Source organism: Streptomyces sp. NPDC007896, assembly GCF_042959425.1.
GTDB lineage: Bacteria > Actinomycetota > Actinomycetes > Streptomycetales > Streptomycetaceae > Streptomyces.
The window spans coordinates 1-55,530 of the sequence record NZ_JBIBKX010000022.1; the positions used below are offsets into that span (position 1 = coordinate 1).

Consider the following 55,530-nt stretch of genomic DNA (forward strand, 5'->3'; position numbering starts at 1 on the left):
CCACCCCGCCGCGGTGGGGGCGCTGGCGCCGCCGGCGCCGCCCCCCAGCCCCCCCCACACCGCCATCCCCCCCGTGACCCCGCCCTTGGGGCCGGGGGGGGGGGGGGGGGGGCCCCGGGCCCCCCCCCACCACCCCCTCCTTCGTGTGGTCGGCTCAGAACGCCGTGCAGCGGCCCTTCTCACCGGGCCAGAAGCAGACCTGGCCGATGACGTCGAAGCCCGCGACGCCGTCCGGGGTGATCTTGTCGAACCGGGGTGTGGGGATCTGCAGCCCGTTGATCCCGTCGCCGGCGAGCGGGCCGCTCGTCACGGTGCGCTCGGGCACGGGGCTGCCCTGCTTGAGATCACCCTTGAAGTAGAGGCTGCCGACCTCACCCGTGTTCCAGGTGCCCACGCCGTTGCCCTCCACGGAGAAGGTCGGCGGGAACACACCGAATCTTCCGGTGCCGTTGACGCCGAAGACGATGTCGGTCAGTTGTGGTGCCGCCCCGCTGGGCGAGCGGCAGTCCAGGTACCCGATGTGCCCGGTCACCTCGGCCTCCTTGACCCGCGCACTGAGCGGCGGACTGAAGTTCACCTCGGCGTCGAGGCGGCACACGAGGTCGGGGACCGGTGCGGCCCGTACCGCGGCCGGTTCGGCCTGGGCCACGGGGGCGGCCAGGGCGGTGCCCGCGAGGAGGGCGGCCGCCAGCACCGGCCTCCTGCCGAGGCGGGACAGCGGGGACATCTTCGCTTTCGCCTTGACTGAGAACGTCATTGCGTCCGGTTTCCTTTCCTTCAGGCCGTGGCCGTGGTGCCACGGAGAACTTCGCTCGCGGAGCCGAGGTGCTCGGCGAGGTCGCGGTACGACTCCAGGACGCCCGTCTCGACGTACGGGATCTCCCTCTCGACGCAGAACTGCTTGACGAGCGGATAGGCGCGGCGCAGCGCCGCCCTGGGCATGCCGGGGAAGAGGTGGTGCTCGATCTGGTAGTTGAGACCGCCGTAGAAGAAGTCGCCGATGTAGCCGGTGGGCAGGGTGCGCGAGGTGAGGACCTGGCGCTCCAGCCAGCTCCACTCCTTGCCCACGCGGGTCGGCAGGCCCTTGTGGTTGACGGCGAAGGCGAGGCCGAGCAGATAGCCGAGGAGGACCTGGTGGACGGCGAGGAAGAGCAGGACGGACGGCCAGGGCAGGAGCACGAAGAGCGCGCCGAAGAACAGCACCGCGTGCAGCACCATCAGGCCGCCCTCCAGGAGGGGCTTGCGCAGCGCCCGGCGGCGCAGGGCGATGACGCCGGCGATACGCAGCACCAGGGCTTCGAGGCCCAGCAGCGGGAAGAACAGATAGCGCTGGTTGGCGGCGAGGAAGCGGGCGAATCCCTTGCGGTCCTGGGCCTGTTCGGGCGCGAAGACGGCCACGCGGCGCAGGATGTCGGGGTCGAGCTCCAGGTGGTTGGGGTGGTTGTGGTGCCGGTTGTGGTGCTGCACCCACCAGCCGAAGCAGACCCCGAGCATCAGGTTGCCGTGGACCAGGCCGAGGGCCTGGATGAACCTGCGGGACCGGGTGATCTGACGGTGTCCCGCGTCGTGCACGAGGAAGGCGAGCTGCTCGTGCCAGACGGCGAGCCAGACCGCGGCCAGGACCACCTTCCACCAGGTGCCTCCGGAGAAGACCAGCGCGGCCCAGCCGAGGGCGTTCATCAACCAGACCACCGCGATCCCGGTCACGTACTGGCCCGTGCGGGGCCGCATGAGCCCGGCGGCCTGGACGCGCCGGGTCAGCTCGCGGAAGTCCTCGTCCTGCGCGGCCGGTTCATACGGTGAGGAGTTGACTGCCGGGCTGTCGGTCATCGGTGTGCCACCGACCCTTTCGTTGTTGGACGCCCGCGATGCGGGCGGGTGTGCGCGGACTGTTCACGAGGTCAGACCCATGTCGGTGAGGCGCGCTTCCTGGGTGACGCGCGACCATTCCGCGGCGGCGAGCATCCGTTCCTCGGCGGTGGTGTCGACCAGGCGGCGGCCCGGCCACAGCTCGTAGTCGCCCGCGAGGTCGCGGTGCTGGTCCAGCCCCTGCTGGTAGAGCTGTTCGCGGCGGAACGTCATCTGCTGCACGGGGAGTTCGGACCACAACCGCATACCGCGCGCGACGAGTTCGCCGATCCGCTCCAGCTCCTCGGGGTGTTGCCGGACATGGCGGCGCACGATCGTGGTGCCCACGGACAGATGCCGGATCTCGTCGATGCCCGCGGCGCGTTCGATCTCGGCGGCGGGCGCGTCGAAGGGCCGCCATTTGCGCTCGCTCAGCTCGGCGGTGGGCGCGAGGACCCCCTCCACCAGGACGGTGAGGGTGATCACGCCGCCGATGTAGTCGCGTTCCTTCTCCATGACGGCGAGCCCGAAATCCTCCAGGGGACTCAGGACGGCGTCCCGGTCGACCCCGGCGAGCGACTCCATGGTGGCTTCCAACTCGTTCCGCGGCACGCCCAGTTCGAGCAGGTGACCGCGGAAGGCGTAGGCGTGCCGGGCCTCGTCCATCAGCTGGGAGGTGTAGAAGTCCATCCCGGCGAGGTCGGGGGCGTACGCGACGAGGTAGGAGATGGCGCGGGCCGCCTTCTCCTCCGCCATCGAGCGGAAGGCGAGCTCCTGCATGACGGCCTGGCGCAGCGGGCCGTCCACCATCATGTGGTCCGGCACCGGCACGTCCGGGGAGCGGCCCAGGGGATCGCCGCCGAGGGTGCCTTCCGGTACGGCCCGGAACCAGTAGCCGAGGTCGCAGCCCTCCGGTGTCAGCTCGGTGCGCAGCGCGCCTTCCAGGAGACCCGGGGCGCGGTGCCGGTCGGCCTCCGCCGGGAACTTCTCGGTGGATGTGGTCATTTCAGCCTTTCTGAGTCATGGGGACGGCCGGGGCCCTGGAGCGGGTCAGACCGACTTGGTGAGGCGCATCAGCTGCCAGACGGCGCCGGGGCTCACCCGGCCCTGGAAGGCCAGGTACTCCGGTTCGATGAGCTGTGGGCGCCATTTGAGCTTGAAGGACTCCTGGGCGGCCGCCGGATAGATGGCGCGCCCCTTGGCCGCCAGCACCTCCACGCAGCGGTGCAGGAAGGCGCTGGTGGGGCCGGGTGCGGCCGTGTCCGGGCCGAGCTGGACGAACGGGGTGAAGCCGAGGTGCAGCCAGCCGCAGCCCTCGTCCTGGAACCGGCGCAGGGCGGTGGCGAACAGCAGCTCCACCGTGCCGGGCGGTGCGTCCGGGAGCCGCCGGGTGAGGTCGTACAGCCAGCCGGCGTGTTCGCCGAAGACCGGTGAGTACGACACGTAACCGACCGTCCGTCCCTCGTGGACGGCGGTGAACAGGCGCCGGTGCGGTGCGCCGGGGCCGCCGCGCTCGCCGATCAGGAACTCGAGTTCCTTGACGTGCCGGCCCTTGGCGCGCAGCCAGGCGGCGTCCACCGCGTCGAGGGCCGCGGTGACGTCCTCGCCGTCCCGCTCCCCGGCGGGCACCTCGACGGCCGAAACCCCTTCTCTGCGAGCCCGGTTGACCATGTTGCGCACCTTGACCATGCGCTGTCCGCCGAGGCTGTACCCGTCGAGCGCGATGCTGAAGGAAGCGCCGAACTGGTTGACGACGAAGCCGTGTCCGGCGTGCAGTTCGGCCTGGGGGCGGGAGAGCTGGACGGCGGCGACCCGGCGTCGCTCACTGCCGGCCCGTGCGAGCAGCGCGGTCAGCAGGCTCGGCTGGTCCTCCACCGCACATACGGGTCCGCCCAGTTGGAACAGGTGTCGTCGGCCGGCCTCCCGGTACGGGACGAAGCCGTCGACACCGTCCGTGCGGAAGCGGCGGTTCCCGCTGTTCATCGCGAGGAAGGCGCTGCTGTGGCTGCCGTACCTGCGCAGCATCTCGTACGCCTCCGTGTCGGCCGGCGCCTGTGCGGCGCTCACCGCACCGCCGCCTTGTGCCAGGGGACGGTGGCGAAGTCCCGCAGGGGGCCCTGGACGGCGGGGTGCGGAACCGGCTCGAAGGACACGGTGAACGACTTGGCGAAGTTGCCGAACAGGGCCCGGTCCCCGAAGAGATGGATGGGCAGCACCAGCAGCGCCCACTCCCAGCCGTATGCCAGGACCCAGGCGCCGAGGACCGCGCCCTGCACGCTCAGGCTGTGCATGGTGTTGTAGAGCACGTAGTAGACGCGGGAGACCTGCTGGTCGGGGCTGCGGTGGTAGGCGAGTGCGCCCGGCAGATAGCCGATGACGTCGACGTAGGCGAACAGGACGACGGCGACCCACCAGCGCACCTCGGCCAGGTGCGCGAGGAAGAATCCCGCGGCCACCAGGAGCCCGAGCAGGTATTCGAGGCGCAATAGCCGGTAGGTGGTGGGGGTCTGGCAGAGATTGTGGCCGTCCACGGTCACCGCCCGCCGACCGGGCTCGTCCCGTCGTCCGAGGTCGCGCCGCCGTCCGGAATCGTCGCGGTGACCAGGATCATGCTGTCCGTCTCGACCCCCGAGAACGCGGCCAGATGCGGGGCGAACCGCTCGACGGCGTACGGCAGTGCCAGCAGGTCCGCGACGCGCGCCTGCCAGCCGTGGCCGCCCCACCAGCGCTCCGCGTCCGCGAGGTGCCACACCCACGGTGTCCCCGTGCCGGACAGGGCCTCCAGCCAGGGCTTCACGAAGGGCGAGTCGGCGGTGTCCGCGTTGAGGCACTCGGCGCCGAGGCTGCTGCCCGGTGCGGAGAGCGCGCTCACCGTGCCGATCAGCCGCTCCACCGCCTCCGGGGCCAGGTAGAAGAGCAGCCCCTCGCACAGCCAGGCGGTGGGCCGGCCGGGGTCGAACCCGGCGGCGAGCAGCGCGCCGCGCCAGTCGCCCAGCAGGTCCGCGGCCACCGTGGTACGCCGGGCGGTGTCCGGCGTACGTCCCTCGACGACCCGTTCCTTGAAGGTCTGTACGGCCGGCAGGTCGACCTCGAAGACATGGGTTCCGGCGGGCCAGTCGAGCCGGAAGGCACGGGTGTCGAGCCCCGCTCCCAGCAGGACGACCTGCGCGCGTCCCTCCCGGGTCGTGACGAGCAGGTGGTCGTCGAAGAAGCGGGTGCGGACGGCCAGCCAGTCGGGCAGCACCTTCTGCAGGACGCCGGCTCCCGGCGGGGCGCCGGCCGCTCCGGCGGCGTCCAGGAACTCGCCCGCGAGCCGGTCGTCGAAGAGGGCGTCCGCCCGCCTGGACTCCTGGGCCCGCATGCGGACGGTCCACAGGGCCGTCTCCGAGACCCCGTCCAGGGCGCCGGGAGCCGCTTCGCGCTGAGCGTCGTGTTGCTGCATGGGCATGGGTGATTCCTTTGTGCGTGCGGTTGACATGGGCTGTGGATGGGGGTGCTGACGGTGGATCGGATGGTGGGGTGGGTCAGCGGGGCGTGCGGCGGCGGTCGAGGAACAGGGCCGCCGCGCCCAGTGCCATCAGCCCGCGCGAGGGTGACCAGGGCCGCTGTCCACCCATGGAGGAGGGCGTGTGCGGCTCGTGGAGCTGGAGCGCGAACTGGCGGTTGGCCGCGTCGGAGAGCAGCCCGCGCCACTGTTCGGGGGCGGACGCGGCGGCCGAGAGCAGGTCCATCGTGTTGCGGGCGACCTGGTCCACGGAGAAGTACTCGCGGATCAGGGCCAGGATGATCCCGCGCGCCTCCGCCTTGAAGACCTCCGCGAGGGCGATGTCCGGCGCGAGACAGCGCACCGAACCCTCCAGGTTCGCGAAGGACTTGCCGAGCAGGGAGATGGCGGGCGCCGAGCCGATGCCCCGCCGGGTCGCCTTCTCCAGGACGGTGGTCAGGGACACCCCGAAGTTGATGTCCTCCAGGGAGGCGGTGGCGACCTTGGGGACCAGCGCGGCCATGTCGGCGGCGAACGCGGGCAGGTTCGACCAGGCGGTGACCCGGCCCATGTCGGCCCACGCGTGGGCGAGACCGTGGCCGTCGTTCTGCGCGATGGCCATGAGCAGGGGCAGCAGCTGGAGGCTGGTGCGCCGGTCGAGGCGGCCGACCATGCCCCAGTCGATGAGGGTGGCCGGACCGCCGGGCAGCGCGAAGACGTTGCCCGCGTGCGGGTCGGCGTGGAACATCCGGTCGACGAAGTACCCGCGGTACATGAAGCGCAGCAGGTCCTTGCCGATGTCCGTGCGCTCCCGGTCGCTGAACGAGCGGCGGTCGAGATGGCGCACGGAGGCGCCGGGTGCGAGCGACTGGATCAGCACCTTGGGGGTGGCGTGGACGACCCGGGGCACGGACAGCGACGGATAGCGGCGGATGTTCTCGCGGGCCTCGTCCATGTTGCGGGCCTCGCCGGTGAAGTCCAGCTCGGGTTCCATCGCGTCGAAGATGGAGCCGAGCATCGCCTCGACGTCGATGACCTCGTTGAATCGGGGTGCGGTACGGGCGACGATCCGGGACGCCTTGCGCATCAGTGCCATGTCCGCGCGGACGGTGTCCCGGATCCCGGGCCGCTGGATCTTCACCACGGCGGGCCGGCCGCCGGGCAGGGTCACCCGGTAGACCTGGGCCAGCGAGGCCGCCCCGAGCGGGCGGACCGTCTCGATGTCGTCGAAGCGGCGCTTCCAGTCCATTCCCAGCTCCTCCTGGAGCACGGGCTCGAAGAGGGCGAAGGGCTGGACATCGACCTGGTCGTGGAGGTTCTGCAGTTCGCCGATCATGGAGGCGGGCACCATGTCGGGCCGGGTGGAGAGGATCTGGCCGAGCTTCACGTAGAACGGGCCGAGGCTCTCCAGGGCGTGCCGCACCGCCTTCGCACGGCGTGCCCCGTCCACGGAGGTGGTCCCGTCCCCGGCGGAGGCCTCGCCTTCCGCCGGGGAGTTCGGGTCCTGCCGGGACCGCCGGCGCTCCCGCGTCACCTGGCCGACCTCGTCGGCGACGAGGCTTCCCAGCACCTTCACAACCAGCCGGAGCCGACTGCCGAGCATGGCACCCATGTGTCACAACCTCCTGTGCCTGACGAGTTCCGTCGGTCATCCGTGCGATCGCCCACGCACGTGGGTCATGCGGCGCGATCACTCACCCGAGGTGAGGCGGTACGCGCCCGGTGAGCCCCGGTTCAGCGGCGGCTCAGCCGCTCTTCCTCGCCGCCGGTGCCCGCCCGGCGCCCGCCATGGCGCCGGCCACCCCCTGGACGCCCTCCAGCACGTTCACCAGGGAGGCGACGAGCTCGGAGAGCTGGGCGATCTGCCGGGGCAGCGCGGCCAGGCCCTCCGCCATGTCGGCCGCGCCCGAGACGGCCGAGGCCGCCCCGCCGGCGACCTGTCCGAGCGCGCCCAGCGGATTGGCACCGCCGAGGGCGCCGAGCGGGTTCGCGCCGCCGCCCGCGAGGGCCGCGAGCGGATTGGGTGCCCCACCGCCCAGTGCGGCCAGCGGGTTGGGCGCCGCGCCGGCCAGAGCGGCCAGCGGGTTGGCGGCGCCGAGGCCGGCCGCGGCGTTGGCCGCGTTGGCGAGTGCGGCCACGGGGTTGGCCACGCCGCCGAGGGCGGACAGCGCGCTGACCGTCCGCAGCACATCGCCGGGAAGCCCGTTCAGCGCCTGATACGGATTTCCCGGGGTGAGCCAATCCGCGGAATGCGAATCGTCGCCTTTCCGGTCGAGAATTTCATCGAATGCCTTCTTGGTGCTGTCGGCGATATCGCCGATGAAATCCTTGATGGTGTCCTGGGTGTTATTCTTGCTCACGGTCACTACCCTTTCCATCTCATCCGCACTCCCGGAATTCGGGAGCCGTTTTCGTCCCCACTCCCGGCCTGCGCCGGACGCGGGAGGAATGCGGAAATCCGTTATGCCGCGGCGCCGTCGAGGGCCCTGGCGCAGAGCAGCCGCAGCCGAGCCCGCCCCCGGGTGAACGCGCCTTCGGCCGCCTTGACCGAGATCTGGTGCATGCGGGCGAATTCCAGCGTGGAGATCCCATGGGCGCGGGCGAGGACCACCTGTCGCTCCCGGCCCCGCAGCAGGTGCACCTGGCCGAGCAGCCAGCGTCCGAAGTCCTGGTCGCACACGCCTTCGTCCGGCAGCTCGGGTCCGCCCACGTCCGCCGCGCGGCGCAACAGTCGCCGCCTCCGCTCCAGTTCGCGGTAGTGGTCCACACAAAGACGCAGGGCGACCGAGGTCAGAAAGGAACCGATCCGGTCCTGGTCGAGATTGCCGTGGGCGGCCGCTCTGAGCATCGCTTCCTGAACGCAGTCCTCCGCGTCCTGAGCATTCGGCAGCCGGCGGCGGACCAGCCTCATCAGTCGCTCCCGGTGACTGGCGATCACATCCCAGGAGAACTCCCGCCGCACCTCTTCCTGGGATTCGTGGCTTGTTCGATCAATCGCTCGATCGATGATTTCGTACTCGTCTAAGTGGTCTAACAATTCCCTGTGATCCATGGCCCCGAGCTTGATTCCCTGGTGCGAATCGGAATATTCGCACGGCCTATCCCCACCCGTCGCGAAGGTTCTTTTCCGAGTCAACACATCAACAAACCAGAGGGAATACGGACCACTCATCCGCATGGAAAACGGAGGACTTCGTTCCGGCGCACCCCATACCGTGCTACACATTTCACGCATGCATCTGCGGCACCTCACGTCTGCGGAAACGTCACGCCATGAGCGGGGCCGCACCAAAAGGGAGCCGAAATCACATCCGCCTCAGCGGCGCGGGGGCCGATCGCGCCAAAATCCTCGACCGCGGGCGGGCACCCGGGGGCCGACCCCGGACCACGGCGAGGGCCTGGTAACGGACCGGGCCGCCCAGAGGGGCCACCGCCACCCCGAAAGTCGTCGCGGCCGTCTGGCTCGTTCTCGCCGCCGGGCACGGCGCTCTCTCCCCCTCATCGGCCTCCCCCAAGGGTCGCCCGGGCGAACCGGCCGGTTGACGATCCCGCGATAAAGAAGGTCATCGGACCGGGCGGGCCGACTGGTGGCCTCCCGGACGGCCGCCCCCGTTGATACCCCAGGGGGTAAACTCAACGGCACCACCCCGAGGAGGACCCATCCCATGGCCATGTCCGTCGACGAGGAAGCCAGTACCGCGATCCTCAATCGCCTGCGCCGCGCTCAGGGGCAGCTCGCCGGCGTCATCGCCATGATCGAGGCCGGCCGCGACTGCAAGGACGTGGTCACCCAACTCGCCGCCGTCTCGCGCGCGCTCGACCGCGCCGGATTCAAGATCGTCGCCAGCGGGATGCGCCAGTGCATGACCGCGGCCGACGACGAGACGCCCCCGATGTCCGAGGCCGAACTCGAGAAGCTCTTCCTCGCCCTCGCCTGAGCCGGCCCGGGGACGACGACATCACGGAAACGACGACATCACGAGGACGACGACACACCGACGCGACGTGGGCCACCCTGGCGGGTGACCCACGTCGCGGCTGTTGCCGGGGAGGCGTCAGACGGTGCCGATCGGGTCGATCAGCTGGTCGTGACGGCGGTGTCGTCGACGACGAAGCTGGTCTGGAGCGAGGAGTCCTCGACCCCGCTGAACTTCAGGGCGACGGTGGTACCGGCGAACGAGGACAGGTCGAAGGTCTTCTGCGTGTACCCCGTGGCCTTGTTCAGGTTGGAGTACGTCGCCAGCGTCGTGGTGCCGGCGGTGACCGTCAGCTTGTCGTACGCGGTGCTGGTGGTCGTCTCCGCACTGTCGATGTGCAGGTAGAACGTGAAGCTGGCCTTGCAGCCGGACGGGATCGTCACCGACTGGGAGAGCGTGTCCGTGTGCGTCGAGCCGTAGCCGTCCAGCCACGCCTTGTACGAACCGGCGTGCGCCGCCTGGCTGCTGGAGTTGGTGATGACGCCGCTGGTCGCGGTCCAGGTGGTGTTGCCCGACTCGAAGCCGGGGTTGCCGAGCAGCTGCGTCGAGGTGCAGGTGCCGCCGCCTCCGGAGGAGCTGACGGTCCAGGTGAAGGACGCCGTTCCGGTGGCTCCGGTGCTGTCGGTGACGGTGACCGTGGTGCTGTACGTCCCGGCGGTGGTCGGCGTCCCGGTGATCGCTCCGGTGGAGCTGTTGATCGACAGGCCGGTGGGCAGCCCGGTCGCGGCGTAGCTCAGCGAGCCGGTGTTGGTGCTGCTGGCCGAGATCTGCAGGCTCACCGCGGTGCCGACGGTGGAGGACTGACTGCCCGGGTTGGTGACGGTCACCCCGCTCGACGGCGGCGTGACATGGCTGCCGACGTTGATGCCCGCGAAGGCGTTCGCCACCCCCGCGTACTGGGTGGAGCTGGCGCCGTACAGGGCGGTGGCCGCGTTCAGAGCGGCGGTGCGCGCGCCCGCGTAGTTGGTGCTGGACGTCATGTACGAGGTCAGCGCCTTGTACCAGATCTGCAGGGCCGCGGCCCGGCCGATGCCCGCGACGGCGACTCCGTCGGAGGTCGTGCTGTTGTACGTGACACCGTTGATGACCTTGGTGCCGCTGCCCTCGGAGAGCAGGTAGAACATGTGGTTCGCCGGGCCCGAGGAGTAGTGGACGTCCAGGTTGCCGACGCCTGAGTACCAACTGTCCGCGGAGCCGCCGTCCTTGCTCGGCTTGTCCATGTAACGCAGCGGCGTGCCGTCGCCGTTGATGTCGATCTTCTCGCCGATGAGGTAGTCGCCGACGTCGCTGGAGTTGTTGGCGTAGAACTCGACGCCGGTGCCGAAGATGTCGGACGTGGCCTCGTTGAGGCCGCCGGACTCACCGCTGTAGTCCAGGCCCGCCGTGTTGGAGGTGACGCCGTGGCTCATCTCGTGCCCGGCCACGTCGAGCGAGGTGAGCGCGTGGGTGCCGCCCGAGCCGTCGCCGTACGTCATGCAGAAGCAGCTGTCGTCCCAGAAGGCGTTGACGTACGCCGAGCTGTAGTGGACGCGCGAGTAGGCGGCGACTCCGTCGTTCTTGATGCCGCTGCGGCCGAACGTGTTCTTGTAGAAGTCCCAGGTCTCCTGGGCGCCGTAGGCCGCGTCCGCGCCGGCTGTCTGGGTGTTCGAGCCGGCTCCGGTGCCCCACGTGTCGTCGGAGTCGGTCATCAACGTGCCCGTGCCCGACGTGCCGTTGTTGAGGCTGTACGTCTTGTGGCCACCGCGCGTGGTGTCGTACAGCTGGTACGTCGAACCGGACAGCGTGGTGTTCAGCGTGACCGTGCCGCTGTACTGGGTGTTGCCCGTACCGGTCTTGATGCCCTGGTAGCGGTAGAGCTCCTGGCCGGTGGTGGCGTCGGTGATGACGTGCAGCTGGCTCGGGGTGCCGTCGTCCTGGAGGCCGCCGATCACGGTCTCCCAGGCAAGCTTCGGGGTGCCGCTGCCGGCCCAGATCACCTTGCGGGCGCTGTCGGTGGTGGGCTTCTCGGCGGCCAGGGACTTGGCGGCCTTCAGCGCCTTGCTCGCGGCGGCGGACTTGGTGAAGGTCGCGGTGGTGGAGGCGACCTTGATGGTCCGCTTGTTGTTGAAGGTGCTGCTCACCGTGCCGGCGGCGAGGGAGGCCGGCGGGGTGTGCACGATCACGTCGCCGCCCAGCACCGGCAGGCCGGCGTAGGTGCGCTCGTAGCGGGTGTGGAGCGTGCCGTCCTGGTCCTTGACGACGTCCTTGACGACCAGCTTCTCCTTGGCCCCGAGGCCCAGGGTGCCGGCGGTCGCCGTGGTCTTCTGTGCCGCGCTCTTCAGCAGTGCCGAGTGCTGGGCGGGGGTGAGCTTGGCCTCCAGGCCTCCGGTGCGCAGCGGACTGGGGTGGGGGGCGGCAGGCTTGGCGGCCGCGGGGACCGTCTGTATGCCGACGGCCAGGAACGCGGCGGTGGCCGCCAGCGCTCCGGCTGCGGCCGCCTGACGGGGGATTCGTCTCACTCGTACTCCTACTGCTGCGGCCGCGCGTCGACGGCCGGTGACAGACCCGGGCAGACGGGATGTGCTGGCCGGGACGAGCTGAGCAGTGCGGGGCCCCTGCGCAGACCGTGTGAGGCCTGTCCGGCAGGTGAGGAAGAAGAGTGACAGCTTGACCTAGACATGTCATGCAGGTCGGAGGCAATCGAGGGTTAACCCTCGACGACGTTCACGTGGGGCGCACGCACGAGGTTCACCCGGGGCGCACAGGAGGCCGCCTTCACCCGGATGGCGGCGCCCGGCTGACCTCGCGGCCACCTCCAGGTCGCCCACCACCCCGGCCGCGACTTCGCCGGTGGCACGGCGACGGAGTACGCGCAGGCGGAATGGGGATAAGCCCGGAGAGCACGGCATCGCGCCGGACCGTGCCCCAGGGTCGGCATCCCTCCTTGGTAGTACGACCGGGTCGCGCATCTGCTCCTCAGGGAGAGGTGCGGGTGACCCGTGAGCACGACGCGCGTGAGCGCGGCGGCGTGGAAGCTGGTTGTACGAGTCCGAGGAGGCCGCCATGAACCGCCAGATCCGCATTCGCCCCAGCCGTCGCCCCGCCACCGAGCGCGAGGTGACGATCGACCGCAGGACACCGTCGGGCCGCCTGCTGCCCTACTGACGCGACGGCTGCCCTGCCGCTCCGACGCCCGCCCTCCCCATCCGACGACTTTCCTCACCGATCCGGCCAGTCGGCGTATCCGTTCCGCCGCGCGCACGTTGTGGGTGATGACAATGGCCACCAGACACCACGGCGAGCACTGCGCGCGGATCCGGAAGGGTTGAAAGTATGATCACCCAATGTCTGACATGACCGAGACCACGCCGGGCTGGCTGACGCCCGACGAACTCGAAAGCGCGCGCGCACGCATGCCGATCCTGTACGTCGAGGCCGTACCGGTCCGCGTCGACGACAACGGCGAAGTCACCAGCATCGGACTGCTGCTGCGCATAGGGCCGGACGGGACGGTCAGCCGCACCGTCGTCTCGGGCCGGGTGCTGCACCACGAGCGGGTCAGGGACGCCCTCCTGCGCCACCTGGAGAAGGACCTCGGCCCGGTGGCACTCCCCCGCATCCCGACCTCGCTCCAGCCCTTCACCGTCGCCGAGTACTTCCCCACGGTGGGCGTCACGCAGTTCCACGACCCCCGCCAGCATGCGGTCTCCCTCGCCTACATCGTCCCGGTGACCGGCGACTGCCGCCCCCGCCAGGACGCCCTCGACCTGGTCTGGTTCAGCCCCGAGGAGGCCTCGTCACCCGCGGTTCTGGGCGAGATGCCTGGCGGTCACGGAGCCCTCCTCAAGCAGGCCCTGGCCCATGTGGGCCGGCTGTCCTGACTTCGGGCCTCCGCTAGAGTCGGCGCGGTCCCCGGTCAGGCATTCTGCCGCGGGGGTGGTCCTGCGCTGGGGGATGACGGGCACGATGCGGTTCGAACGAATGCAACTGGCCGGGTACGAGATCCAGGAGGTCCTGGGCCAGGGCGGGTTCGCCACGGTGTACCGGGCGCGGCAGCTGGCCGTGGGCCGCGAGGTGGCGCTCAAGGTGGACAGCAGGGTGCTCGACTCGCCCCGCGACCGGCAGCGGTTCATGCGGGAGGTCACCGCCGCCGGGCAGCTGTCCGGGCATCCGCACGTGGTCCCGGTGTACGACGCGGGGGTATTCGGCGACAACCGCCCGTACATGGTGCTCGAACTGTGCCCCGGCGGCTCCCTGGGTGATCGTCTGCACCTCCAGGGCCCCCTGTCCGTGAAGGAGGCCCGCGACATCGGCGTGGGCATAGCCGACGCGGTGGCCGCGGCGCACACCGCCGGGGTACTGCACCGGGACATCAAACCCGGCAACATCCTGATCAACCGGTACGGCGGTGTCGCGCTCGCCGACTTCGGCCTCGCGGCCATGCCCCGGCCGGACCGGGAACTGTCGGTCACCCGGGAGGCGTTGACCCCCGCGTACGCTCCGCCCGAGGCCTTCCACCTGGCCGAACCGACCCCGGCCGGCGATGTGTACTCGCTCGCCGCCACGCTCTACGCCCTGCTGCGCGGCCGCCCGCCGCACTTCCCCGAGGACGGCACCCAGCTCAGTCTCGCGGAGCTCATCGTGCGGCACACCTGGCCCTACCCCGATCTGCCGGGAGTGCCGACGGCCCTCAACGAGGTGCTCGGGCAGGCCCTGGTGGCGGACCCGGCGCGCCGGCTGTCCGACGCCGGGGCACTGCGTGACGCGCTCGCCGCCGTCGACGTGGACAGCGCCGACCGGATCGGCTCCGGTCCCGTACCCGGCGGCCGGACAGCCACCGCCCCCGCTCGGCGGGACACCGCACCGCCGCCCGAGCCCGGTCCGCCGGGCACGACCACCGTCCCGGCGCCGCGGGACCGGGAGAAGAAGAGGCGGCGCCCGCAGCTGATCGCCGCGGTGGCGGCGGTGGCGGTCGCGGTGAGCGTGTCGGTCACCGTGATCACCTACCGGGGCGGGGGGTCCGACACCCCCAAGTCCCCCTCGACCGCGTCCCGGCCGTCCGTCACCGCGTCCGCCGTGAACGCGGGGTTCGGTGGGGTGTCGACCACCGCCCGAAACTGCCCCGCCGCCGCGGTCGACGGCGCGGGCGGCCGGTGTGTCACGACCCCCGAGTGCTGGAGCGGCATCACCGACATCTCGGGGACGATCACCGTCAGCCTCGCGGACTGCCGGGTGAAGCACGTGTGGGAGACCTTCGCCATCGCCCCGCTGCCCAAGGACGGGATGACGAACAACGCCCGGGACCTGATCAAGCACCCCACCGTTCAGGCGCTGTGCTCGCACGAGGTCATGCTGAAGTCCAGGACGGCCACCGGACGGGCCGTCACCGGTCAGTGGAGCACCGACATCCTGCCGCCGACCGCCCAGCAGTGGGCCGACGGACTCCGCGTCTTCCGCTGCGTCGCCCACGCGGCCACGGAGGACGGGCAGATCACCGACAGCCACTTCGGGTAGGAGCGGCCGAGCGCCGACGAGCCGGTGCCCGGTCACGTCGTGTACGACGTGGCCGGGCACCGGCCTCAGGACGGTGTCGCCCCGCCCGCTAGGCGGTCACCGGCTGGAGCTTGGCGCGGAAGTGCCGCAGGATCGGGGACTGTTCCACGATCCGGTAGCCGTGCACGGAGTCCGCGTTCTTGGCGATGCTCTCCAGGGTTCTGCCGACGTGGTCGTAGTGACTGCGCGTGTAGACGCGCCGCGGCAGCGCCAGCCTCACCAGCTCGTACGGCGGGCTCTTCACCGGGTTCCCGTCCTCGTCCTCCTCGCCGAGGTACAGCGAACCCAGTTCGGCCGACCGGATGCCGCCCTCCAGGTAGAGCCGGCAGGCGAGCGCGTGCCCGGGGTACTGGTGGGGCGGTATATGGGGCAGCAACCGGCCCGCGTTGAGGTAGATGGCGTGCAGACCGGGCGGCTCCAGGATGTCCACGCCGGCGGCACGGACCCGCTGGGCCAGGTGGTCGGCGCTCTCCGCCCGCTCAGCGAGGTAGGAGGGTTCGGTCACCTCCTGGAGGCCCTGGGCGATCATGTCGAGGTCGCGTCCGGCCAGCCCCCCGTAGGTGGGGAACCCCTCGGTGGCGATGAGGAGGAGTTCGCACTTCTGGGCGAGTTCCGGATCGTTCAGTCCGATGAAGCCGCCGATGTGGACGATGCCGTCCTTCTTGGCGCTCATCACACAGCCGTCGGCCAGACGGAACGCTTCTTCGGCGACCTGGCGCGGGGTGCGGTCCTTGTAGGCCGCCTCGTGCCGGGTGACCAGCCAGGCGTTCTCGGCGAACCGGGCGGCGTCCAGGATCAGGGGGACACCGTGCCGGCGGCAGAGTTCGGAGGTCCGCTTCAGGTTCTCCATGGAGACGGGCTGACCGCCACCGCCGTTGTTGGTGATGGTCATGACCACCGCGGCGACACGCGAGCCGGTCGTCTCGGTCAGCCCCCGCTCCAGGGCCTCGAGGTCGATGTTCCCCTTGAAGGGCTCCGCGCTGTCCAGGTTCCGCGCCTCGGCGCAGGGCAGGTCGCGGGCCACACAGCCCGCCAGCTCCACATTGGCGCGGGTGGTGTCGAAGTGCGTGTTGGACAGGACGGTGTCGCCGGGCTTGAGGAGGTTGGAGAACAGGAGTCGTTCCGCCGCACGCCCCTGGTGGGCCGGCAGGATGTGGCTGAAGCCGGTCAGTTCCGCCACCGTGTCCCGGAAGCGGTAGAAGGATCGCGAGCCCGCGTAGGACTCGTCACCCGCCATGCCCACGGCGAGCTGCGCCGAGGACAGCGCACCGGTCCCCGAATCGCTCAGCAGATCGATGGTCACCTCCTCCGCGCGCAGATCGAACAGGTTGTAGTGCACTCGTTCGAGTGCCGCCTTGCGCTGCTGGGGGGTCGTGAGCGGGATAGGTTCGACGACCTTGATCCGGTACGGCTCCATCCTGATTTCTGCTCCTGCCTTTCCGTTTCCTACTGAGTGGAGGGTCTCGCGCGGCTCGGTGTCCGCCGTGCGATGGGGGGAGAACGTCTGATGGGGCGGCTGGGCCGGCAACGGCGGCCGTACCGCGTACGCCTCCGAGGAGATGTACGCGGTCACCCGGGGCGGTCGGCCACGCTCGTACACCAGCGCCAGATAGGCGATGAGCCCCACGCCGTCGTGCAGCAGCCGCGAGGTGACGGTGGCCAGCGACCGGTCGAGCGCCGCGGTGTCCATGCCGTGTCGGCGCAGCACGGCCACCGCTCGCGCATAGGCCTCCCCGTCGTGCCGGACGTAGTCCCTGACCGGCACGTGGAGGGTGAAGCCGCTGGGCAGGCCGGTCCCGGACTCCGTGAAGGAGTGGCAGGAGAGCACGGGGCGCCTCTCCAGCCGTACGCCTTTCCCGGCGCCGGAGTGCTCCGGCGAGCTGTCGAGACCCGCCGCGACCCGCAAGAACTCCCGTACGGTCTCGGGCCGTGGGCCGGGGTCCGTGCGGGGCAGCTCACCCGCGTCGGCGGCGGCCAGGTTCCGATGGGTGACGTAGACCTTCACCCGGGGTGTCTCCCAGTCCCCGAGGTCGAGGGCGAGGAACGGATAGCCGTCGGCCTGGGGCAGCGCGTCGAACGCCTGCCGGTGGCCGAGCCTGTCCAGTGCCTCACGCACCGTCTCGGCGGCCCGATCCGCCCCGGACGCCGCCGGGTTCAGATAGACCTTGACCTTGGGGACTCCGCCGGGCCGCAACTCCAGGGCCAGCCACAGCGCCAGCGGGCCCTCGGGGACCGGCGGGAAGAACAGGTCCTCCAGCCGGTCGAGTTGGTCGGTGGCGAAGCCCCAGCGCTCCGCCATGGCCCGGACCACACGCAGTCCGACGCGCCCGTTCTCCGCCAGGCCTGCGGCGCCGTACCCCGGTTCCAGCAGCACACGCAGGGTCGGGGGCGCGTCCGGCACGAAGGCGAGGGAGTACTCCACCGGCGTGTGGTCGTCGGACAGAAAACTCGGGTAGGACGGCGGTTCGTCCAACGGACGTTCCGCGACGGGACCGAGACACTCGGTCAGGACACGCGCGTAGACCTCGCCGTCGGACGGTTCGAGACCCACGGCTTGGCACAGTCGGAGTAACTGGTCGGCCACGTAACCGCCGAGCGGTTGGGTTTCCGTGACCGGTCCACCCCCTGTACGGGAGGTGATCATCGGCCCTCCCGGCGGGTGGGCCCGGGAAGGAGGGCAAAAAGATACCCGCCTGTGCGGGCGGGTATCTCGCCATCCGGCGTGTGTGGTGCGACGGGTATGGCGCGGGGGTCGGAGCTCCCTTGGGAGGTCTGCCGTCGGGGGCGGAGCGGGGCTGCGCAGTGCTGTGCTGAAGTGGCGTCGGTGGCCGAGGGCTCCACGACACCTCCTTAACTTGTGATCAACACGATTGCCGCGCTCTTCCCTACCCCTCCGGTTGAATGTTGATGCAGTGCGAGGATGTTGGCAGCTGTTGCGTATCTCACGCCTTCCACCAGGACAGGAACGAACTCCACAGCCCGCCACGCTCCTGCCGGCCCTGCGCACCTCCTTGGTCGCTGTGCGCCGTGGTCTCCGGACGGTGCTGAGGGTCGGGCTGCCGGGTGGCCCGTACGGGGGTGAAACGGGCCGGAAGCGCGGCCAGCGCCCGGTTGAAGGGACCCGGACGCCAGGTCAGACTGTCCTCGGGCACGGCCAGTTCGACGTCTGGCAGCCGGTTGAAGAGGTTCTCGATGGCCGTCACGGTGATGAGCCGGGCGGGGTCCTTGGCCGGGCAGGCGTGCGGTCCCGCGCTCCACGCCAGGTGGGAGCGGTTGCTGGAGGCGTGACGGGACGCGGCGAGCGCCGGGTCGGTGTTGGCGGCCGCGAAGCTGACCAGCACGAGGTCGCCCGCCGCCAGCTTCTGTCCCCCGAACTCCATGTCGGCCGCCGGGTAGTGCGGCGCGTAGTTCGCCATGGGCGGGTTCTTCCACAGCGTGGTGTCGATGGCTTCCTCGATCAACCCGCCTGCCGCGTAACGGTCGTTGGTCAGCAGCAGGTGCAGGGTGTTGGAGATGAGGTTGCGCAGCGGCTCCGCGCCGGCGCCCAGGAGCAGGACGAGCTGGTGGGCCATCTCCTCGTTGGTCAGGCGTGCCTCATGCTGCATCAGCCAGGAGGTGACGTCGTCGCCGGGCCGGGACCGCTTGAGGGCCACCAGCTCGCCCACGGCCTGGCCCAGTACCTCGTTCGCCTTCTCGGCATTCACACCGTCGAAAATGCCGGATATACCGAAGAGGACCCGGTCGCCGATCTCCGCGGGGCAGCCGAAGAGTTCGTTGAACACGAAAAGCGGCAGCAGCTTGGCGTAGTCGTTGAGCAGATCGGCCGAGCCACGGGTGTGGAACTGGGCGATGAGGTAATTGGAGACCCGCTCGGCGCTCTGGCTCAGCCAATGCGAATCGACACGCGCGAAGCTGTCCGTTATCGCCTGCCGCAGCCGCATGTGGTCGGCCCCGTCACTGAACATGGCGTTGGGCCGGTACACCAGAAGCGGAAGCACCGGACTGTCCGGACTGATCTCACCTTCGTTGAAATCCCGCCAGCGGCGCGAGTCCTTCCGGAAGGCACCCGCGTTCTGGAGCAATTGGAGCGCCGCCGAGTAATCCGTGACCAGGGTCGCCTCGACACCGGGGGCGAGTTCGACCGGAGCGGTCGGCCCGTAGTGACGCATGTACTCGTAATAGGCTTGCGGATCGGCCGCGAACTCCGACCCGTGCAACGGCACCGGCTCACCCGTGGCATGAGCCGGGCAGCCAGGTGGTGGCACGGGGGCGGTGGATTCAGTGTTCATGCTTGCTCCTAGCGGGCACGGTCCTGCAAATAGTGAACGAGGGTGATCAGGGCGCTTGCTGATGAATTCTCGTCGCGAGCGTCGCAGGTGACGACCGGGGTGTCGGGGAGCAGGTCCAGCGCCTCACGCAGCGCCTCTTCGCCACGAATCGGCGTACCGTCGAAGTGGTTCACGGCAATGGCGTAGGCGAGTCCGTACTGCTCGATCAGGTCGATGACGGCGAAGGAGTCCGCCAGCCGCTCGGGGTCGACCAGCACGAGCGCCCCGAGAGCGCCGCGCGCCATGTCCTCCCACATCTGCACGAACCGCTGCTGGCCCGGCGTACCGAACAGGTACAGCACGACGTGATCACTGATCGTGAGGCGTCCGAAGTCCATGGCCACCGTGGTGGTGGTCTTGCCGCGGACGCCCTTGAGGTCGTCGATCTCCTCGGCGGCCTGCGTCATCGTCTCCTCCGTGGACAGCGGAGGAATCTCCGACATCGTCCCGACGAAGGTGGTCTTGCCCACCGCGAAGTGCCCGACGATCAGGATCTTCACGGCGGTCTGCGCCGCTCCACCCCGGACGTACGCCTTCTCATCCAAAACGGGCCCGGAGACCATCCAGCACCTCCTGAAGAATCTGCTCGTCGACCAGGCGGGCGCGCGCCACCGGCGCGCGCGTGATGAGGTAGCCGCCTTCGGCGAGGGCATTGAGAAGGATCTTCACCACGCCCATGGGCAGGCGCAGGTGTCCCGCGATCTCGGCGACCGAGAGGTAGCCGCCGGAGCACATCTCCAGCAGGCTCTGTTCCTCCGGGGAGAGCCGGGCCGGCCGCTGCTGATGGTCGGCGGCCGCCGTGACCAGCGTGATCAGGGAGAACTGGTCGCCGTCGGGAAGGTCCCGGCCGTTGGTGATGACGTACGGCCGCACTAACTCCGCGGCCTCGGGCTCCTGCCGCTCGGAATCGGTCACTGGCGTGCGCCGATGTTCTCGCGCGGCGGAGTCGTCAGCGCCTTGCCCAGCTGGCCGACGAGCTGCTGCATGCGGAAGGTGATCTCCCCCATCTCGACGTTGGGAGAGGCCGAGACCGCGAGGTACGCGCCGTCACCGGCGGAGATCAGGAAGACCCAGCCACCGTCGAACTCGACGAGCGTCTGCCGCCACTTCAGATCGGACCCGTCGCAGAAGAACCCGATCGAGCGGCTCAGCGACTGCACACCGCTCATCGCGGCGGCGACGGTGTCCGCGTGGTCCCTGCCGACCCCCTTCGAGGACGCCATCAAGAGCCCGTCGGCGGAGACCAGGACCGCGTGCAGAGCCCCGGGAATCTCCAGGACGCCGTCAAGCATCCATGACAGATCGTTGTTCACGAAACCTCATGCCCTTCGCTGCTTGCGTCATGTGCGTTGCCCGTGCGGCCCGCAGGCTCCGGGAGCGCGGCTCGACCGGACTGCGTGCCGCGCTGGAAGGCACCCATGATCGAGGCGGTCTCCTCTTCGGAGCGGATCGGGGTGCCCGTGGTCATGGGGGCGCCCGTGGTTTCGGAACTCGGCGGCACGATGGCCATGGCCCGCCTGCGGCGGCGCTTGGGAAGACCGTCGGCGGTCGTGGACACGGCCGCGGCGGGTTCCGGGCCGCTCGGGTTCAGCGAGGGAACAGTGCTCACAGTCTGTGCTCGCTCCTTTGGTTGCGGCATGCTGGTGAGCAGCTCGTCCGGCAGCAGGACCACCGCCCGCACACCCCCGTAGGGAGAGGTCGAGTCGACGGACACCGTGAAGCCGTAGCGCTCACAGAGCACACCGATCACCGCGAAGCCGAACTGCGGAGGATTGCCGAGCCCGGAAACACCCGAGGCCCGCTCACTCGACAGGAGTTTCGCCGCTCGGGCCTTCTCCTCCTCGTTCATGCCGACACCGGCGTCGTCGACGACGATGCAGATGCCCTTGGGCACGGCACGGACATTGATCTCGACACTGGTTTCCGGTGCCGAATAACTGGTGGCGTTGTCGAGCAGTTCGGCAAGGGCCAGCGCCACCGGTTCGACGGCCCGGTTGGTGACCGCGAAATCGACCTGCGAAAGAATTTCGACCCGCTGGAAGTGCCGGATCCTGCCCTGTGCGCTGCGGACCACGTCGTAAACCGACGCGACGTCACGCTGCCGTCCCAGCCAGCCTTCGCAGAGCACCGCGATGGACTGGGCGCGCCGCCCGAACTGCGAGTTCATGTGGTCGATTTCCAGGAGGTCCTGGAGAATCACCGACTCGCCATACTTGCTCTGCAGTTTGGAAATGGCCAACTGCTGTTCGGCGGCGAGGCCCTGAAGCGTCCGCATCGCCGATTTGAGCGCGGTTCTCGTTGCTTCCTCGGCTTGCTCCTGAGCCTTCTTCACCGAGGCCGAATATTGATTCTCAAGCTCAGCGTAGTGATCTCTGAGTTCTTGATTTCCCTGCCTTAAACTCCGCGCAGTACGCTTTCCGCGAATAATGGCGGTAGCTGCAAGCGGAGTACCAGCGATAAGAGCCCAGAGAGCCGGGTCCTGCATGTATTGCGTCATAAGACTCTCTTCAAGCGACTGACAGCCAGCTACTGAATTCCGTCAGCGCGGCGGGCCGACAGCCCACTGCGCAGGGTTTACCGTCCGGGCCACACAGTTGGCCAGAAGAGTCGTTTGGCCAGAAGAGTCGTTTTGTGCACATAGCCCGCTCGGCAAGTGCGGCGATCGTATCATCGCTACAACTGTTGACGGACCGTCAATATGGGGAGTACTTGCGAACATTGATGAGTAGTCAGATCCTCAACGACATCCGAAAAGGGGGCTCTGCGGCTTTCGTCAATCAGTGCCCGGAGTGGACATCGAGGAGCGGATCGCGCCGAGCGGGCGCGGGGGGATCCCACGCCCGCCGGGCTCGCGTTCAGTGCAGGTCGGCCGGCTCCTGGCTGTCGTCGAGGAAACCGCCCGACTGGTGCTGCCACAGCTTCGCGTAGGCGCCTTCCGACGCGAGCAGTTCCTGATGCGTGCCCTGCTCGATGATTCGTCCACGGTCGAGGACGACGAGCCGGTCCATGGTGGCGACCGTGCTCAGTCGGTGCGCCACGACGAGCGCCGTCCGGCCCTCCATGAGCCGCCACAGCGCTTCTTGTACGAGGATCTCGCTCTCGGAGTCCAGCGCGCTGGTCGCCTCGTCGAGCAGCAGGATCGGTGCGTCGCGCAGGATCGCCCTGGCGAGTGCGACCCGTTGGCGTTGTCCACCGGACAGCTTGACCCCGCGCTCGCCCACCATGGTGTCGAAGCCGTCCGGCAGCGCGTCGGCGAACTCCGTGACATGCGCCGCCTCGGCCGCTCGACGGATCTCGGCCTCGGTGGCGTCCGGCCGGGCGAAGGCGATGTTGTCCCGCAGTGTGCGGTGGAACATCGCCGGGTCCTGCGGCACGTAGGCCATCAGCCCGCGCAGGTCGGCCTGGCGCAGCCTGCTGATGTCCTGCCCTCCGATCAGGATGCGGCCGGAGTCGATGTCCGTCATCCGCAGCAGCAGCCGGGCCAGCGTGGTCTTGCCCCCGCCGGACCGGCCGACGAGACCGATCTTCGCCCCGCTGGGCACCGCCAGGTCGAGCCCCTCGAAGAGCGGCTCCGCTCCCGCGTGGGCGAAGGTCACCTGCTCGAAGCGGACGTCGGCGGCCCGGGAACGCAGCGACTCCGGCGACTCCGGGTCGAGCACGGTCGGCGGCTTCAGCAGCAGTTCGGTGAACTGCGCGGCCTCCGTCATCGAGCTCTCCAGGCGGCGGTAGATCTGGTTGAACTCGAACATGATCCGCGTCGCGTTGCTGTAGTACGTGAAGGCGACCACGACCGCCTCGACGCCGTGGCTGCCTCCGCCGAGCGCGACCGCGAGCAGCAGGCCCAGCGCGTTGGTCAGCACGGACATCGGCGCGACCAGTGTGTCGATGCGCAGGTTGCCGTAGTCCCACGACCTCAGCATGAGCCGCCGCGAGGCCGCGACCCGGGACCGGTGCTCGGCGGCCTCGCGCTCCTCGGCGGCGAACGCCCGGACCGTGTCCATGTTCATCAGGCTGTCGGCGACATGGCCCGACACCCGGGCGATCGCCTCCTCGCGCTGGTCGACGAGCGCCTGACGGCGGCGGATGAGGGGCAACACACACAGCGCCGTCAGCGCGATCATCGCCAGGAGTCCGACGACGAGCAGCGGTTCGTAGCGCCACAGCACCACCGCCCCGAACACCAGGGGCACGAAGCTGCCCACGACCTGGAACGTCATCGTGTCGACGAACTCCTCGAAGCGGGAGGCGAAGCTCAGCACCCGCTTGGTCAGTGACCCGGCGAAGTTGTCGTGGAAGAACGCGGCGTCCTTGGCGAACAGCTCGTCCATGCCGATGACGTACAGCTGTTCGATGCCGAGGGCGTCGAGGCGGTTCAGGCAGTGCAGGCCGATGCGCCACAGCATCTCCGCGAGCAGCAGGACGCCGGCGAAGCCGAGGACGTACGGCAGTGCTGAGCCGATGGAGATACCGGCGTCGCCGGCGATCCGGCCGACGAGCTTCGCGACGATCAGAGGCGCGACGTAGTTGATGCCGATGTTGCCGAGCGCCGGCAGCAGCATCGCGGGGGCCGTCAGCCGTCGGAGCCGGGCCAACTCCCGTCCGTAATAACGAAGGGCGAGGAGCACCGAGCCTTTGCCCGGTGAACCCTCGCGCGATTCAGGCGATCCCATCCCAACCCTGTGTTGTCGTGCGGCAGCCTGCCGCGTGCTTCTCCGGGGAGATTCCGTTGCCTCAGTGGCCGTGTGGAGCTTCGGTTTCGAGTGAGCGCGTTCGCTCGGGTCGTCCTCCGACAGGCGAGGTACGACGACGGGCCCCGCGCGGGCTCGTGGCGACACCCACGTGCGAGTACGGCGGGCCAGGAATCGCAGTGTCCCGCGAGGGCTCCCGCGCAGTCCAAGCGTTTTTATCGGCCAACGGTGCATGTCGCACGCCTGCTCGACCCGGCCGAACAGGCGTGTGCCCCTGAGCCGAGGCGGCCCGATCGCATCTGCCTCGATGCGCCCGGGTGTCACTTTCCACGCGGTCTTTTTCTGCGCAGGGGCCCACTAGAGATCCCGCTCCACCACGCGCAACGTGCTCGCCGTCGCCGCGCTCGTGTGGACCGTCCAACTGGTCGCGCTCGTCGCCGCGTTGTCCGGTATCGCGCAGGCCGAGGTCGCCATCCGCTTCCGGACCACGGACATCGCCTGGTTCACCTTGATGACCCTGCTGACCGGGACCTTCTTCCTGCCCTTCGCGGTCAAGGCCGCGGCCCTGTTCGGCAGGCCCACATGGCCGGGGCGCTGTTCACGCTGGTCGCCTTCGTGCTCGTCGAGCGCCGGGTCGCCGATCCCCTGTTCCCGCCGTCCATGACACGGCGTCGTCCGGTGTGGACCGTCCTGCTGGCCACCTCCGTGGCAGCCGGCTCACTCAGCGCCGTGGGCGTGGTGATGCACGGCCGCCAACCGGGATCCGCCGGCGTTCCCCGAGCCCGAGTAGCTCGATTGGCGTACGGCATCTACGAGCTGCCCGTCACCTGGTAGCTCCTGGAGGTCCGTGAAGGAGCGGACACGACAAAGGCCGTCTCCTCATCGCCGAGAAGACGGCCTCCGACCTGCTGTGAAGCTGGTCGGGACGACAGGATTTGAACCTGCGACCCCTTGACCCCCAGTCAAGTGCGCTACCAAGCTGCGCCACGTCCCGTTGCCCGCCTGACCTGGGATTTCCCTTGGCCGAACGCGCACGGAAACAATACCGCACTCGGGGCGATGGTCGCGCATCCGTTTATTCGGGGCCGACACGGGCGCGGGGTCACGGGGCCGCGCGGGGGAAGGCTCCGGGACGGCACTTGACCTGAAGTTTGATTGAGGTTGCACGATCGTCGGCATGACGATCATCGAGGCACAGCGCCGACACCAGTACCAGGACCTGCCCCGTCTGATGGGGCTGATGACCGGCGACGAGAAGCACGGACCCGCGGCGACGTCCACGCTGGACGCGCTGTGGGTGCTCTACGACCGGGTGCTGCGGGTCGGGCCCGAGCGGATGGACGATCCGGAGCGGGACCGGTTCCTGCTCTCCAAGGGGCACGGGCCGATGGCGTACTACGCGGTGCTCGCGGCCAAGGGCTTCGTGCCCGTGGAGTGGCTGCCGGACTTCGGCGCGTACGACTCACCGCTCGGACACCACCCGGACCGGGTGCTGGTACCCGGCGCCGAGATCGGCAGCGGGTCGCTGGGGCACGGACTGCCGATCGCGGTCGGCACCGCGCTGGGCCTGCGGGCGCAGGGGCTGGGCGATCCCCGTGTGTGGGTGCTGATCGGCGACGCGGAGCTGGACGAGGGCAGCAACCACGAGGCGATCGCGTACGCCGGGCCGGCCGGTGTCGACCGGCTGCACACCGTAGTGATCGACAACTCCTCCGCCAGCCATGCCCGGCCCGGCGGTATCGCCGCCCGGTTCGAGGCCGCGGGCTGGTCCGCCCTGACCGTCGACGGCCGTGACCACGAGGCGCTGTACTCCGCCTTCACCGCGCCCCACCCGGGTCGCCCGCACGTGGTCGTCGCCCGGGTCGAGCCCAAGTCCGCCTGAGACACCTGAGGCATCTGCGGCACCTGAGCACGTAAGGCACGTAAGGCACGTAAGGCACCTGAGGCACGTCAGGCATCCGCGGAGCCGGACGCTCCCCTCTCCTTCATCCCGTACGCCCCCTGAAAGGAACCCATGGACACCATGCGTGACCGTTTCGCCCCCGTCATGACACGACTGCTCGACGAGGATCCTCGGGTCGCGGTCGTCCTCGCCGAGATCGGCAAGGACGGCTTCACGGAAGCCCGGCGCAGGCATCCCGATCGGGTGATCAACGTCGGGATCCGCGAGCAGCTCCTGGTCGGGGCGGGCGCGGGCCTGGCCCTGGCCGGCCTGCGGCCCGTCGTGCACACCTTCGCCAGCTTCCTCGTCGAGCGGCCGTTCGAGCAGATCAAGCTGGACCTCGGACACCAGGACGTGGGCGCGGTGCTGGTGAGTGCGGCCGCCTCCTTCGACTGGCCCGCCGGAGGCTTCACCCACATGGCACCCGGCGACGTGGCCCTGCTCGACACCCTGGACAGCTGGACCGTGCACGTTCCCGGCCATCCGGACGAGGCCGAGGAGTTGCTGCGACGGGCGGTCGCCGCCGGGGACGACAAGGTGTACGTGCGGTTGTCCGTGCAGTCCAACGCGCAGGGCCTGCCGGTCGACGGGGCACGCTTCCGCACCGTCCGGGAGGGGCACGCCGGGGTCGTCGTCGCCGTCGGGCCGATGCGCGACGCCGTACTCGCCGCCACGGAGGGACTCGACGTCTCCGTCCTGTACGGGGCCACCGTGAGGCCCTTCGACGGGGCGGGCCTGCGCCGCGCCACGGAGGCGGCGGGCACCGACGTCGTCCTCGTCGAGCCGTATCTGGCCGGTACGTCCGCGGCCGCCGCGGGCGATGCGCTCGCCGACGTACCCCACCGTGTCCTCGGCCTCGGCGTCCGCCGGCGTGAGCTGCGACGGTACGGAACCATCGCCGAGCACCTGACCGCGCACGGCCTCGACGCGGGGTCCCTGCGGGAGCGGATCGGCGGCTTCCTGAGCGCCTCGGGCCGATCGCGCCCCTGAGTACGCCCCCGCACGGACCCGCGTGGACCCGAGTGGACCCCGTGCGGACATGCGTGTCAGTCGGCCTTCGGAAGTCCCAGCTCCGGGTAGGCGTCGAGCAGCCGGGGCGGAGCCGCCTGGCGCCAGGAGTCGGCCAGGATGTCACGGAGTTCGTCGCCGTCCTCCAGGGCGGCGAGCCGGACCCTGACCCAGGCGAAGCCCGCCTCGTGGTCGGCGATCCAGAACTTGCCGGGCTCCGCCAGGACGAGTTCGTCGCGCTCCTCCTTGGGGCAGCGCACCGCGATGGAGGTCTCCTCCTCGGGCAGCGTGGCGAACATCTTCCCCGCGACCCGGAAGGTGGGCATGCTCCAGGCGATCTTCTCCGTGGTGTCCGGCAGGGAGAGGGCGGTACGGCGTACGTCTTCGGCATCCGGCATGGAACGCACCGTAGCCAATGGCACTGACATTGATATCGGCCGGCAGGTTCGGTCACTCCCGACTCCCCGCCCGAGATGGTCGATGATTGAACCAGCTGCGATCGGATCGATACTGACCGTAATATTTTTCGAGCACCGACTGCACGTTCGGGTCGCCCCGGACGCTTCATGGGTGGAGGCGGATGGTGCCTCTGGTGCCGGGGTGGGGACACGGCACCTTCGATCAGCACAGGTACAGGGGAGGACCCCGTGCAGCAGAGCGCTGCCGCGTGGTTGTTCGAGATCGCGCTTGGCTTGAGGGTGTTCGGCCCGGACGTCGTCCGTGGCTGCCGTCGGCTCCTGACGGCCGGCGTACGGATCGGCATCACCGGACTGACCGGCACCCGCGCCCCGTCCCGCTCCGCCGAGTCGACCCGGGACGTCCCGTGAGCGGCGACGGCGGGCCGGAGGAGACCGGCGGGGCCGTCGGCGCACCGCGGGTGATCCCCATCGACCAGTGGGACCCCACCGCGCGGATGGCGTACTGGGGTTTCCACCTTCAGCGCCGCCAGGACTACATGCGCTACGCCTATCTCCAGCTCGGCTCAGACGCCGACGCGGAGGAGGCCGTGGACCTGACCTTCGACCAGGTCATGGACCGCTGGCCGCGGATGCTGCGGATGGAGAACCTGGAGGGCTACGCCTGGACGATCCTCAAGCGCCGCATCATCGACATGCACCGCAAGCGCCGGCGCCGCCCGGAGCTGATGGAGATCGCCGCCTTCGAGGCGGCGCTCGCCGATCCGGCCGAGGATCCGTACGACACGCTCACCGACGCCATCGCCCTGTACGTCGCGGTCGGCTCCCTGAGCGAGCGGCAGCGGGACGCGATCCTCCTCTACTACGGCATAGGTTTCACGGCCGCCGAAGCCGCCGTACTCATGGGCAACGAGGAGGCCACCGTCCGCTCCCAGCTCCGTACCGGACGCCGGCGCCTCGCCACCCTGCTCAAACTCCGCTGCCCGGAGCACCCCGACGGGAAGAACCCCTGATGAGCACCCTGCCGTCCGACCGCCGCACCATCGACGAACTGTTGGCCAAAGCGCGTACGCGGGATCGCTACGCCGGCTACGACCTCGCGGGCGCCGAAGCCCGTCTGCGCAGTCGTCAGGCGGCCCGGCACCGCCCGCGCACCCCCGATGCCGCGCTCGTCCGGGCCGTGTGGACCACCCCCGAGGACGACCGCACCCCGGACGCGGACCGCGCCTGGTGGGACCTGAACGCCGTGAGCCTGCTGGTGCTGTTCGGGCCGGACGCCGACCGTCATCTGAGCGAGTTCATCGACAGCCAGTACGCGGACAAGACCGGCGCCCTGGTCTTCGCGTGTCTGCTGCACGTGGCGGGCGACAGCAGCGGGGCGCGCTTCTGGTGGCGTTTCGCGGCCGGGGTAGGCCACCAGGTCGCCGAGTACTGCCTGTTCCTCGAACACGCCCACAGCGGTGAGTACCACGACGCCGACCACTGGCGCACCCAACTGGTGCGCGAGCACTTCGAACCCACCTACATGTGCGGCGACCGCGTCACCGCGCCCCTGGTCAACCCGGCGTTCATCGACCACGTCCACCCGCACATCGCCCGCCCGCACCACCCGGAGATCGGCACCGTCCCGCTCCCCCGGCCGCCTCTCGTGAAGGAGCTGCGCCACCTCACCTCCCTGCTGTAGCCGCGGCCGGGAGCGGCGACTCTTCACGCGCCGGGGGCCGTCGCCCCCACCCGCTTGTAGAAGATCGTCGTCGGGCGCAGCTCGCCCGACGGCGTCGCCGCGTAGTCGGGTATCGCCCCGAGCCGGGTCCAGCCCGCGGAGCGGTAGAGGGACTCGGCGGGGCTGTCGGTCTCGGTGTCCAGGTGCAGGAGGGTGATTCCGGCGGTGGCGGCCGCGCGCTCGGCGGTGGCCAAAAGGCCCCGGCCGACGCCCTGTCCGCGGCCGTCGCGGTGCACCATCAGCTTCACCAGCTCGGCGCGGTGGCGGCTGTTGGGTTTGTCGGGGAAGACAAGGCTGACGGTGCCCAGGATGCGGTCCGCGGTGTGCGCCACCCACACGGCGAGGCGCCCGGCCGACACCGCGTCCACGCGCTCCTCCCACCAGGCGACGGCCGCCGCCCGCTCCAGCGGGGCGAGAAAGCCGATCGAGGCCCCGCCCTCCACGGTGTCGATCAGCAGCTCGGCCAACTCGCCCGCCGAGGCACGAAGGCGCTCGGCGTCCAGCCGGGAGACGGTGGTCACGGCAGCACCACCACCAGCGCGTACCGTACGTCCTCGGGGCCGGGACACCGGAAGCGTGTGGGCCCCCACACCCGCAGCCGCAGACAGTCCCCGGCGTCGAGCCGGTGTTCGACGTCCTGCGCGGCCACCTCCAGCGTTCCGTCGAGGACCCAGATGTGCTGCTCCAGGCCGGGCACGGGAGGCCGGTCGTAGGCGATGTCGGCGCCGGCCGTGAGCCGCCCCTCGACCAGTTCGCCGCGCAGCCCCGCGTGCGGCGGGGACACCGATCGTCGTACGAATCCGGAGGCTTCGTCGGCCCAGAACGTCTGGTCGGCCGCCCGTACCACCGGGACGGGCTCCGCCTCGACCTCGCTGAGCAGCTGCGACATGGTGCGTCCGTAGACGGCGCACAGCCGGTTCAGGAGCGAGGCCGTGGGGCTGATCTCGGCCCGCTCGGCGCGGGACAGCGTGGAACGGCTGACCCCACTACGCTCCGCCAACTCTCCCAGGGACCAGCCGCGTTCGGACCGCAGCTCGGCCAGCCGGGCGCCGAGCCGGACATCGACAACATCGAGCGCCTCATCGTTTCCCATATTCGGGATGCTATCCCAGATGCGAGACGAGCTGCGGTGGCTCCGACCACTCCCCTCAGTCCACCGTCGCGGCCTCCGCCAGCGCCTCCAGCACCGGGCGGATCAGCGGATGCCCCTCCGCGCCCCGGCGTACGGCCGCGAAGACCCGGCGCGTGGGCGCGACGCCGTCGACCGGCCGGACCTGCACGCCCGTGAGATCCATGCCGCGCAGGGCGGAGCGGGGCACCAGGGCGACGCCCGCGTCGGCCGAGGCGAGGGCGACGACGGCCCGGAAGTCGTCGGAGGAGTGTTCGAGACGGGGCTGGAATCCGGCGTTCTCGCAGGCCAGGACGACCACGTCATGACAGGGGTTGCCGGGGTACGGGCCGATCCACGGGTCCTTGGCCAGCTCGGCGAGCGGGACCTCGGCGGCGTCGGCGAGCCGGTGGCCCAGCGGAACGACCGCGTCGAAGGGCTCGGCGTACAGGGGTACGGGGGTCAGGCGCGGGTCGTCCGCGTCCGGGGCGCCCCGGTACTCGACGGCGACCGCGATGTCGACCTGCCGGTCGAGCACCATCGGCAGACTGGCGTCGCCCTCGGCGTCCTGGACGCGGACGTGGATGCCGGGTGCCGTGCGGGCGAGGCGGGCCAGCGCGGGAGCCACCACCAGGCCGATGCCGGTCGCGAAGGCGGCGACGGTGACCGTGCCCGCCGAGCCCGAGCTGTACGCGGCCAGCTCCGCCTCGGCGCGCTCCAGTTGGGCCAGCACCTCGTTGGTGTGGCTGAGCAGGATCTCGCCGGCCGGAGTCAGCCGTACGCCCTTGGCACCGCGCTCGACGAGCCGGTGGCCGGTCTCCTGCTCCAGCGCGGTCAGCTGCTGAGAGACGGCCGAGGGGGTGAGATAGAGCGCGGCGGCCGCCGCCGTGACCGTGCGGTGGTCGGCCACCGCACGGAGGATGTGGAGCCGCCGCGCTTCGATCATGCGACCGATTCTCTCAGGTCACAGGCGACTTTCAGCCCTCGAGCTCCGCGCGGGCAGACACGAACGCGTCGACCGCCCGGTTCACGTCCTGCGTCGAGTGCGCGGCCGAGAGCTGGACCCGGATCCGGGCCTGGCCCTGCGGGACCACCGGGTAGGAGAAGCCGATCACGTACACGCCGCGCTCCAGGAGGAGCTCCGCCATGCGTCCGGCGACGGTGGCGTCGCCGATCATGACAGGGGCGATCGCATGGTCACCGGGGAGGATGTCGAAGCCCTCCGCGGTCATCCGGGAACGGAACAGCGCGGTGTTCTCGGCAAGGCGGATGCGCAGGTCGTCGGCCGACTCCAGCAGGTCGAGCACCTTCAGGGAGGCCGCCGCGATCACCGGGGCGAGCGTGTTCGAGAAGAGATACGGGCGGGAGCGCTGGCGCAGCAGGGCGACGATCTCGGCGCGGGCGGCGACATAGCCCCCGGAGGCGCCGCCGAGCGCCTTGCCGAGGGTGCCGGTGATGATGTCGACGCGGTCCATGACGCCGTGCAGCTCGGGGGTGCCGCGGCCGCCGGGGCCGACGAAGCCGACGGCGTGCGAGTCGTCGACCATGACCATGGCGTCGTAGCGGTCGGCGAGGTCGCAGATCTCCTTCAGGGGCGCGACATAGCCGTCCATCGAGAAGACGCCGTCGGTGACGATCAGCCGGCGGCGCGCGTCGGAGGCCTCCTTGAGCTGGGCCTCCAGGTCGGCCATGTCACGGTTGGCGTACCGGAAGCGGCGCGCCTTGGAGAGACGGATGCCGTCGATGATCGAGGCGTGGTTGAGGGCGTCGGAGATGACCGCGTCCTCGGCGCCGAGGAGGGTCTCGAAGACACCGCCGTTGGCGTCGAAGCAGGAGGAGTAGAGGATCGTGTCCTCCTGGCCGAGGAACGCGGACAGGCGCGCCTCCAGCTCCTTGTGCACCTCCTGCGTACCGCAGATGAAGCGGACGGAGGCCATGCCGTAGCCCCAGCGGTCGAGGGCCTCGTGGGCGGCGGCGACGACCTCGGGGTGGTCGGCGAGACCGAGGTAGTTGTTCGCGCAGAAGTTGAGGACCTCGCCGGGGCGGCCGCCCGCGGTGACGTTCACGGTCGCGGACTGCGGGGTGCCGATGACGCGCTCGGGCTTGTGCAGACCGGCGGCGCGGATCTCGTCGAGGGTGGTGCGGAGGTCGTCGCGCACGGAGTCGAACATGGAAGGGCTCCTAGGGGGTTACGCGGTTCGGAGTGGTTCGTGCGGACGCTCACGCGCTCCAGTCGAGGATGACCTTGCCGCCGCGGCCGCTCGCGGCGTCCGCGAAGGCGGCCTCGTAGTCGCGGTAGCCGTAGCGGCCGGTGATGACCGGTGCGAGGTCGAGGCCGCCTTCGAGCAGGACGGACATCGCGTACCAGGTCTCGAACATCTCACGGCCGTAGATGCCCTTGATCGTGATCATGGAGGTGACGATCCGGGACCAGTCGACCGGGAACTCCTCGGCGGGCAGGCCGAGCATCGCGATCCGGCCGCCGTGCGTCATGTTGGCGATCATGTCGCGCATCGCCTCGGGGCGGCCGGACATCTCCAGGCCGATGTCGAAGCCCTCGCGCAGGCCGAGGGCGCGCTGGCCGTCGGCGATGGTCGACTCCGCGACGTTCAGCGCGAGGCTGACGCCGATCTTGCGGGCGAGGTCGAGGCGCTCCTCGCTGACGTCGGTGATGACGACGTTGCGGGCACCCGCGTGCCGGGCCACCGCCGCGGCCATCAGACCGATCGGGCCCGCGCCCGTGATGAGGACGTCCTCGCCGACCAGGGGGAAGGAGAGCGCCGTGTGCACGGCGTTGCCGAACGGGTCGAAGATCGCGGCGACGTCGAGGTCGACCGGGACCCGGTGCACCCACACGTTGACGGCGGGCAGGGCCACGTACTCGGCGAACGCGCCGTCGCGGCCGACGCCCAGGCCGACCGTGGCGCGGCACAGGTGGCGGCGCCCGGCCAGGCAGTTGCGGCACTTGCCGCACACGAGGTGGCCCTCGCCGCTGACCCGGTCGCCCGCCTTGATGTCGGCGACGTCGCGGCCGGTCTCGACGACCTCTCCGACGAACTCGTGGCCGAGGACGAGCGGCGTGCGGACGGCCTGCTGCGCCCAGCCGTCCCAGTTGCGGATGTGCAGGTCGGTGCCGCAGATCCCGGTCCTGAGGACCTTGATCAGTACGTCGCCGGGGCCGATCTCCGGTTCCGGGACGTCCGTCAGCCAGAGCCCGGGCTCCGCCTTCTCCTTGACCAGCGCCTTCAAGCTGCGGCTCCCGTGGTGAGGTCCCGGTAGCAGGGCACGCCGAAGGGGCCCGTACCGGGGAGAGGGGTGATTTCCCGGAGAAATCTGCCGCACGGGGGCCCCGTTGGTCCATCGAGGATTTCTTAAGCGCTGCCGCAGCTTTCCTTCACGCCTCCGGCCAGGGCTTACCTTCCCGCCTCCGGCCGCGGGCGTCAGATCCCCCCGGTGTCCTCCCTGCGCTCGATCCGCTCGACCAGTTCCGCCGCCATCGACTTGATGGTCTCCAGGCCCGCCTTCCCCCACGGGCGCGGTTCGAGGTCGACGACGCAGATCGTCCCGAGGGCGATGCCGGTGTGGTCGATGAGCGGGGCGCCCAGGTAGGAGCGGACGCCGATCTCGTCGACGACCGGGTTGCCGGCGAAACGCGGGTAGTCGCAGACGTCTTCCAGGACCAGCGCCCTGCGGCGGACCACCACGTGGGGGCAGAACCCGTAGTCGCGGGTCATGTAGCGCCCGACGGCCTTCACGGTGCCGTCCGGGGCGGCCGGGAGCGGCCGGGTGACCGAGACGTTTCCGTCCGGGGTGTGCAGGCCCGCGAAGAACTGCCGGTTCTCGTCGATGAAGTTGACCATCGAGTACGGCACCGCGGCGACCTCGGCGAGCCGGTCCGCGAAGGCGTCGAAGGCGGGTTCCGTGTGCTCCCCCAGGCCCAGTCGGCGCAGCCGCCTGACCCGGGCGGGGGCGTCCTTGTCCTCCGGGGTCAGCAGCAGACGACCGGCCGGGTGCGGCGGGTCGTAACTCATCTACGGGCTCCCTGGTGTGGGGCGGGCGTCATGGTGTGTGGGCTCCGTGGCGGGGGACGTGGGTCGGGTGCGGGCTCAGCCGGTCGAAGGGGTGCGCCGGGCGCGGGCTCAGCGGCTGGGGGCGTGCGTCGGTGCGTGGGCCAGGAGGTGGCGGACCAGGGTGAGCAGCGTCTGCACGCCCGAACTGGAGATCCGGGCGTCACAGCGCACGATGGGGATCTCGGGGTCGAGGTCGATGGCCGCGCGCACCTCCTCGGGGTCGTAGCGGTAGGCACCGTCGAACTCGTTGACGGCGACGATGAAGCCGAGACCGCGCTGCTCGAAGAAGTCGACGGCCGCGAAACAGTCCTCCAGGCGACGGGTGTCGGCGAGGATCACCGCACCGAGCGCGCCCTCGGACAGCTCGTCCCACATGAACCAGAACCGCTGCTGCCCGGGGGTGCCGAACAGGTACAGGACGTGTTCCGGATCGAGGGTGATGCGGCCGAAGTCCATCGCCACGGTGGTCTCGACCTTGTTCTCGATGCCGTCGAGATTGTCGGTCGCGGCGCTGACCGTGGTGAGCAGCTCCTCCGTGCTGAGCGGCGCGATCTCGCTCACCGCGCCCACGAAGGTCGTCTTGCCGACTCCGAACCCGCCCGCCACCAGGATCTTCAGCGCGGTGGGGAAGGGATCAGAGCTGTCGTCGTAGTCCATCGAGCACTGCCTCCAGAAGAGACCGGTCAGTGGGGTTGTGGTGGAACTCGGGCGGCTTGGTGGTCAGTGCCCCGCAGTCGACGAGGTCGGAGAGCAGCACCTTGGTGACCGCCGCGGGCAGCTTCAGGTGTGCGGCGATCTCCGCGACCGAGACGGGCGCGCGGCACAGTTCGAGTGCCTGGGTGTGCTCGGGACCGAGGTAGCCCAGAGGTGTGGCCCCGGTGGCCATCACCTGCGACAGCAGGTCGAGGGCGGTGGTCGGCCGGGTCCGGCCGTTGCTGACCGTGTAGGGGCGCACCAGCCGTCCGGCCGCGTCGTCGAGCCAGGGCCCGTCGCCGGCCGCGGCCACGCTCAAGGCCTCATCGCCGGCGGTTCCACGGCGGCCTGCCGGGGCGCGGTCATCAGATACGGACGGACGCTCTTGACCAGCATCGCCATCTCGTAACCGAGCACCGCCGCGTCGGCCTCACGGCCGGCGAGCACGGCGAGACAGGTGCCGGAGCCCGCGGTGGAGACGAACAGCAGGGTCGAGTCGAGCTCGACGACGACCTGGCGTACGTCTCCACCGTCGCCGAAGCGCACGCCCGCGCTGCGGCCGAGCGAGTAGAGGCCGGAGGCGAGCGCCGCCATGTGGTCGGCGCTGTCCGGGTCGAGACCGTGGACCGACTTCACGAGTCCGTCGCAGGAGAGGAGTACCGCGCTGGTCGTGTGCGGTACGCGCTGTACGAGGCCGCTCATCAGCCAGTCGAGATCGGATACATGGGCGGTCGGCGCGTCGCTCGCCATGGTGGATCGACTCCTTGAAGTACGAAGGTCTGCCGGAGCGCAGGGTGTGGGGGTGTGGGAGGGCGTGCGGGTGGGGGTCGTCAGGGGGGTGGTCATCCGGCCGTTGTGCTCCCGTCGTGCCGGGCCGTGTGGTCGTGTCCGGGCGCGGGTGCGCTGTCGCGGGTCCCGTGCGCCTCGCGCGGGGCGGGCGCATGCGCCGTGTGGGTGTCGGCTATGCGGGGCGCGCCCGTGGACGTCTGGTCGACGCGGATCACATCGAGCGGCGGCAACGGGTCCAGGTGCAGCAGGTCCGGATGCGGCAGGTCCGGATGCGGCAGGTCGGAGTTCGGCGGATCGGGGTGCGGCCGCTCCAGGTGCGGTGCTCCCCTGTGCGGTGCCTCCGTGCGCCCTTCCTCGGCGTGCTGGGCCTCCGCGAGCCCGATCCCCCGCTGGAACGCCGCCATCAGGCCGGGGTCGTGGCCGACGACCTGCTCCGGATCCTGGCGGGGCAGGGGCCCGTCGCGCAGTTGGGGTGCGATGTGTTCCTGGGCGCGTCGCTTGGGCAACTGCGGCTTGCCCATGGTGCCGCGCACCGCGCCGTTGCGGGGGGTGGGCGGCATGGCCGCGTTCTCCGCGACCACGGGCCGGTCGTCGGGGCGGATGCCGGGCAGGGCCTCGGCCGGGTTGGGTCGCTGCGCGCGGGCGCCGCGCACGGGGAGCGGCGCCGGGCCGCTGCCGCCCGTGCCGAGCGCGGCGGGCGGCATCTGGTCCCGCTGCACCTGCCGCGGCACGGAGGCCGCCATCGCGCCGGCGGACGGCTCGGGCGCGGTCAGCCCGGCCTGTGGTCCGGCGGGCGGACGCGGGCCGCCGGGCTTGGGCTGCCGGCTCGGCTGGGGCTGCGCCTGCGACACGTCCCCGGGGGCGCCCGGCGCCGCGCCCAACAGCGCCTGCGGTACGACGAGTACGGCCTGGACTCCGCCGTAGATGTTGGTCTGGAGCCGTACGTGGATGCCGTGCCGCCGGGCGAGCTGGGACACCACGAACAGACCGATCCGGCCGTCCTGGAGGAGGCTGGCGACATTCACCTGATCGGGGTCGGTGAGCAGCGCGTTCATCTTCTCCTGTTCACCCACGGGCATGCCCAGGCCCCGGTCCTCGACCTCGACCGCGAGGCCGGAGGTGACGAGGTTGGCACGCAGCAGCACTTGGGTGTGCGGGGCGGAGAACACCGTGGCGTTCTCGACGAGTTCGGCCAGCAGGTGGATGACGTCGGCGACGGCGTGCCCGCGCAGGGTGCCGTCGATCGGGGGTACCAGCTTGACCCGCGAGTACTGCTCGACCTCGGCGATCGCGGACCGCAGCACCTCGGTCATGGAGACGGGGTTGCTCCACTGGCGGCGTGAGACGGCGCCGCCGAGCACGGCGAGGTTCTCGGCGTGCCGGCGGATGCGGGTGGCGAGGTGGTCGACGTGGAAGAGGCCCTTGAGCAGGTCCGGGTCCTCGATCTCGTTCTCCAGCTCGTCGAGGATCGAGATCTCGCGGTGCACGAGGGACTGAAGCCGCCGCGCGAGATTGACGAAGACCTCGACCTTCTGCTCGCTGCCCGCCTGGCTGGAGAGTTGGGCTGCCTGCACGACGGCGGTGACGGCGCCGTCGTGCGCGCGGGAGAGGTCGGCGGCGAGCAGCTCGAACTCGTCGGCGTCCGGCTTGGGCCGGTGGCGCGGCTTGGGCGCGGGAGGGCTCTCGCCCCGGCGCAGTCCCTCGACGACGACGCGCAGGTCGGCCTCGGTACGGGCGCTGCCGCGGCGCAGGGCTCCGATGCGTTCCCGTACGGACGTGGCGGCCCGGTCGGCGGCCACGGCGGCGATCAGGATGCCCGCGAGGGCCACACAGCCGGCGCCGGCGAGCACCGCCCACAGGACGACGCCGGGGCGTACGCCGGTGGAGCGGACGGTGAACAGCACCGCCGCACACCCGCTGAGCGCCACCGCGATCGGCGGCAGGACCGCCAGGCGCAGCAACTGGGGCCGTAGGCGGGTCTCGGGCTGCGGGGGAGCCGTGCGGGCGACCGGCCGCCCGTGCCGCCCGCCCTCACGGCGGTCTGCGCGTGCGGCCGGTGCGCGGAGGTGAGACATCTGCGTCCTCGTACTGGTGCGTCGGGGCCACGGGAGCTCCCGCGGGTCTGCGCGACTCGGGCGTGCGCCATCGCGATGCCGGTCGAGAGAGCCGAAAAAATCGGCCCTGCGTCGCCCGACGGCAACTGACAGTAGTCGCCAAGCCATCATGTGCGGTGGGCAGTTGACAAACTCCCCCGGAAGGCGTCCCGCTCTGGTATGAGGCCTCGTACGACAGACCGATATCCCGCTCGGACGCACGTTCCCTTGCACCACCGATCTGATCAGAGCTGGTCAGAACCGGTCGCGAACAAACGGCGAGGGCCGGGGAGCAACTCGCTCCCCGGCCCTCGCCGTCGATCGGACATTCAGGAAATTCGGCTCGCGGACACCCGTCTCCGGCTCTCCGGTGCCCTCAGACACGTGTCGCGGCTCGTCACCGGCCGTGTGCACTTCTTCCAGCGAGCCAAGTCTCCAGAGAGGCGCCTCTTCATTCAGTGCTCCGCTTCACCATCCAGCTCTCGTTCAGCACAGAGATGACCTCCTCACAGCGGCGGACGAACACGTCGTCGCTCTGCGCCGACCGCTGTCCCTGGACCGGCCATCGAGCGAGAAGGCGCTCCAACTCGCCTGCTGTACGCGCGAACTCGACCTGCTGATACGCGTACTTGGAAGGATGACCAGGCCAGGAGCCGACTGCTTCTCGGCCCTGGCCGTCCGCTGGTTCCTACGGCACTGTCAGCCCGCCGAAACGGTCTCGGGCGCTCCCGTGCCCTCGGCCGTGTCCCCGAGTCCAGCACCGGCCGGGGTGTTCCGAGCCTCCGCCGACTCGGTGGTCGAGGCCCGCACCACCTGCGCCGCGGGCCAGCCACCCTTCGGTGGCACGGCCACACCGCGCCACCAGGGCTCGGACGGGACGGTCTCGGCGGTGGGCTCGAAGGGCTGGCCGGGGCGGGGCAGCGCGACCCGGGCGCCCACCGCGTGCGCGGCGGCCATCGTGCCCTCGCCGGGCTCCACCCACGGGTGGGTCGCCAGGTTGAACGTGGCCCAGTGGATGGGCAGCATCACGCCGGTGGGTCGCCCGCCCTGGAGGTCCAGGTGGGTGCGCATGCCCTCCTCGGGCGTCATGTGGATGTCGGGCCAGAACTCGCTGTACGCCCCGATCTGGATCATCGTGATGTCGAACGGGCCGTGCTCGGCGCCGATGTCCTTGAAGCCTTCGAAGTAGCCGGTGTCCCCGCTGTGGTAGATCCGGTGCTCGTCACCCGTCACCACCCAGGAGGCCCAGAGCGTGTGCTGGGTGTTGCGCAGGCCCCGGCCGCAGAAGTGCCGGGCGGGTGTCGCGGTCAGGGAGATGCCGCCGACCTTGGTGCTCTCGTTCCAGTCCAGCTCGCGCAGCCGGTCGGGCGAGACGCCCCAGTGCTCCAGGTGGGCGCCGACGCCGAGCGGCACCGCGAAGACCGTGTCCGTGTCGGCCAGGGCCTTGATGGTGGGCAGGTCGAGGTGGTCGTAGTGGTCGTGCGAGATGACGACGACGTCGACCGGGCCGAGCGCGGCCAGCGGCAGGGGCACCGGGTGCAGCCGCTTGGGCCCGACGAAGTTGAAGGGGGAACAGCGCTCGCCCCATACGGGGTCGAACAGCACCCGGTGCCCGTCTATCTCGGCCAGCACACTGGAGTGCCCCATCCAGGTGATCCGCAACCCGCTCACCGCGGGCTTGGCGAGGTCGGCGAGCGTGGTGGGGTACACCGGCACCGTGCCCGCGGGGGCGCGGTGGGCGCGCTCCTCCTTGCGGAAGAAGACCTTCGCGAACTCGAGCATGGAGCCGTCGGGGCGGGTCCGGGCGCTCACCGGGTTCTGGAAGACACCGTCCGCGAAATTCGGCGATCTGCGGATGCGCTCCATGCGCTCACCGCCGGGGTCCGCGCCGAAGGCGGCGGGCTGCAGCGCGCGGAGCCCGGAGCTCAACGTACGGAAACCGGTCACGGTACCTCCAAGTGGAGTCGGTCAGGCTTTCCATTATGGTCGGCCCCTCTGACAGCGCCGGGTCGACGGTGTCACAGCGCGATGTCCCCGGTACACACCGCGAGGTCCGGGCCCCGGTGTGACACCCCTGGGGTGACACCCCTGGGACCCGATGTCACATCCGCGGGTGCCGGTCCGTCGTCTCGGTGAGGGCGCCGAGACGCGGCACCCGACCCGGACACGGAGGTGGCCCCCATGGCCCGCGTTTCCCTAACCCCGCGGCGCACGATCTTCTTCCGCGTCATGGAGTGGTACTCAAAGCGGACCTACGGAAAGGTTCTCGACCCCGGCCGGGCACTCGCCCACAATCCACGTGTCCTGCGGTCCGATCTGGCCTTCGAGCGCTCGGTCGCGAAGTGGAACGCGCTGGACCCGGACCTCAAGGCGCTCGCGGAGATGGCCGTGTCCGCGTCGATCGGGTGCTCCTGGTGCATGGACTTCGGCTACTGGGTCAGCCGCGAGCGCGGAATGGCCCGCGAGAAGCTGCTGGACGTGCCGTGCTGGCGCGAGAGCGAGGCGTACACGCCGCTGGAGCGGGACGTCCTGGAGTACGCCGAGGCCGTGACGGCCACCCCGCCCGCCGTGCGGGACGAGTTGGCCGACCGGCTGCGCGACCGCCTGGGCGAGTCCGCCTTCGTCGAACTGACGGCCATGGTGGCGGTGGAGAACCTGCGCTCGCGCATCAACTCGGCGCTGGGGCTGACCAGTCAGGGCTTCAAGGACTCGTGCGACCTGCCGACCGCCGCGCACCAGGCGTCTTCGGAGAAGTAGCGGACACCCGCGGGGCCCCGGGAGGGCCAGCCTGGGCGGGCCCCTACCGCTCGCGCGCCCGCTCCTCCCCGGCCTCGCCCACCGTGCGCAGGACGTCCGCCCACCGCTCGCGAACCCGCGGATCGTCCGCGTCCAGCCCGGTCAACATGCGTGTGACCTGGGGCACCAGCCGCGGACGGCCGGCCGTGGCGAAACTCAGCGGCGCAGGAGTCCGGCGTCGAGCCGCTCGCCGAGCACTCCGTCGCGCTGACGGCGCGCGATCTCGTCGACCCGGGCCTGGATCACCTCGGTGCGCTGTCCCTCGTGCGGCACCGCGCCCTTCCCCTACGCCGGCGCCTCGCGCTGCGGACGCGAGGGAACCGAGGCTTCCGTGGAACGGGTTCGACGGGCCGGACGGGCGACGCGCCGCAGACCCACTACTGATGATCCGTTCAGTAAATTGACAGACTTCGGGACCGCTCCCGATACTGACTGATGATTCAGTAAGGGTTCCGGTGGGTCTTCGGTCGCGCCGCTCGTTCCGCGCTTGGAGGCACCATGGAGGCCGACCCGCACACCGACCTGCGCACCGGCGTGCTCACCGGTGGCGAGGCGCTCGTCCGGGCGCTCGCCGCGCATGACGTGACGCAGGCGTTCGGCATCCCCGGCACGCACAACCTGGAGATCTACCGGCACTTGGCGGCGTACGGCATAGGGCATGCGACCCCGCGCCACGAACAGGGCGCCGGGTACGCCGCCGACGGCTATGCGCGCGTGACGGGCCGCCCGGGTGTCGTGATCACGACCACCGGTCCCGCACTCCTCAACGTCACGGCCGCCGTCGGGCAGGCCTACTCGGACAGCGTGCCCCTGCTGGTCGTCTCCCCGGGTATGCCCCTGCGCCACCCCCGGTTGGCGACCGGGCTGCTGCACGAGATGCGCAGCCAGACCGAGGCGCTGCGGGGCGTCGCCGCGTTCAGCCACCGGGTCTCCTCGGTGGCGGAGATCGGCGCCGCCGTGGCGCGCGCGTTCACCCTCTTCCGTACGCGGCGGCCGCGGCCCGTGCACCTCGAGGTGCCGCTGGACCTGCTGATGGCGGCCGAGACCGCCGGGCCGGTGCGGCTCGCCCCGGCCGCAGCGCCGACGCTGCCGGACGCCGAGGCCGTAGGACGGGCCGCGCGCGCCCTGCGGGAGGCGCGGCGGCCCGCGCTGGTGCTCGGCGGTGGCGCGCGCGGCGCCGCGAACGCCTGTCTCGCCCTCGCGGAGGCGTGCGGCGCGCCCGTCGTGACGACCGCCAACGGCAAGGGCGTCGTACCCGAGCGGCATCCGCTCTCGCTCGGCGTCTCGCTGCACACTGAGTCGGTGCAGAAGTGGCTGGCGGGTCGTGATGTCGTCCTCGCCGTGGGCACGGAACTGGCCGAGTCCGATTTCTGGTCGCCGCCGACCGCCCTCGGGGGCACGCTCGTCCGGGCCGACCTCGACCCGGACCAGATGCACTCCGGGCTGCCCACGGACATCGCGCTCGTCGGCGACGCGCGGGCCTCCCTGGAGTGGCTGTTGTCGGAAATGGGCCTCCACGCGCGCGTGCGCCACGACATCCCCGACCCACGAGGCGGAACCGACGCCGACGAGGTCGCCGCGGTGCGGGACGCGCGCTACGCCGGGAGTGCCGCGCGCGACGCGCGCTGGATCCCGTACCTGCGGGCGATCCGCGCCGTCCTGGCCGACGACGCGGTCATCACCTCGGACAGTGCCCAGTGCTGCTACTACGGCGCGCTCCCGCACCTCCCGCTGGGCCCGGCGGGACGCTATCTTCACCCGACCGGCTTCGGCACGCTCGGCTACGCGCTGCCCGCGGCGCTCGGTGCCAAGGTGGCGTGCCCGGAGCGCCAGGTGGTGGCACTGAGCGGGGACGGCGGCCTCCAGTTCACGGTGCAGGAGCTGGCGACCGCCGCGCAGCTGCGACTCCCGCTGCCCGTCGTGGTGTTCGACAACGGTGGCTACGGAGAGATCCGCGACGAGATGGCCGCACGGGGTGACCGCCCGACCGCGGTGGACCTCGCTCCGGTCGACCTGCCCGCCCTGGCCCGCGCCTACGGAGGACAGGGCACACGCGTGTGCCACCCCGACGAGGTGGCCCTCGCCCTCACCGAGGCGCTGCGCACGCCTGGTCCCACCCTGATCGCCGTCCCCGAGGAGACCCCATGACCACGCCCCCGACCGCGCCGTCGGCCACGCCGCTCAGCCCGCCTTCGACCGCGCCCCTGATCGCGCTCACCTGGACCGACCACGTCACGGGCAGACCGGGCTATCTCGTGGTCGACCGGCTCGTCCGGGGCGTCTCCAGCGGCGGCCTGCGGATGCGCGCGGGCTGCACCCTGGACGAGGTCGCCGGGCTCGCCCGCGGGATGACGATGAAGGAGGCCCTGCACTACAACCCCGACGGCCGCTACATCCCGCTGGGCGGTGCCAAGGGCGGCATCGACTGCGATCCCCAGGACCCGGCGGCGTACGGCCTGCTGGTGCGCTATCTGCGCGCCATGCGCCCCTACATCGAGATCTTCTGGACCACGGGTGAGGACCTCGGGCTCACCCAGGACCTGGTCGACCGGGCCGCCGAGGAGGCGGGGCTCGTCTCGTCCATCCAGGCCGTGTACCCGCTGCTCGACGACGAGACGACGGCCCGTCGGCGGCTCGCGGATGCCTTCGCGGTCGACGTGGACGGGATCGGGCTCGACGAACTGGTCGGCGGCTGCGGTGTCGCCGAGTCGGTGCTCGCGGCCCTTGACCGGGCCGGGGTGGCGCACGCGGGGACGCGCGTGGCCGTGCAGGGCCTGGGCACCATGGGCGGCGCCACGGCCCGCTTCCTCGCCCGCGCGGGCCTCGACATCGTCGCCGTCGCGGACGTCAAGGGCACGATCGCGAACCCGGACGGGCTCGACGTCGACGCGCTGCTCGCGGCGCGGGACGCCTACGGGACGGTCGACCGCGGCGCGCTGCGCCCGGCCGACCAGGAACTCCCGGGTGACGCCTGGCTGTCCGTGGACGCGGAGGTGCTGGTTCCCGCGGCGGTCTCGTACGCCATCGACACCGAGAACCAGCGCGGGATCGGCGCCCGCTGGATCGTCGAGGCGGCCAACATGCCCGTGCTGCCCGAGGCGGAGGAGCTGCTCGCCGCGCGCGGGGTCGTCGTGCTGCCGGACGTCGTGGTCAACTCCGGGACGAACGCCTGGTGGTGGTGGACGCTCTTCGGCGACATCGGCGCGGACGCGGACGAGGCGTTCGCGTACACCCGGCGTTCCATGCGCGACCTGATCGACCGGATGCTGGCCCGCGCGGAGGCCGACGGGACGACACCGCGGGCCGCGGCGCACGCCATCGTCGCCGACCGGCTGCCGGTGATCGCGGAGCGGTTCGGCTGGTACCGCTGACGGGCACCCGCCTCGCGGCCCTGCCGTCATTCCTCCTGGGGAATTGAGGCGCGGGGCCGGTGACAGCAGAGTCGGTGCAGCGAGGGCGCGCGAGCGCGAGTGACCGCCCCTCCCCACACGAAGTCCGACTCGTACCGGGAGTATCCATGCCCACCATCGACCCGCAGGACCTGATCGAGCGCTACATCGGCGTCTGGAACGAGCCCGATCCCGAGGTCCGCCGCAAGACCGTGGACGAACTCTGGGCTCAGGACGGTCTGCACGTCCTTCGGCCGCCCCAGCAGATGCGGGACACAGCCGTGGGCCTCGGCTTCACCACCGCCGTCCTGGAGGCCCGTGGCCACGACGAACTGCACACGCGCGTGACGCGCGCCTACGACGACTTCGTCGCCCCGGGAACCTACGTCTTCCGGATCCAGGAACCCGCCCAACGGCTGCGGGACGTCATCACGTTCCGCTGGGAGTCCTTCCACACCGGGGAAGGACGTGCCACGGGCGGCGGCCGGGAGTTCCTGGTCCTCGACGAGGACGGCCGCATCCGGTTTGACTACCAGTTCGTCGACTGACCCTGCCGAGCATTAGGGTTACCGCGTGGCAAGGGTGCGGTTGAGCGTGGCGGAACGGCGCGGGGAGTTGCTGCGCGCCGCCATCGAGCAGATCGAGGCGCGGGGCGTGGCGGCGGTGCGGATCGCCGACGTGGCCTCGGTGCTCGGGGTGAGCAACGCGTTGGTGCTGTACCACTTCTCGACCAAGGAGAAGCTGGTCGCCGCCGCGTTCACCTACGCGGCCGAGGACGACCTCGCCCATCTGCGCAAGCTGCTCGGCCGTCGTACGTCGGCGCTGCGCAGGCTGCGCGCCGCCGTGCGCTGGTACGCGCCGACCGGCCAGGCCAAGGGCTGGCGGCTGTGGATCGAGGGCTGGGCGGCCGCCCTGCGCGAGCCCGCGCTTCAGGAGGTCACGCGTGATCTCGACAAGCAGTGGAAGGCCGCCATCACCGAGGTGATCGCGGAGGGAGTGGCGGGCGGCGAGTTCGAGTGCCCGGATCCCACGGGCGCCGCCCTGCGGCTGACGGCGCTGCTCGACGGGCTGGCCGTGCAGATGACCGCCTACACGGGAGCGGTGTCGCGGGCGCGGGCCCAGGAGTGGGTGGACGAGGCGCTCGCCCGGGAACTGGGGCTCGCTCGGGAGGCGTTGGCGGCGGCGGTGCGCTGAGACGCGCGCCGGGGCGCGCGCCTGGACGGTTCGGTCGACAGTCGCCGCTCCACCGCCCACCGAGCGGGTCGGTCCGGCTGCGACCGTCCCACCCCCGGGCCGTTCATTTCGTCGGCCGTCGGCTCACTGCCACCCGAGTCGGCTCGCCCACCGCCGAGCCACCGTGGAGGCGTCTACGGGGCACAACAGGCCCGGCCCGGCGACAGCCGCCGCGCCATGTCGACGCACGACGACCCCGCCGCGCCCCAAGGGCCGCAGGCGCGGCGGCGGGTTCGGCCCGGGCCCGCGCCCACTCCCTCCAAGCCACCGGCACGTCGGGGACCCGTCGTTCAGGCCACCGACTCGATCCGCATCTTGATGTCGTCCGGCGAGAGGCTGCCCTTGGCGGCCACGTGGTCGCCGGAGGACTCCCCGCGCAGACGGCGCCCGATCCACGGGACGAGGTACTCGCGTGCCCAGTGGATGTCGTCACGCCGGACCTCGAGGGTGCCGCGGGGCGGCAGCGGAGGCCAGGGCTGGTCGGGGTCCGCGGGCACTTCGAGGCCGAGGACCTGGCCGGCGCGCAGCGCGACCCGGGTGTGGCCCTCGGGTGAGAGGTGCAGGCGGTCGCCGTCCCAGGCGCGGCGGTCCTGGATCGTCTTCAGGGACCACAGGTCGAGGACCGGACAGCCGTACCGGTCCGCGATGGCGCGTACGTGCCCGTTGTACGTGGCGATCTTGCCGCGCAGATGCTTCAGCACGGGGACGGTACGGGTGTCGAAGCCGGTCGTCACCATGACGGTGCCGACGGCGGAGGTGAGGTCGGCGACCGCGCGTTCGAAGCGCTCGGCAACCTCGTCGGGGTCGGTGCCCGGCCGGATGATGTCATTGCCGCCCGCGCAGAAGGAGACCAGGTCGGGGGCGAGTTCCTTGGCGCTCCTGAGCTGGTCCTCGACGATCTGGTCGAGCAGCTTTCCGCGTACGGCGAGGTTCGTGTAGGTGAAGTCGCCTTCGGGCCGCCGGTCGGCGAGAAGCACCGCGAACCGGTCGGCCCACCCGACGAAGGCCCCGTCGGGGCCGAGGTCGCCAACGCCTTCGGTGAAGCTGTCCCCCACCGCCACGTACGACCCGATCACTGATCTGTTGTCACTCTTCGAATCGTCTGCCACATCGGCCCATGATTCACCTTTCGATGTGAGCTACGCGACCGTAGGAAGGGGTTGACGGGTGGTGAGATAAGCCACTCGTAAAGTGTCGGTGAACCCGGAATAAGGCCCTCTCAGGAGTGGTTGAACAGCCGGCACACCTGGAAGTCCTCGATCCGGAAGTGGCTCCATGTGGTCCGGAACGCGAAGTGCCCGCTCGTGTACGGCTCCGGGTCGCCGTAGTCGAACACCAGCCGTCCGTTGTTCCACCAGCGGACCGTGGAGCCGTCCGAGACGATCCGGACACGGTTCGGCTCGTTGGCCGTGAGCAGCGGCTCCGTGTAGTCGTAGACGAGTGGGCGGACGCCCGGCTCCCCCACGTACCGGCGCAGCCGCGTGGTCGTGTTGGTGTTGGCGCCGTATCCGACGTAGTACGTCTTCAGGTAGTCGTATTCGGCCAATGCGCCGCCGCGCGGCGTGGCGAAGAGGTCGTCCGGGGAACGGACGTCGACGGCGTTCCAGAAGTTGTTGAGGTCGGAGACCCGGTCGTTGACGCCGCCCTCGGAGACGGGTGTGGCGGTGTACTCGATGACGTAGGGCCCTTCGAGCCTCTGCTTGAACCAGACCGTCGCACCGCTCGGTACGTCGATCTCCAGGACACCGTGCGAGGCGGTGACCGTGCCGCCGTCCTGCAGTTCGGTGACCCACTGGCCGAGGCCGCGACGGAAGCCGTCGTGGGCGATGAGCCGGCCGCGACGGTGACGCGGCGAGGCGCTCGCGGTGATGGCCGGTACGAGCGCCGACAGCGCGGCACCGGCGGCGAGGGTCGCGAAGGCTCTGCGGGTGGTCATGAGGTTCCTTCCGTACGAGCGGCGGTGGTGATGGCGGGCTTCGGCACCCGCCGGGTCTCGGTGCCCAGGTAGTAGTCCGTGTACGTCGACTGGAGATAGCCGCGCACGGTCCAGCCGAGGCGGTAGCCGGGGTTCTGGGCGAGCGTGTAGATACGGGTCTTCGTCGGCTCGGTGGTGGTGTACAGGCGCAGCGCGGTGTGGTCACCGGTCTCGGCGAGGATCTCCTCGCGCCAGTCGCCGAGGAGGTCGCCGTAGAACGGGGTCGCGTTGCGGGCGCCGGAGACGACACCGGCCGGGTCGAAGAGGCGCGTGCTGGTCTCGGTCTTCGGGTCCCACTTGTCGACATGCGTGTAGTCGAGGAGCTCGGCGCCCTTGTCGCCGTCCCACCAGATGCGGAAGTTGACGCTGGGCGTGGTCGTGGAGATCTTTCCGTCCCGGACGTTGAAGACGCCCGCGCCGGGGCGGGTGACGTCGGCGGTGGAGGTCCAGTACTCGTAGCCGGGGTGGCCGGGGTCGATGTCGGCGGCGCTGCCCCTGCCGACGTCGAGGTCGGCGATGTCGAAACGGTCGCCGTGTCCGGCACCGTCGACGACATAGCGCAGCGTGCCGTCGCCGCCCTCCACGTAGTTGCCGTCGGCGATCTCGTCCTTGCCGTCCTGGTCGACGTCGACGGTCCGGATCTGGTGGAAGCTGGTGGCGCCGCTGCCGGCCGGGACGACGTACTTCCAACGCCGTCTCAGATCCGTGCCGTTGAAGTCCCAGGTCTGGAAGAGGATCCGGAAGGCTCCGCGCTTGGCACCGACCCGGGTGACCAACTTCGTGACGAGGCTGGGGTGTACGCCGTCCAGGTACGCGATGCCGAAGTGCCCGCCGGAGGGGCCGCCGGCGACCAGGTCGTCGGGCACGGGCTGCCGGGTGCACTCGAGGCCCGTCTCCCCGTCGATCACCGAAATGAACTGGTTGGCGGGCGAGTCGGCGGTCACCTTCGCTCCGTCCGCGAAGGTGGTCCCGTCGGCCGTGTGCACCAGCACCTCGGCCCTGCCGTCGCCGTCGAGGTCGTACACGGTGACGTTGTCGTCGTTGCGGTAGCCGCCGATCGCCGTCGAGCCGCTGATCGCGGCGGGCGCGTCGACGGCGGCCAGCGGAATCTCGGCGTAGCCCTTCGCGAAGTCGAGCGCCGCCGAACTCGGCTTTCGCTCATGGCCGTTGACGACGGCACGCACGGCGTACGTGCCGGTGCCCCGGCTGTCGTCCTGGTATGTGGTCGAGCGGATGACCGGCGCCCGGTTGAGCCGTCGTCCGCCCTTGTACACGTTGAACGCGATCGCGTCCCCGGTGGGGGTACCCCCTGTTCGAGCGGAGCCGAGAACTTGGGGGAGCGCGTACTCCGTGCCGAGTAACCGCCAGCTCAGGAAGGTGCCCTTGCCGGAGGGGACGGCGACCAGGCCGCGGTCCAGTCTCTCCACGATCCGGCGCGGCGGCGGATGCTGTTCGGTGGCGTGCGAGGGCGCGTCGACCGGTCCGGCCAGCAGCGCGGCGGCGGCGGTGACGCCGAGTCTTCGAGGTCTCACGATGGCGGGCTCCTTGCGGTGGCGACGACGGCCGCGATGCCGTCGCCGAAGACACAGAAAGCGCTTACGGAGATCACTGTGGAGTCACCCTCGCACCGTGTCGACACCTCGTGCGCCGGTGCCACAAGACCGCAATGTGCCGATCATGAAATGACCACGCCGGGACGCGCGGAGAAACGCCGAGGGCCGGACCTCCGCGATCGCGGAGGTCCGGCCCTCGAAGGTCGTGAAAGACGCGGCGGACGTCAGCCGACGGCGACACCGTGCGAGCGCAGGTACGCGACCGGGTCCACGTCCGAGCCGTAGTTCGGGGTGGTGCGGATCTCGAAGTGCAGATGCGGACCGGTGACGTTGCCGGTCGCGCCGGAGAGGCCGATCTGCTGGCCCTCGGTCACGGTCTGGCCCGCCGAGACCGACAGGGCGGACATGTGGGCGTACTGCGAGTACCGGCCGTCGGCGTGCTGGATGACGACCTGGTTGCCGTACGCGCCGCCCCAGCCGGCCGAGACGACGGTGCCGGCGGCGACGGCCTTGATGGTGGTGCCGGTCGGGACCACGAAGTCCACGCCGGTGTGGTAGCCGCTGGACCACATGCTGCCGGCGACCTTGTAGCCGGTGCCGATGGTGGCGCCCTCGACCGGCAGGGTGTAACCGGTGTTGCCGGCGGTGCCGGTGGCCTGGGTGGCCGCGGCCTGGGTCTTGGGCGCGTCCGCCGCGCTGGACGACTCGGTGGCCGGCTGCGCCGACGACCGCGTGGCCGTCTTGGCGGACGACTGCGTGGACGACTTGGCCGATGGCTTGGTCGACGGCTTGGTGTTGTCGGTCGACGCGGCCTTCTCGCCGATCGCGAGCTTCAGGCCGGGGTGGATCAGCGAGGGGTCGCCGCCGATGGCCTGGCGGTTGTCGGAGTAGAGCTTCTGCCAGCCGCCGCTGAGGTGCTGCCGCTCGGCGATCTTGGCGAGCCAGTCGCCTGCCTTCACCGAATAGGTCTTCGTCGCGGCCGTGGAGGCCGTAGCGGTCTTTTCCGAAACCGTCGCGGACTTTTTGGAAACCGTCGCGCCGGAAATCGTCGCGGTCTTTTCCGGAGTGGACGAAACCGCGACTGTCGGCGTCACGGCATGGGCACCGGCGGCCCCCATCAGCGGCAGCGCGAGCGCGGCGCCACCGGTTCCGGCCACGGCGATCGAGCGGGAGAAACGCTGGGACTTGGGGCGGCGGTGCTTACCCTTCGCGGGCATGAAGAATTCCTCTCCGGCGCCTGCGAGGTGAGCTGTCGGGTGCGGGCTGGAGATGCCCGGCCACGCGGCTGCGCGGCTTTACCCCTAGCCGTTCCGGAGACCGGAACAGGCGTGGTACCTGTGGGTCCCCCGCTCCTGCCGGTTACCGGTGGGTGTGCGGATACCGGGCGGCGGCAGGATTGGGCGTCCGTCCGGATTGAGGGCGAACGTAAGCGAGATGGGGGCGCATCGCCAACCATGTGGCTTTTCTGTGCGCGTGCCCCCCTTGATCCATGCCGGAATTCCGGTCACCCTCCGTGGACAATGATCTCCCCCGTCCCGCAAACCGCCAGGAAATTCGGGCCGATTGAGAAAGCGGGACCGCAACGCATCGTCACGAATATGACGCTGCTCACGCACATCGCACCACGGTCCTTTATTCCAGGGCCAGTTGGAATGAAGGCATCAATACGGACAGAACACTCACATGCGACGCAGCCGGATAACTGCCGCATCGAAGTCCCCACGCAGCTCCGTCCGCAACCCGTGATGCAACAGCACCGCACCCCGGTGCACTTCGCCCGTTTCACAGCATTCGTACGCGGCGCTCGGATCCAGCCCGCGCAGCCGGAGCGGGGCGACCGGCTCGCCGTGGTGCTGGGCCTGGAGCAGGGCGAGGACGACGGTCTCGTCGCCGTGCACGTACTGCACCGCGCTCAGGCCGCCGCCTGGAGGCCGCAGCCGGTAGAGGTCGCCGCGCTGCACGACCGGCCGGATCTCCTTGTAGCGCTCCACCCACTCCCGCGCCTCGGCGAGCTCCACCTCGCTCCAGTCGGCCAGGTCACCGCCGACCCCGAGGACCCCGGCCATGGCGCTCACGAACCGGAACCGCAGCGAGCTGATCCGTCCGTTGAGCTGCGCGTTCGGACTGTCCGTGACCCAGGCGGCCATGATCCGGGCCGGGTGGATCTGGCTGAAGCCGTGCTGGATGGCGAGCCGGTCGAGCGGGTCGGTGTTGTCGGAGGTCCACACCTGGTCCGTGCGCGCCATGACGCCGAGGTCGATCCGGCCGCCACCGCCCGAACAGGACTCGAAGGCGACCCCGGGGTGCTCGGCGCGCAGCCGGTCCAGGAGTCCGTACAGGGCCTCCACGTGCTCGACCCACAGCTTCTGCGGGTACGGCTCACCGGGCCAACCGGCGTCCGTGAAGCAGCGGTTGAAGTCCCACTTCACATAGTCGATCGGGGCACTCGAGAGCAGACTGTCGAGCTGCTCCCACAGGTACTCCTGGACGTCGGGGCGGGCGAGGTTGAGTACGAGCTGGTTGCGGAACTCCGTCCTGGTCCGCCCCGGCTGGAACTGCACCCAGTCGGGGTGCGCGCGGTACAGCTCGCTGTCAGGATTGACCATCTCCGGCTCGACCCAGATCCCGAACTGCATGCCGAGCGCGTGCACGTCGTCGGCGAGCGGCTTCAGTCCCTGCGGGAAGCGGTCCGGGTTGGGGGTCCAGTCGCCGAGCCCTGCGCGGTCGCTCGTCCGCGCCCCGAACCACCCGTCGTCGACGACGAACAACTCGACGCCCATCTCCGCGGCCCGCCGGGCCAGCTCCCGCTGCCGCTCCTCGGAGATGTCGAAGTGGGTGGCCTCCCAGGAGTTGAAGAGCACCGGCCGGTCCTGGTCCGCGTCCGGGATCACGTACGCGCGCTGGTACGCGTGCCACGTCCGGCTCGCCGCGCCGAAGCCGCCGTCGCTCCACAGCCCCGCGAAGACGGGGGTGGTGAACGACTCCCCCGGCTCCAGACGCAACAGTCCGGAGTCGTCGTACCCCGCGCCGCCGGAGATCTGCACGCGCGCGTCGGGGAGTTGAGCCACGCAGATCCGCCACGAGCCCGACCAGCCGAGCGCGCACCCGTAGACCTCGCCGCTCTCCTCACTCGCCCCGCTGTCCAGCGCGACCCACGGCAGGTGCTGGTGCCCGGTGTGCCCGCGGCGGCTGCCGATGACCTTCTCACCGTAGGTGAGGGGGGAGCGCGCGAGCCGGGACTCGGCCGCCCACCGCCCGTGCAGCTGAGAGAGCCGCCAGCCGTCGCGCTCCGGCAGTGTCCAGGTCGCGGAGTCCGCGCGCAGCAACTCCAGGCAGGGCCCTTCGTTGGCCAGGGTCACCCAGCGCTCGACGACGTCGCCGCGCATCCGGTAGTGCAGGGTGATGCCGAGCCCGTCGTCCGCGAAGCGCAGCCGCAGTTCGTCACCGTCGGCCTCGTGGGCCTCGAAACGCCATTCGGTGCCGCGCCGCTCCTGCGTCCGTACGGAGAGCGCCGGACGTACGAAGCGGGGGCCGCCCTCGACGGGATACTCCTCGCGCCCGTCGAGCCGGGACTCGAAGGGCCGGTACGGCGGGCCGGGCAGGGCGGCCAGCGACTCGGCGTCAGCGAGGGTGATCCGTGGCCCCCAGTGGAGATGGAGCAGTTCGTCGAGGTCGGTCAGCCGCAGCGCGTAGCCGCTGGTCGGGCCCGAAAGAAGCCACGTACGACCATCTTCGCCGATTTCGATCATCAAACCCTCACAGATTCGAACAGCCGCACTCAATCACCAACATCATCAACGGCGTCTCACCCGGGAGGCAACGGCTGTGGACAACTTCATTGCCTGAGGAACCCATGTCGTATCGTCGAAAGCGCGATTCCCGTCGGCGAGCGTCGCCGAGCAGCGCCGGCGGTCCAATGGGAGGAGCCCCCGTGACGCAGCAGGTCCCGTCGACCGAGCCGGAGCTGGCCGGAGTGCGCAACTTCCGAGACGTGGGCGGCCTGCCCACCGTGGACGGCCGGCGGGTGCGCTACGGACGGCTGTTCCGCAGTGGTCATCTCGCGCACGCCACGGAGGAGGACGCCACCTTCCTCTCCTCCCTCGGGCTGCACACGATCTTCGACTTCCGCAATGCCGCGGACCAGCAGCTGGAGGGGCCGGACGTCGAGCTGCCGGGTGTACGGAACGTGAACCTTCCGCTCACCGACCCTGCCGACGGCAGCGAGTTCTGGAAGATGGTCCGCGACGGCGACGTGGAACAGCTGCGCGGGCACCTCGGCGACGGCAAGGCGGCCAACCGGATGATCGGTTCCTACCGCACGATAGTCAAGGAGCGCACGGCCGAGCACTCGCACGTGCTGCACGCGCTGGCCGAGGACAGCGTGCCCGCGCTGATGCACTGCGCGGCGGGCAAGGACCGCGCGGGCCTCTCCATAGCCGTGACACTCCTCGCCCTCGACGTCGAACGCGACGCGATCGTGGCCGACTACCTGGAGTCGAACGCGACGCACCGTCGCTACAAGGTGCGCCGAAACGGCTCCTCGGAAACGGCCCGCTCCCCCGAGGTCATGGAGCTGCTCAGCCCTCTGTTCGACGCCCGCGCCGAGTATCTGACCGCGGCCTTCGAGACGATCGAGGAGACCTGGGGCAGCATCGACGCCTACCTGGAGCGGGGGCTGGGGGTCACGCCCGAGCAGCGGGAGCGGCTGCGCGAGCGCCTGCTCGACTGAACCCCGAGGGACTGAACCCCGAGGGACTGAGCCCTGGGCTACTGGTTCTGCCCGCCCAGCTCGAACAGCAGATAGATGAAGGCCGCGAAGAGGTGGCCGACGGCGATGTAGATGATGAGGCGTACCCACAGGGCGCGGGGGAACTTCTCGACCATGCGCCGCCGAGTGACGGGGGTGGCGGACTCCGTGGGCTCCGTGGGTTGCGTGTATTCCGTGGATTCCGTCATGACAGCTCTCCCATGGTCGGGTGTCCTGCCGCCGGGCCGAGGCACAGCGCGGCGGTGGGGCTCTGCAGCAGGGTGTGTACGAAGAGGAGTTCGGCCCCCGACTGATCGGCGGCCGCGATGCGGTGCGGGGTCAGGGAGTCGAAGTGCGCGCTGTCCCCGGGCGCGAGCACCTGGGCGGTGTCCCCGAGGCGCAGCCGCAGCCGCCCCTGGAGGACGTAGAGCCACTCCTCGCCGGGGTGGACGCGCACGATGTCGCCCTGCGAGCCGTAGGGGACATGTACCCGCAGGGCCTGCATTCCTCGGCCCGGGGCACCGGCCTGCCAGTAGGTCCAGCCGCCCGCCTTCGTCGGCTCCATGTCGGCGGCCCGGACGATCGCGTCCCGTTCGGCGACCGTCTCGCCCAGCAGTTCCGAGACCGTCGTACCGTAGATACGAGCGAGTGCGAGCAGCATCGGCAGCGAGGGCTGGCGCTGCCCGGTCTCCAGTCGGGAGAGGTGGGCTGCCGAAAGGCCGGCGGCGCCGGCCGCGGCCTCCAGGGTCAGCGAGGCCCGGCGACGCAGCGCACGCAGGTGCGGTGCGACGGCGGGCAGCGCCTCGGCTGCTGCGGACTGCGGCGGTGTGGCGGCCGCCCCCGACTCGACAGGGCTCATGTCCTCTATTGAGCCGCACCCTTGCCTCTCGGGCAAATTTCTTGCCTCAGAGGCAAAATCATTCGTCCCGGTGAAGGCGGGCCCATGGTGCGAGCCCGCCCCACCCCCTTCGTGCCGCAGGGCTAGCGGTTGGCGACCGCCTGCTTGACCAGGGTCTTTCCGAAGTCCCACATCAGACCGCCGCCGCTGTGCGCGTCGTCCATCACGGCGGTGAAGGCCTCCACGAACCGGTCCACGTCCCGTTCGCCGATGATCAGCGGCGGGATCAGCTTGATCACCTCCAGGTGGTCGCCGGAGACCTGGGTGAGGATGCGGTGCCGCTGGAGCAGCGGGACGACGACCATCTGCGCGAACAGGCCCTTGCGCGCGGCCTGCAGCATGGTCCAACGACTGCGCAGCTTGAGCGACTTGGGCCGGCCGAACTCGATGCCGATCATCAGGCCCCGGCCGCGTACATCGCTCAGCAGCTCGTACTTGTCGATGAGCGCCGCGAGCCGGGACTTGAGCTGTTCTCCCGTGGCCCGGGCGTTCGCGACGATCTGTTCGTTCTCCATCACGGAGAGCACGGCGAGGCCCGCCGCCATGGCCTGAGCGTTCGAGCCGAAGCTCGCCGAGTGGACGAGGACCCGGTCCATGGACGAGTAGACCTTCTTGAAGATCCAGTCCTTGCCGAGCGTCGCGCCGACCGGCACATAGCCGCCGGACAGCGCCTTCGCGACGCACACCAGGTCCGGTTCGACGCCCTCCTCGTGCTGGTAGGCGTAGAAGTCCCCGGTCCGCCCGAGCCCCGTCTGCACCTCGTCCGCGATGAGCAGCGCCTTGTGCCGGTGCAGCAGTTCCTGCGCGGCGCGCAGATACCCGGGCGGGGCCTCGTGCACACCCTTGCCCTGGATGGGCTCGACGATCAGCCCGGCGACATCGCCCTTCTTCAGCTCCCGGGCCAGAGCGTCCAGGTCACCGAGTGGAACGGCGGTGTCGGGCAGCAGCGGGGCGAAGCCGTCGCGGAAGCCGTCCTCGCCGTTGACGGACAGCGAGCCGGTGGTCAGCCCGTGGAAGGCGTGGGAGCAGTAGAGGATCCTCGGCCTCCCGGTGGCGTACCGGGCGAACTTGAGCGCGGTCTCCACCGCCTCCGTACCGCTGTTGCCGAAGAACACCCGGTCCAGGTGGGGACTGTGGGCGAGCAGCCTCTCGGCGAGGAGCCCGGGCAGCGGCTGGCAGTCGAAGCGGGTGAGGTCGGCGAGCGAGGCGTCCAGGACGTCGTGCAGCGCCTTGCGTACGA

At 70.5% G+C, this 55,530-nt stretch carries 53 protein-coding genes, 1 tRNA gene and 1 riboswitch (1 of these 55 only partly in view); of the genes, 15 read left to right on the forward strand and 39 right to left on the reverse strand.

Translation table 11 applies throughout. The features are described from left to right. Nucleotides 1-154: 154 nt before the first annotated feature. The 9 genes from ACFZDJ_RS45880 to ACFZDJ_RS45920 form a co-directional block, all read right to left on the reverse strand. Complete coding sequence (locus ACFZDJ_RS45880; RefSeq protein WP_391068357.1) at nt 155-757, reverse strand: hypothetical protein; 603 nt, start codon at nt 755-757, stop codon at nt 155-157. Nucleotides 758-777: 20 nt separating this feature from the next. Beyond that, the gene (locus ACFZDJ_RS45885) at nt 778-1,830 is read right to left on the reverse strand and encodes a fatty acid desaturase (RefSeq protein WP_390928803.1); all 1,053 of its coding nucleotides are present in this window, start codon (nt 1,828-1,830) and stop codon (nt 778-780) included. A gap of 63 nt (nt 1,831-1,893) precedes the next feature. After that, on the reverse strand, nt 1,894-2,853 hold the full coding sequence (locus ACFZDJ_RS45890) for a VlmB-like protein (RefSeq protein WP_391068359.1): 960 nt from the start codon (nt 2,851-2,853) through the stop codon (nt 1,894-1,896). 45 nt (nt 2,854-2,898) lie between these two features. Next, complete coding sequence (locus ACFZDJ_RS45895) at nt 2,899-3,915, reverse strand: phosphatidylglycerol lysyltransferase domain-containing protein (RefSeq protein ID WP_384914794.1); 1,017 nt, start codon at nt 3,913-3,915, stop codon at nt 2,899-2,901. Then, nucleotides 3,912-4,379, reverse strand: coding sequence for a hypothetical protein (locus ACFZDJ_RS45900; protein ID WP_168498307.1), 468 nt, complete (start codon nt 4,377-4,379; stop codon nt 3,912-3,914). Before ACFZDJ_RS45900 ends, ACFZDJ_RS45895 begins: the two co-directional genes overlap by 4 nt. A gap of 2 nt (nt 4,380-4,381) precedes the next feature. Next, the gene (locus tag ACFZDJ_RS45905) at nt 4,382-5,296 is read right to left on the reverse strand and encodes an SAM-dependent methyltransferase (RefSeq protein WP_391068363.1); all 915 of its coding nucleotides are present in this window, start codon (nt 5,294-5,296) and stop codon (nt 4,382-4,384) included. Nucleotides 5,297-5,372: 76 nt separating this feature from the next. After that, a complete protein-coding gene (locus ACFZDJ_RS45910) occupies nt 5,373-6,944 on the reverse strand; it encodes an AarF/ABC1/UbiB kinase family protein (protein WP_168513769.1) in 1,572 nt (523 codons plus the stop codon). Nucleotides 6,945-7,077: 133 nt separating this feature from the next. After that, nucleotides 7,078-7,698 carry a hypothetical protein gene (locus ACFZDJ_RS45915; RefSeq protein WP_248003290.1) on the reverse strand — a complete coding sequence of 207 codons (621 nt, stop codon included), beginning with the start codon at nt 7,696-7,698 and terminating at the stop codon, nt 7,078-7,080. Nucleotides 7,699-7,793: 95 nt separating this feature from the next. Next, complete coding sequence (locus tag ACFZDJ_RS45920; RefSeq protein WP_390928812.1) at nt 7,794-8,294, reverse strand: sigma factor; 501 nt, start codon at nt 8,292-8,294, stop codon at nt 7,794-7,796. Between the two features lie 709 nt (nt 8,295-9,003). Between ACFZDJ_RS45920 and ACFZDJ_RS45925 the strand changes: the two genes are divergently transcribed. After that, nucleotides 9,004-9,270, forward strand: a complete 267-nt coding sequence (locus ACFZDJ_RS45925; RefSeq protein ID WP_054232788.1) for a metal-sensitive transcriptional regulator — start codon at nt 9,004-9,006, stop codon at nt 9,268-9,270. Nucleotides 9,271-9,410: 140 nt separating this feature from the next. Here the strand turns inward: ACFZDJ_RS45925 and ACFZDJ_RS45930 are convergent, their stop codons facing one another. Beyond that, nucleotides 9,411-11,807, reverse strand: a complete 2,397-nt coding sequence (locus ACFZDJ_RS45930; RefSeq protein WP_391068367.1) for a M4 family metallopeptidase — start codon at nt 11,805-11,807, stop codon at nt 9,411-9,413. 834 nt (nt 11,808-12,641) lie between these two features. Here ACFZDJ_RS45930 and ACFZDJ_RS45935 point away from each other — a divergent pair. Together ACFZDJ_RS45935 and ACFZDJ_RS45940 are read left to right on the forward strand one after the other, a co-directional pair. Next, nucleotides 12,642-13,169, forward strand: a complete 528-nt coding sequence (locus tag ACFZDJ_RS45935) for an NUDIX hydrolase family protein (RefSeq protein ID WP_168501474.1) — start codon at nt 12,642-12,644, stop codon at nt 13,167-13,169. 85 nt (nt 13,170-13,254) lie between these two features. Next, nucleotides 13,255-14,802, forward strand: coding sequence for a protein kinase (locus ACFZDJ_RS45940; RefSeq protein ID WP_391068370.1), 1,548 nt, complete (start codon nt 13,255-13,257; stop codon nt 14,800-14,802). Between the two features lie 88 nt (nt 14,803-14,890). Here ACFZDJ_RS45940 and ACFZDJ_RS45945 read toward each other — a convergent pair whose 3' ends face one another. From ACFZDJ_RS45945 to ACFZDJ_RS45980, 8 genes are all read right to left on the reverse strand, one after another. Beyond that, nucleotides 14,891-17,485: a tryptophanase gene (locus ACFZDJ_RS45945; RefSeq protein ID WP_391068373.1), complete on the reverse strand. Its 2,595-nt coding sequence runs from the start codon at nt 17,483-17,485 to the stop codon at nt 14,891-14,893. Nucleotides 17,486-17,783: 298 nt separating this feature from the next. Then, a complete protein-coding gene (locus ACFZDJ_RS45950; RefSeq protein WP_168513762.1) occupies nt 17,784-19,130 on the reverse strand; it encodes a cytochrome P450 in 1,347 nt (448 codons plus the stop codon). 8 nt (nt 19,131-19,138) lie between these two features. Then, nucleotides 19,139-19,732 (reverse strand): ATP/GTP-binding protein, encoded by a 594-nt coding sequence (locus ACFZDJ_RS45955; protein WP_101402196.1) that lies wholly within the window; start codon nt 19,730-19,732, stop codon nt 19,139-19,141. Next, complete coding sequence (locus ACFZDJ_RS45960; protein ID WP_054232691.1) at nt 19,707-20,084, reverse strand: DUF742 domain-containing protein; 378 nt, start codon at nt 20,082-20,084, stop codon at nt 19,707-19,709. The genes ACFZDJ_RS45955 and ACFZDJ_RS45960 overlap by 26 nt, the downstream gene beginning before the upstream one ends. Beyond that, nucleotides 20,081-20,482, reverse strand: a complete 402-nt coding sequence (locus tag ACFZDJ_RS45965) for a roadblock/LC7 domain-containing protein (protein ID WP_101402195.1) — start codon at nt 20,480-20,482, stop codon at nt 20,081-20,083. The genes ACFZDJ_RS45960 and ACFZDJ_RS45965 overlap by 4 nt, the downstream gene beginning before the upstream one ends. Next, on the reverse strand, nt 20,479-21,666 hold the full coding sequence (locus ACFZDJ_RS45970) for a sensor histidine kinase KdpD (protein WP_101402194.1): 1,188 nt from the start codon (nt 21,664-21,666) through the stop codon (nt 20,479-20,481). The genes ACFZDJ_RS45965 and ACFZDJ_RS45970 overlap by 4 nt, the downstream gene beginning before the upstream one ends. A 358-nt stretch (nt 21,667-22,024) precedes the next feature. Beyond that, nucleotides 22,025-23,839 carry an ABC transporter ATP-binding protein gene (locus tag ACFZDJ_RS45975; RefSeq protein WP_384914822.1) on the reverse strand — a complete coding sequence of 605 codons (1,815 nt, stop codon included), beginning with the start codon at nt 23,837-23,839 and terminating at the stop codon, nt 22,025-22,027. 375 nt (nt 23,840-24,214) lie between these two features. Continuing rightward, nucleotides 24,215-24,412 carry a hypothetical protein gene (locus tag ACFZDJ_RS45980; RefSeq protein ID WP_391068376.1) on the reverse strand — a complete coding sequence of 66 codons (198 nt, stop codon included), beginning with the start codon at nt 24,410-24,412 and terminating at the stop codon, nt 24,215-24,217. Between the two features lie 27 nt (nt 24,413-24,439). Here ACFZDJ_RS45980 and ACFZDJ_RS45985 point away from each other — a divergent pair, with 27 nt between their 5' ends. After that, nucleotides 24,440-24,691 carry a hypothetical protein gene (locus ACFZDJ_RS45985; RefSeq protein WP_390928822.1) on the forward strand — a complete coding sequence of 84 codons (252 nt, stop codon included), beginning with the start codon at nt 24,440-24,442 and terminating at the stop codon, nt 24,689-24,691. 83 nt (nt 24,692-24,774) lie between these two features. Here the strand turns inward: ACFZDJ_RS45985 and ACFZDJ_RS45990 are convergent. Next, nucleotides 24,775-24,851 (reverse strand) — tRNA-Pro (locus tag ACFZDJ_RS45990). A 183-nt stretch (nt 24,852-25,034) separates the two neighbouring features. Between ACFZDJ_RS45990 and ACFZDJ_RS45995 the strand changes: the two genes are divergently transcribed. Both ACFZDJ_RS45995 and ACFZDJ_RS46000 read left to right on the forward strand, forming a co-directional pair. Beyond that, on the forward strand, nt 25,035-25,739 hold the full coding sequence (locus ACFZDJ_RS45995; protein WP_390928824.1) for a transketolase: 705 nt from the start codon (nt 25,035-25,037) through the stop codon (nt 25,737-25,739). A 132-nt stretch (nt 25,740-25,871) separates the two neighbouring features. Then, on the forward strand, nt 25,872-26,789 hold the full coding sequence (locus ACFZDJ_RS46000; protein ID WP_391068379.1) for a transketolase family protein: 918 nt from the start codon (nt 25,872-25,874) through the stop codon (nt 26,787-26,789). A gap of 56 nt (nt 26,790-26,845) precedes the next feature. Here ACFZDJ_RS46000 and ACFZDJ_RS46005 read toward each other — a convergent pair whose 3' ends face one another. Next, on the reverse strand, nt 26,846-27,205 hold the full coding sequence (locus ACFZDJ_RS46005) for an MmcQ/YjbR family DNA-binding protein (protein ID WP_384914833.1): 360 nt from the start codon (nt 27,203-27,205) through the stop codon (nt 26,846-26,848). 249 nt (nt 27,206-27,454) lie between these two features. Between ACFZDJ_RS46005 and ACFZDJ_RS46010 the strand changes: the two genes are divergently transcribed. Genes ACFZDJ_RS46010 through ACFZDJ_RS46020 form a run of 3 tightly spaced genes read left to right on the forward strand, consistent with a single transcriptional unit; the run spans nt 27,455 to nt 28,907 of the window. Beyond that, nucleotides 27,455-27,634 carry a hypothetical protein gene (locus tag ACFZDJ_RS46010; RefSeq protein WP_075030329.1) on the forward strand — a complete coding sequence of 60 codons (180 nt, stop codon included), beginning with the start codon at nt 27,455-27,457 and terminating at the stop codon, nt 27,632-27,634. Next, nucleotides 27,631-28,236, forward strand: coding sequence for a sigma-70 family RNA polymerase sigma factor (locus tag ACFZDJ_RS46015; RefSeq protein WP_390928829.1), 606 nt, complete (start codon nt 27,631-27,633; stop codon nt 28,234-28,236). Before ACFZDJ_RS46010 ends, ACFZDJ_RS46015 begins: the two co-directional genes overlap by 4 nt. After that, nucleotides 28,236-28,907 (forward strand): hypothetical protein, encoded by a 672-nt coding sequence (locus ACFZDJ_RS46020; protein ID WP_384914840.1) that lies wholly within the window; start codon nt 28,236-28,238, stop codon nt 28,905-28,907. Before ACFZDJ_RS46015 ends, ACFZDJ_RS46020 begins: the two co-directional genes overlap by 1 nt. 23 nt (nt 28,908-28,930) lie before the next feature. Here the strand turns inward: ACFZDJ_RS46020 and ACFZDJ_RS46025 are convergent, their stop codons facing one another. The 11 genes from ACFZDJ_RS46025 to ACFZDJ_RS46075 all read right to left on the reverse strand — a co-directional run bounded on the left by ACFZDJ_RS46025 (nt 28,931) and on the right by ACFZDJ_RS46075 (nt 39,646). After that, complete coding sequence (locus ACFZDJ_RS46025; RefSeq protein WP_390928831.1) at nt 28,931-29,467, reverse strand: GNAT family N-acetyltransferase; 537 nt, start codon at nt 29,465-29,467, stop codon at nt 28,931-28,933. After that, entirely contained in the window at nt 29,464-30,039 is a 576-nt protein-coding gene (locus tag ACFZDJ_RS46030) for a helix-turn-helix domain-containing protein (RefSeq protein WP_390928833.1), read from the reverse strand. Before ACFZDJ_RS46030 ends, ACFZDJ_RS46025 begins: the two co-directional genes overlap by 4 nt. Before the next feature lie 55 nt (nt 30,040-30,094). Then, the gene (locus ACFZDJ_RS46035; protein ID WP_168513748.1) at nt 30,095-31,000 is read right to left on the reverse strand and encodes a LysR family transcriptional regulator; all 906 of its coding nucleotides are present in this window, start codon (nt 30,998-31,000) and stop codon (nt 30,095-30,097) included. A 31-nt stretch (nt 31,001-31,031) separates the two neighbouring features. Continuing rightward, entirely contained in the window at nt 31,032-32,225 is a 1,194-nt protein-coding gene (locus ACFZDJ_RS46040; RefSeq protein WP_168513746.1) for a glycine C-acetyltransferase, read from the reverse strand. Nucleotides 32,226-32,274: 49 nt separating this feature from the next. Next, nucleotides 32,275-33,303, reverse strand: coding sequence for an L-threonine 3-dehydrogenase (tdh, locus tag ACFZDJ_RS46045; RefSeq protein WP_391068383.1), 1,029 nt, complete (start codon nt 33,301-33,303; stop codon nt 32,275-32,277). A gap of 191 nt (nt 33,304-33,494) precedes the next feature. Beyond that, nucleotides 33,495-34,085 carry a GAF domain-containing protein gene (locus ACFZDJ_RS46050; protein WP_391068386.1) on the reverse strand — a complete coding sequence of 197 codons (591 nt, stop codon included), beginning with the start codon at nt 34,083-34,085 and terminating at the stop codon, nt 33,495-33,497. Nucleotides 34,086-34,193: 108 nt separating this feature from the next. Continuing rightward, entirely contained in the window at nt 34,194-34,781 is a 588-nt protein-coding gene (locus ACFZDJ_RS46055; RefSeq protein WP_168513742.1) for an ATP/GTP-binding protein, read from the reverse strand. Continuing rightward, nucleotides 34,759-35,130, reverse strand: coding sequence for a DUF742 domain-containing protein (locus ACFZDJ_RS46060; protein ID WP_054232708.1), 372 nt, complete (start codon nt 35,128-35,130; stop codon nt 34,759-34,761). The genes ACFZDJ_RS46055 and ACFZDJ_RS46060 overlap by 23 nt, the downstream gene beginning before the upstream one ends. A 2-nt stretch (nt 35,131-35,132) precedes the next feature. After that, entirely contained in the window at nt 35,133-35,567 is a 435-nt protein-coding gene (locus ACFZDJ_RS46065) for a roadblock/LC7 domain-containing protein (protein WP_168498267.1), read from the reverse strand. 92 nt (nt 35,568-35,659) lie between these two features. Continuing rightward, nucleotides 35,660-37,681 carry an ATP-binding protein gene (locus tag ACFZDJ_RS46070; RefSeq protein WP_391068389.1) on the reverse strand — a complete coding sequence of 674 codons (2,022 nt, stop codon included), beginning with the start codon at nt 37,679-37,681 and terminating at the stop codon, nt 35,660-35,662. Between the two features lie 717 nt (nt 37,682-38,398). Further along, the gene (locus ACFZDJ_RS46075) at nt 38,399-39,646 is read right to left on the reverse strand and encodes an MBL fold metallo-hydrolase (RefSeq protein ID WP_391068392.1); all 1,248 of its coding nucleotides are present in this window, start codon (nt 39,644-39,646) and stop codon (nt 38,399-38,401) included. A gap of 234 nt (nt 39,647-39,880) precedes the next feature. Here ACFZDJ_RS46075 and ACFZDJ_RS46080 point away from each other — a divergent pair, with 234 nt between their 5' ends. From ACFZDJ_RS46080 to ACFZDJ_RS46100, 5 genes are all read left to right on the forward strand, one after another. Then, nucleotides 39,881-40,456: a carboxymuconolactone decarboxylase family protein gene (locus ACFZDJ_RS46080; protein WP_391068395.1), complete on the forward strand. Its 576-nt coding sequence runs from the start codon at nt 39,881-39,883 to the stop codon at nt 40,454-40,456. Nucleotides 40,457-40,993: 537 nt separating this feature from the next. Continuing rightward, nucleotides 40,994-42,643, forward strand: a complete 1,650-nt coding sequence (locus ACFZDJ_RS46085; protein WP_391068398.1) for a 5-guanidino-2-oxopentanoate decarboxylase — start codon at nt 40,994-40,996, stop codon at nt 42,641-42,643. Then, on the forward strand, nt 42,640-43,866 hold the full coding sequence (locus ACFZDJ_RS46090; protein WP_391068401.1) for a Glu/Leu/Phe/Val dehydrogenase dimerization domain-containing protein: 1,227 nt from the start codon (nt 42,640-42,642) through the stop codon (nt 43,864-43,866). Before ACFZDJ_RS46085 ends, ACFZDJ_RS46090 begins: the two co-directional genes overlap by 4 nt. Before the next feature lie 146 nt (nt 43,867-44,012). Further along, the gene (locus ACFZDJ_RS46095; RefSeq protein WP_385385012.1) at nt 44,013-44,432 is read left to right on the forward strand and encodes a hypothetical protein; all 420 of its coding nucleotides are present in this window, start codon (nt 44,013-44,015) and stop codon (nt 44,430-44,432) included. A 25-nt stretch (nt 44,433-44,457) separates the two neighbouring features. Beyond that, nucleotides 44,458-45,078 carry a TetR/AcrR family transcriptional regulator gene (locus tag ACFZDJ_RS46100; RefSeq protein ID WP_248297214.1) on the forward strand — a complete coding sequence of 207 codons (621 nt, stop codon included), beginning with the start codon at nt 44,458-44,460 and terminating at the stop codon, nt 45,076-45,078. A 329-nt stretch (nt 45,079-45,407) separates the two neighbouring features. Here the strand turns inward: ACFZDJ_RS46100 and ACFZDJ_RS46105 are convergent, their stop codons facing one another. From ACFZDJ_RS46105 to ACFZDJ_RS46125, 5 genes are all read right to left on the reverse strand, one after another. Further along, nucleotides 45,408-46,193 carry an SGNH/GDSL hydrolase family protein gene (locus ACFZDJ_RS46105; protein WP_168501470.1) on the reverse strand — a complete coding sequence of 262 codons (786 nt, stop codon included), beginning with the start codon at nt 46,191-46,193 and terminating at the stop codon, nt 45,408-45,410. A 143-nt stretch (nt 46,194-46,336) separates the two neighbouring features. Next, on the reverse strand, nt 46,337-47,053 hold the full coding sequence (locus ACFZDJ_RS46110) for a DUF6250 domain-containing protein (RefSeq protein ID WP_390928846.1): 717 nt from the start codon (nt 47,051-47,053) through the stop codon (nt 46,337-46,339). Next, nucleotides 47,050-48,624 (reverse strand): hypothetical protein, encoded by a 1,575-nt coding sequence (locus tag ACFZDJ_RS46115; protein WP_391068405.1) that lies wholly within the window; start codon nt 48,622-48,624, stop codon nt 47,050-47,052. Before ACFZDJ_RS46115 ends, ACFZDJ_RS46110 begins: the two co-directional genes overlap by 4 nt. A gap of 245 nt (nt 48,625-48,869) precedes the next feature. After that, a complete protein-coding gene (locus ACFZDJ_RS46120) occupies nt 48,870-49,862 on the reverse strand; it encodes a peptidoglycan DD-metalloendopeptidase family protein (RefSeq protein WP_391068408.1) in 993 nt (330 codons plus the stop codon). A gap of 2 nt (nt 49,863-49,864) precedes the next feature. Then, nucleotides 49,865-50,023: riboswitch (cyclic di-AMP (ydaO/yuaA leader) on the reverse strand. 301 nt (nt 50,024-50,324) lie between these two features. Continuing rightward, a complete protein-coding gene (locus tag ACFZDJ_RS46125; protein ID WP_391068410.1) occupies nt 50,325-52,394 on the reverse strand; it encodes an alpha-galactosidase in 2,070 nt (689 codons plus the stop codon). A gap of 182 nt (nt 52,395-52,576) precedes the next feature. Here ACFZDJ_RS46125 and ACFZDJ_RS46130 point away from each other — a divergent pair, with 182 nt between their 5' ends. Further along, nucleotides 52,577-53,374: a tyrosine-protein phosphatase gene (locus tag ACFZDJ_RS46130; protein ID WP_391068413.1), complete on the forward strand. Its 798-nt coding sequence runs from the start codon at nt 52,577-52,579 to the stop codon at nt 53,372-53,374. A gap of 38 nt (nt 53,375-53,412) precedes the next feature. Here the strand turns inward: ACFZDJ_RS46130 and ACFZDJ_RS46135 are convergent, their stop codons facing one another. The 3 genes from ACFZDJ_RS46135 to ACFZDJ_RS46145 form a co-directional block, all read right to left on the reverse strand. Next, entirely contained in the window at nt 53,413-53,529 is a 117-nt protein-coding gene (locus ACFZDJ_RS46135; RefSeq protein WP_101403940.1) for a DUF6126 family protein, read from the reverse strand. A 68-nt stretch (nt 53,530-53,597) separates the two neighbouring features. Further along, entirely contained in the window at nt 53,598-54,251 is a 654-nt protein-coding gene (locus ACFZDJ_RS46140) for a helix-turn-helix domain-containing protein (protein ID WP_390928854.1), read from the reverse strand. Between the two features lie 122 nt (nt 54,252-54,373). Next, a protein-coding gene (locus tag ACFZDJ_RS46145; RefSeq protein ID WP_390928856.1) for an aminotransferase class III-fold pyridoxal phosphate-dependent enzyme crosses the window boundary here: on the reverse strand, nt 54,374-55,530 show its 3' portion. It continues 244 nt past the right edge of the window; the window shows 1,157 of its 1,401 coding nt (coding positions 245-1,401); the start codon falls outside the window, past its right edge — the gene reads right to left on this strand; the stop codon is at nt 54,374-54,376.

Excerpts from the sequence above, each read along its gene's own strand:
- ACFZDJ_RS45880 (WP_391068357.1), bottom strand. The coding sequence starts at position 757 with ATGACGTTCTCAGTCAAGGCGAAAGCGAAGATGTCCCCGCTGTCCCGC.
- ACFZDJ_RS45885 (WP_390928803.1), bottom strand. The coding sequence starts at position 1,830 with ATGACCGACAGCCCGGCAGTCAACTCCTCACCGTATGAACCGGCCGCG.
- ACFZDJ_RS45890 (WP_391068359.1), bottom strand. The coding sequence starts at position 2,853 with ATGACCACATCCACCGAGAAGTTCCCGGCGGAGGCCGACCGGCACCGC.
- ACFZDJ_RS45905 (WP_391068363.1), bottom strand. The coding sequence starts at position 5,296 with ATGCCCATGCAGCAACACGACGCTCAGCGCGAAGCGGCTCCCGGCGCC.
- ACFZDJ_RS45910 (WP_168513769.1), bottom strand. The coding sequence starts at position 6,944 with ATGGGTGCCATGCTCGGCAGTCGGCTCCGGCTGGTTGTGAAGGTGCTG.
- ACFZDJ_RS45925 (WP_054232788.1), top strand. The coding sequence starts at position 9,004 with ATGTCCGTCGACGAGGAAGCCAGTACCGCGATCCTCAATCGCCTGCGC.
- ACFZDJ_RS45935 (WP_168501474.1), top strand. The coding sequence starts at position 12,642 with ATGACCGAGACCACGCCGGGCTGGCTGACGCCCGACGAACTCGAAAGC.
- ACFZDJ_RS45940 (WP_391068370.1), top strand. The coding sequence starts at position 13,255 with ATGCGGTTCGAACGAATGCAACTGGCCGGGTACGAGATCCAGGAGGTC.
- ACFZDJ_RS45945 (WP_391068373.1), bottom strand. The coding sequence starts at position 17,485 with ATGATCACCTCCCGTACAGGGGGTGGACCGGTCACGGAAACCCAACCG.
- ACFZDJ_RS45950 (WP_168513762.1), bottom strand. The coding sequence starts at position 19,130 with ATGAACACTGAATCCACCGCCCCCGTGCCACCACCTGGCTGCCCGGCT.
- ACFZDJ_RS45955 (WP_101402196.1), bottom strand. The coding sequence starts at position 19,732 with ATGGTCTCCGGGCCCGTTTTGGATGAGAAGGCGTACGTCCGGGGTGGA.
- ACFZDJ_RS45970 (WP_101402194.1), bottom strand. The coding sequence starts at position 21,666 with ATGACGCAATACATGCAGGACCCGGCTCTCTGGGCTCTTATCGCTGGT.
- ACFZDJ_RS45975 (WP_384914822.1), bottom strand. The coding sequence starts at position 23,839 with ATGGGATCGCCTGAATCGCGCGAGGGTTCACCGGGCAAAGGCTCGGTG.
- ACFZDJ_RS45985 (WP_390928822.1), top strand. The coding sequence starts at position 24,440 with ATGGCCGGGGCGCTGTTCACGCTGGTCGCCTTCGTGCTCGTCGAGCGC.
- ACFZDJ_RS45995 (WP_390928824.1), top strand. The coding sequence starts at position 25,035 with ATGACGATCATCGAGGCACAGCGCCGACACCAGTACCAGGACCTGCCC.
- ACFZDJ_RS46000 (WP_391068379.1), top strand. The coding sequence starts at position 25,872 with ATGGACACCATGCGTGACCGTTTCGCCCCCGTCATGACACGACTGCTC.
- ACFZDJ_RS46005 (WP_384914833.1), bottom strand. The coding sequence starts at position 27,205 with ATGCCGGATGCCGAAGACGTACGCCGTACCGCCCTCTCCCTGCCGGAC.
- ACFZDJ_RS46020 (WP_384914840.1), top strand. The coding sequence starts at position 28,236 with ATGAGCACCCTGCCGTCCGACCGCCGCACCATCGACGAACTGTTGGCC.
- ACFZDJ_RS46030 (WP_390928833.1), bottom strand. The coding sequence starts at position 30,039 with ATGGGAAACGATGAGGCGCTCGATGTTGTCGATGTCCGGCTCGGCGCC.
- ACFZDJ_RS46035 (WP_168513748.1), bottom strand. The coding sequence starts at position 31,000 with ATGATCGAAGCGCGGCGGCTCCACATCCTCCGTGCGGTGGCCGACCAC.
- ACFZDJ_RS46040 (WP_168513746.1), bottom strand. The coding sequence starts at position 32,225 with ATGTTCGACTCCGTGCGCGACGACCTCCGCACCACCCTCGACGAGATC.
- ACFZDJ_RS46050 (WP_391068386.1), bottom strand. The coding sequence starts at position 34,085 with ATGAGTTACGACCCGCCGCACCCGGCCGGTCGTCTGCTGCTGACCCCG.
- ACFZDJ_RS46055 (WP_168513742.1), bottom strand. The coding sequence starts at position 34,781 with ATGGACTACGACGACAGCTCTGATCCCTTCCCCACCGCGCTGAAGATC.
- ACFZDJ_RS46065 (WP_168498267.1), bottom strand. The coding sequence starts at position 35,567 with ATGGCGAGCGACGCGCCGACCGCCCATGTATCCGATCTCGACTGGCTG.
- ACFZDJ_RS46070 (WP_391068389.1), bottom strand. The coding sequence starts at position 37,681 with ATGTCTCACCTCCGCGCACCGGCCGCACGCGCAGACCGCCGTGAGGGC.
- ACFZDJ_RS46080 (WP_391068395.1), top strand. The coding sequence starts at position 39,881 with ATGGCCCGCGTTTCCCTAACCCCGCGGCGCACGATCTTCTTCCGCGTC.
- ACFZDJ_RS46085 (WP_391068398.1), top strand. The coding sequence starts at position 40,994 with ATGGAGGCCGACCCGCACACCGACCTGCGCACCGGCGTGCTCACCGGT.
- ACFZDJ_RS46090 (WP_391068401.1), top strand. The coding sequence starts at position 42,640 with ATGACCACGCCCCCGACCGCGCCGTCGGCCACGCCGCTCAGCCCGCCT.
- ACFZDJ_RS46095 (WP_385385012.1), top strand. The coding sequence starts at position 44,013 with ATGCCCACCATCGACCCGCAGGACCTGATCGAGCGCTACATCGGCGTC.
- ACFZDJ_RS46110 (WP_390928846.1), bottom strand. The coding sequence starts at position 47,053 with ATGACCACCCGCAGAGCCTTCGCGACCCTCGCCGCCGGTGCCGCGCTG.
- ACFZDJ_RS46120 (WP_391068408.1), bottom strand. The coding sequence starts at position 49,862 with ATGCCCGCGAAGGGTAAGCACCGCCGCCCCAAGTCCCAGCGTTTCTCC.
- ACFZDJ_RS46125 (WP_391068410.1), bottom strand. The coding sequence starts at position 52,394 with ATGATCGAAATCGGCGAAGATGGTCGTACGTGGCTTCTTTCGGGCCCG.
- ACFZDJ_RS46135 (WP_101403940.1), bottom strand. The coding sequence starts at position 53,529 with ATGGTCGAGAAGTTCCCCCGCGCCCTGTGGGTACGCCTCATCATCTAC.
- ACFZDJ_RS46140 (WP_390928854.1), bottom strand. The coding sequence starts at position 54,251 with ATGAGCCCTGTCGAGTCGGGGGCGGCCGCCACACCGCCGCAGTCCGCA.